This window comes from Thorsellia kenyensis (genome assembly GCF_042432445.1).
In the GTDB taxonomy this organism is placed as follows: Bacteria; Pseudomonadota; Gammaproteobacteria; order Enterobacterales; family Thorselliaceae; genus Thorsellia; species Thorsellia kenyensis.
Window position 1 is genome coordinate 230,686 of sequence record NZ_JBHLXE010000108.1, and the last position, 55,316, is coordinate 286,001.

General features: G+C 36.8%; 49 protein-coding genes, 1 tRNA gene and 1 pseudogene (1 of these 51 running past the window's edge). 21 read left to right on the forward strand and 30 right to left on the reverse strand.

Features of this window, described 5'->3' with window-relative positions; translation table 11 throughout:
- The 5 genes and pseudogenes from mltF to ACFFIT_RS12330 form a co-directional block, all read left to right on the forward strand.
- Nucleotides 1–1,149, forward strand: the 3' portion of a protein-coding gene (mltF, locus tag ACFFIT_RS12310; RefSeq protein WP_385878064.1) for a membrane-bound lytic murein transglycosylase MltF. 309 nt of this gene lie to the left of the window's left edge; 1,149 of the gene's 1,458 nt are visible here — the last part of the coding sequence; its start codon lies off the left edge, out of view; its stop codon occupies nucleotides 1,147–1,149.
- Nucleotides 1,150–1,309: 160 nt separating this feature from the next.
- A pseudogene (locus tag ACFFIT_RS13380) lies at nucleotides 1,310–2,041 on the forward strand (tRNA nucleotidyltransferase/poly(A) polymerase-related protein); the annotation flags it as partial.
- Between the two features lie 798 nt (nucleotides 2,042–2,839).
- Nucleotides 2,840–3,268, forward strand: coding sequence for a 50S ribosomal protein L13 (gene rplM / locus ACFFIT_RS12320; protein ID WP_385878068.1), 429 nt, complete (start codon nucleotides 2,840–2,842; stop codon nucleotides 3,266–3,268).
- Between the two features lie 14 nt (nucleotides 3,269–3,282).
- Nucleotides 3,283–3,675, forward strand: a complete 393-nt coding sequence (gene rpsI / locus ACFFIT_RS12325) for a 30S ribosomal protein S9 (RefSeq protein ID WP_385878070.1) — start codon at nucleotides 3,283–3,285, stop codon at nucleotides 3,673–3,675.
- A gap of 105 nt (nucleotides 3,676–3,780) precedes the next feature.
- On the forward strand, nucleotides 3,781–5,040 hold the full coding sequence (locus tag ACFFIT_RS12330; protein WP_385878072.1) for an MFS transporter: 1,260 nt from the start codon (nucleotides 3,781–3,783) through the stop codon (nucleotides 5,038–5,040).
- A 123-nt stretch (nucleotides 5,041–5,163) separates the two neighbouring features.
- Here ACFFIT_RS12330 and hemW read toward each other — a convergent pair whose 3' ends face one another.
- Nucleotides 5,164–6,318 carry a radical SAM family heme chaperone HemW gene (hemW, locus tag ACFFIT_RS12335; protein WP_385878074.1) on the reverse strand — a complete coding sequence of 385 codons (1,155 nt, stop codon included), beginning with the start codon at nucleotides 6,316–6,318 and terminating at the stop codon, nucleotides 5,164–5,166.
- A 7-nt stretch (nucleotides 6,319–6,325) separates the two neighbouring features.
- Complete coding sequence (rdgB, locus tag ACFFIT_RS12340) at nucleotides 6,326–6,946, reverse strand: RdgB/HAM1 family non-canonical purine NTP pyrophosphatase (RefSeq protein ID WP_385878075.1); 621 nt, start codon at nucleotides 6,944–6,946, stop codon at nucleotides 6,326–6,328.
- Between the two features lie 202 nt (nucleotides 6,947–7,148).
- Between rdgB and ACFFIT_RS12345 the strand changes: the two genes are divergently transcribed.
- The 5 genes from ACFFIT_RS12345 to ACFFIT_RS12365 all read left to right on the forward strand — a co-directional run bounded on the left by ACFFIT_RS12345 (nucleotide 7,149) and on the right by ACFFIT_RS12365 (nucleotide 10,368).
- Nucleotides 7,149–7,877, forward strand: coding sequence for a YggS family pyridoxal phosphate-dependent enzyme (locus ACFFIT_RS12345; RefSeq protein ID WP_385878077.1), 729 nt, complete (start codon nucleotides 7,149–7,151; stop codon nucleotides 7,875–7,877).
- A gap of 46 nt (nucleotides 7,878–7,923) precedes the next feature.
- Nucleotides 7,924–8,790 (forward strand): pyrroline-5-carboxylate reductase, encoded by an 867-nt coding sequence (gene proC / locus ACFFIT_RS12350; protein ID WP_385878079.1) that lies wholly within the window; start codon nucleotides 7,924–7,926, stop codon nucleotides 8,788–8,790.
- Between the two features lie 144 nt (nucleotides 8,791–8,934).
- Entirely contained in the window at nucleotides 8,935–9,483 is a 549-nt protein-coding gene (locus ACFFIT_RS12355; protein WP_385878081.1) for a YggT family protein, read from the forward strand.
- A complete protein-coding gene (locus ACFFIT_RS12360; RefSeq protein ID WP_385878083.1) occupies nucleotides 9,483–9,770 on the forward strand; it encodes a DUF167 family protein in 288 nt (95 codons plus the stop codon). Before ACFFIT_RS12355 ends, ACFFIT_RS12360 begins: the two co-directional genes overlap by 1 nt.
- Before the next feature lie 28 nt (nucleotides 9,771–9,798).
- Complete coding sequence (locus ACFFIT_RS12365) at nucleotides 9,799–10,368, forward strand: peptidylprolyl isomerase (RefSeq protein ID WP_385878085.1); 570 nt, start codon at nucleotides 9,799–9,801, stop codon at nucleotides 10,366–10,368.
- A 101-nt stretch (nucleotides 10,369–10,469) separates the two neighbouring features.
- Here ACFFIT_RS12365 and ACFFIT_RS12370 read toward each other — a convergent pair whose 3' ends face one another.
- The 3 genes from ACFFIT_RS12370 to mdh all read right to left on the reverse strand — a co-directional run bounded on the left by ACFFIT_RS12370 (nucleotide 10,470) and on the right by mdh (nucleotide 13,976).
- On the reverse strand, nucleotides 10,470–11,702 hold the full coding sequence (locus tag ACFFIT_RS12370) for a transglycosylase SLT domain-containing protein (RefSeq protein ID WP_385878087.1): 1,233 nt from the start codon (nucleotides 11,700–11,702) through the stop codon (nucleotides 10,470–10,472).
- A gap of 400 nt (nucleotides 11,703–12,102) precedes the next feature.
- On the reverse strand, nucleotides 12,103–12,906 hold the full coding sequence (gene gloB / locus ACFFIT_RS12375; protein WP_385878089.1) for a hydroxyacylglutathione hydrolase: 804 nt from the start codon (nucleotides 12,904–12,906) through the stop codon (nucleotides 12,103–12,105).
- A 131-nt stretch (nucleotides 12,907–13,037) separates the two neighbouring features.
- Nucleotides 13,038–13,976 (reverse strand): malate dehydrogenase, encoded by a 939-nt coding sequence (gene mdh, locus ACFFIT_RS12380; RefSeq protein WP_385878091.1) that lies wholly within the window; start codon nucleotides 13,974–13,976, stop codon nucleotides 13,038–13,040.
- Between the two features lie 366 nt (nucleotides 13,977–14,342).
- Between mdh and rpsT the strand changes: the two genes are divergently transcribed.
- Nucleotides 14,343–14,606: a 30S ribosomal protein S20 gene (gene rpsT, locus ACFFIT_RS12385; protein WP_385878093.1), complete on the forward strand. Its 264-nt coding sequence runs from the start codon at nucleotides 14,343–14,345 to the stop codon at nucleotides 14,604–14,606.
- 61 nt (nucleotides 14,607–14,667) lie between these two features.
- On the opposite strand, the gene ACFFIT_RS12390 is transcribed toward rpsT, so the two are convergent.
- Nucleotides 14,668–14,832, reverse strand: coding sequence for a hypothetical protein (locus ACFFIT_RS12390; protein ID WP_385878095.1), 165 nt, complete (start codon nucleotides 14,830–14,832; stop codon nucleotides 14,668–14,670).
- A 131-nt stretch (nucleotides 14,833–14,963) separates the two neighbouring features.
- Here ACFFIT_RS12390 and pflB point away from each other — a divergent pair, with 131 nt between their 5' ends.
- Nucleotides 14,964–17,255, forward strand: a complete 2,292-nt coding sequence (gene pflB, locus ACFFIT_RS12395; protein ID WP_385878097.1) for a formate C-acetyltransferase — start codon at nucleotides 14,964–14,966, stop codon at nucleotides 17,253–17,255.
- A gap of 134 nt (nucleotides 17,256–17,389) precedes the next feature.
- A complete protein-coding gene (gene pflA / locus ACFFIT_RS12400; RefSeq protein ID WP_385878099.1) occupies nucleotides 17,390–18,130 on the forward strand; it encodes a pyruvate formate lyase 1-activating protein in 741 nt (246 codons plus the stop codon).
- Between the two features lie 81 nt (nucleotides 18,131–18,211).
- Here the strand turns inward: pflA and yfbV are convergent, their stop codons facing one another.
- Entirely contained in the window at nucleotides 18,212–18,676 is a 465-nt protein-coding gene (gene yfbV / locus ACFFIT_RS12405; protein WP_385878101.1) for a terminus macrodomain insulation protein YfbV, read from the reverse strand.
- Nucleotides 18,677–18,870: 194 nt separating this feature from the next.
- Between yfbV and ACFFIT_RS12410 the strand changes: the two genes are divergently transcribed.
- The 3 genes from ACFFIT_RS12410 (at nucleotide 18,871) to ACFFIT_RS12420 (ending at nucleotide 24,048) form a co-directional block, all read left to right on the forward strand.
- Nucleotides 18,871–20,100 (forward strand): acetate kinase, encoded by a 1,230-nt coding sequence (locus ACFFIT_RS12410; protein WP_385878103.1) that lies wholly within the window; start codon nucleotides 18,871–18,873, stop codon nucleotides 20,098–20,100.
- 47 nt (nucleotides 20,101–20,147) lie between these two features.
- Complete coding sequence (pta, locus tag ACFFIT_RS12415; RefSeq protein ID WP_385878167.1) at nucleotides 20,148–22,277, forward strand: phosphate acetyltransferase; 2,130 nt, start codon at nucleotides 20,148–20,150, stop codon at nucleotides 22,275–22,277.
- A 901-nt stretch (nucleotides 22,278–23,178) separates the two neighbouring features.
- The gene (locus ACFFIT_RS12420) at nucleotides 23,179–24,048 is read left to right on the forward strand and encodes a hypothetical protein (protein ID WP_385878105.1); all 870 of its coding nucleotides are present in this window, start codon (nucleotides 23,179–23,181) and stop codon (nucleotides 24,046–24,048) included.
- Nucleotides 24,049–24,496: 448 nt separating this feature from the next.
- On the opposite strand, the gene arcA is transcribed toward ACFFIT_RS12420, so the two are convergent.
- The 3 genes from arcA to xseB all read right to left on the reverse strand — a co-directional run bounded on the left by arcA (nucleotide 24,497) and on the right by xseB (nucleotide 26,664).
- A complete protein-coding gene (gene arcA, locus ACFFIT_RS12425; RefSeq protein WP_385878107.1) occupies nucleotides 24,497–25,267 on the reverse strand; it encodes a two-component system response regulator ArcA in 771 nt (256 codons plus the stop codon).
- A 181-nt stretch (nucleotides 25,268–25,448) separates the two neighbouring features.
- Entirely contained in the window at nucleotides 25,449–26,399 is a 951-nt protein-coding gene (gene ispA / locus ACFFIT_RS12430) for a (2E,6E)-farnesyl diphosphate synthase (protein ID WP_385878109.1), read from the reverse strand.
- Nucleotides 26,400–26,424: 25 nt separating this feature from the next.
- Complete coding sequence (gene xseB / locus ACFFIT_RS12435) at nucleotides 26,425–26,664, reverse strand: exodeoxyribonuclease VII small subunit (RefSeq protein WP_385878111.1); 240 nt, start codon at nucleotides 26,662–26,664, stop codon at nucleotides 26,425–26,427.
- Nucleotides 26,665–27,003: 339 nt separating this feature from the next.
- Between xseB and mutT the strand changes: the two genes are divergently transcribed.
- The 3 genes from mutT (at nucleotide 27,004) to ACFFIT_RS12450 (ending at nucleotide 28,408) form a co-directional block, all read left to right on the forward strand.
- Complete coding sequence (mutT, locus tag ACFFIT_RS12440; protein ID WP_385878113.1) at nucleotides 27,004–27,414, forward strand: 8-oxo-dGTP diphosphatase MutT; 411 nt, start codon at nucleotides 27,004–27,006, stop codon at nucleotides 27,412–27,414.
- Between the two features lie 99 nt (nucleotides 27,415–27,513).
- Nucleotides 27,514–27,590, forward strand: a tRNA-Pro gene (locus ACFFIT_RS12445).
- 443 nt (nucleotides 27,591–28,033) lie between these two features.
- Nucleotides 28,034–28,408, forward strand: a complete 375-nt coding sequence (locus ACFFIT_RS12450) for a cytochrome b562 (protein ID WP_385878114.1) — start codon at nucleotides 28,034–28,036, stop codon at nucleotides 28,406–28,408.
- Between the two features lie 86 nt (nucleotides 28,409–28,494).
- Here the strand turns inward: ACFFIT_RS12450 and ACFFIT_RS12455 are convergent, their stop codons facing one another.
- From ACFFIT_RS12455 to ACFFIT_RS12515, 13 genes are all read right to left on the reverse strand, one after another.
- Entirely contained in the window at nucleotides 28,495–29,793 is a 1,299-nt protein-coding gene (locus tag ACFFIT_RS12455) for a CynX/NimT family MFS transporter (protein WP_385878116.1), read from the reverse strand.
- A 161-nt stretch (nucleotides 29,794–29,954) separates the two neighbouring features.
- Nucleotides 29,955–31,616, reverse strand: a complete 1,662-nt coding sequence (locus ACFFIT_RS12460) for a Na+/H+ antiporter (protein WP_385878117.1) — start codon at nucleotides 31,614–31,616, stop codon at nucleotides 29,955–29,957.
- A gap of 38 nt (nucleotides 31,617–31,654) precedes the next feature.
- On the reverse strand, nucleotides 31,655–32,812 hold the full coding sequence (yqhD, locus tag ACFFIT_RS12465; protein ID WP_385878119.1) for an alcohol dehydrogenase: 1,158 nt from the start codon (nucleotides 32,810–32,812) through the stop codon (nucleotides 31,655–31,657).
- A gap of 104 nt (nucleotides 32,813–32,916) precedes the next feature.
- The gene (gene metC, locus ACFFIT_RS12470; RefSeq protein WP_385878121.1) at nucleotides 32,917–34,125 is read right to left on the reverse strand and encodes a cystathionine beta-lyase; all 1,209 of its coding nucleotides are present in this window, start codon (nucleotides 34,123–34,125) and stop codon (nucleotides 32,917–32,919) included.
- A 53-nt stretch (nucleotides 34,126–34,178) separates the two neighbouring features.
- Nucleotides 34,179–35,420: a pyridoxal phosphate-dependent aminotransferase gene (locus ACFFIT_RS12475; protein ID WP_385878122.1), complete on the reverse strand. Its 1,242-nt coding sequence runs from the start codon at nucleotides 35,418–35,420 to the stop codon at nucleotides 34,179–34,181.
- Between the two features lie 672 nt (nucleotides 35,421–36,092).
- Nucleotides 36,093–36,857, reverse strand: a complete 765-nt coding sequence (locus ACFFIT_RS12480) for a TSUP family transporter (protein ID WP_385878124.1) — start codon at nucleotides 36,855–36,857, stop codon at nucleotides 36,093–36,095.
- Nucleotides 36,858–36,869: 12 nt separating this feature from the next.
- Complete coding sequence (locus tag ACFFIT_RS12485) at nucleotides 36,870–38,933, reverse strand: alpha-glucosidase (RefSeq protein WP_385878126.1); 2,064 nt, start codon at nucleotides 38,931–38,933, stop codon at nucleotides 36,870–36,872.
- Between the two features lie 68 nt (nucleotides 38,934–39,001).
- Nucleotides 39,002–39,829 carry an SDR family NAD(P)-dependent oxidoreductase gene (locus ACFFIT_RS12490; RefSeq protein ID WP_385878128.1) on the reverse strand — a complete coding sequence of 276 codons (828 nt, stop codon included), beginning with the start codon at nucleotides 39,827–39,829 and terminating at the stop codon, nucleotides 39,002–39,004.
- A gap of 68 nt (nucleotides 39,830–39,897) precedes the next feature.
- Nucleotides 39,898–41,358 carry an NAD-dependent succinate-semialdehyde dehydrogenase gene (locus ACFFIT_RS12495; RefSeq protein WP_385878169.1) on the reverse strand — a complete coding sequence of 487 codons (1,461 nt, stop codon included), beginning with the start codon at nucleotides 41,356–41,358 and terminating at the stop codon, nucleotides 39,898–39,900.
- A gap of 74 nt (nucleotides 41,359–41,432) precedes the next feature.
- A complete protein-coding gene (locus ACFFIT_RS12500; RefSeq protein ID WP_385878130.1) occupies nucleotides 41,433–42,317 on the reverse strand; it encodes an SMP-30/gluconolactonase/LRE family protein in 885 nt (294 codons plus the stop codon).
- 14 nt (nucleotides 42,318–42,331) lie between these two features.
- The gene (locus ACFFIT_RS12505; RefSeq protein ID WP_385878132.1) at nucleotides 42,332–43,264 is read right to left on the reverse strand and encodes an aldose 1-epimerase; all 933 of its coding nucleotides are present in this window, start codon (nucleotides 43,262–43,264) and stop codon (nucleotides 42,332–42,334) included.
- A gap of 83 nt (nucleotides 43,265–43,347) precedes the next feature.
- Nucleotides 43,348–44,175, reverse strand: a complete 828-nt coding sequence (locus ACFFIT_RS12510) for an HpcH/HpaI aldolase family protein (RefSeq protein WP_385878134.1) — start codon at nucleotides 44,173–44,175, stop codon at nucleotides 43,348–43,350.
- 17 nt (nucleotides 44,176–44,192) lie between these two features.
- Nucleotides 44,193–45,941, reverse strand: coding sequence for an IlvD/Edd family dehydratase (locus ACFFIT_RS12515; protein WP_385878136.1), 1,749 nt, complete (start codon nucleotides 45,939–45,941; stop codon nucleotides 44,193–44,195).
- 396 nt (nucleotides 45,942–46,337) lie between these two features.
- Here ACFFIT_RS12515 and ACFFIT_RS12520 point away from each other — a divergent pair, with 396 nt between their 5' ends.
- Nucleotides 46,338–47,432, forward strand: coding sequence for a LacI family DNA-binding transcriptional regulator (locus tag ACFFIT_RS12520; protein ID WP_385878138.1), 1,095 nt, complete (start codon nucleotides 46,338–46,340; stop codon nucleotides 47,430–47,432).
- Nucleotides 47,433–47,576: 144 nt separating this feature from the next.
- Here the strand turns inward: ACFFIT_RS12520 and ACFFIT_RS12525 are convergent, their stop codons facing one another.
- The 5 genes from ACFFIT_RS12525 to ACFFIT_RS12545 form a co-directional block, all read right to left on the reverse strand.
- A complete protein-coding gene (locus ACFFIT_RS12525) occupies nucleotides 47,577–48,656 on the reverse strand; it encodes a TRAP transporter substrate-binding protein (protein ID WP_385878140.1) in 1,080 nt (359 codons plus the stop codon).
- A 106-nt stretch (nucleotides 48,657–48,762) separates the two neighbouring features.
- Nucleotides 48,763–50,052: a TRAP transporter large permease gene (locus tag ACFFIT_RS12530; RefSeq protein WP_385878142.1), complete on the reverse strand. Its 1,290-nt coding sequence runs from the start codon at nucleotides 50,050–50,052 to the stop codon at nucleotides 48,763–48,765.
- A gap of 17 nt (nucleotides 50,053–50,069) precedes the next feature.
- Complete coding sequence (locus tag ACFFIT_RS12535) at nucleotides 50,070–50,630, reverse strand: TRAP transporter small permease (protein WP_385878144.1); 561 nt, start codon at nucleotides 50,628–50,630, stop codon at nucleotides 50,070–50,072.
- A 406-nt stretch (nucleotides 50,631–51,036) separates the two neighbouring features.
- On the reverse strand, nucleotides 51,037–52,689 hold the full coding sequence (groL, locus tag ACFFIT_RS12540; RefSeq protein WP_385878145.1) for a chaperonin GroEL: 1,653 nt from the start codon (nucleotides 52,687–52,689) through the stop codon (nucleotides 51,037–51,039).
- Between the two features lie 89 nt (nucleotides 52,690–52,778).
- Nucleotides 52,779–53,069 carry a co-chaperone GroES gene (locus ACFFIT_RS12545; protein WP_385878146.1) on the reverse strand — a complete coding sequence of 97 codons (291 nt, stop codon included), beginning with the start codon at nucleotides 53,067–53,069 and terminating at the stop codon, nucleotides 52,779–52,781.
- A gap of 343 nt (nucleotides 53,070–53,412) precedes the next feature.
- Here ACFFIT_RS12545 and ACFFIT_RS12550 point away from each other — a divergent pair, with 343 nt between their 5' ends.
- Nucleotides 53,413–54,015 (forward strand): YhgN family NAAT transporter, encoded by a 603-nt coding sequence (locus ACFFIT_RS12550; protein WP_385878148.1) that lies wholly within the window; start codon nucleotides 53,413–53,415, stop codon nucleotides 54,013–54,015.
- Between the two features lie 56 nt (nucleotides 54,016–54,071).
- Here ACFFIT_RS12550 and ACFFIT_RS12555 read toward each other — a convergent pair whose 3' ends face one another.
- Both ACFFIT_RS12555 and ACFFIT_RS12560 read right to left on the reverse strand, forming a co-directional pair.
- Nucleotides 54,072–54,419 carry a protein tyrosine phosphatase family protein gene (locus ACFFIT_RS12555; RefSeq protein ID WP_385878150.1) on the reverse strand — a complete coding sequence of 116 codons (348 nt, stop codon included), beginning with the start codon at nucleotides 54,417–54,419 and terminating at the stop codon, nucleotides 54,072–54,074.
- A gap of 42 nt (nucleotides 54,420–54,461) precedes the next feature.
- A complete protein-coding gene (locus tag ACFFIT_RS12560) occupies nucleotides 54,462–54,827 on the reverse strand; it encodes a DsrE family protein (RefSeq protein ID WP_385878152.1) in 366 nt (121 codons plus the stop codon).
- Nucleotides 54,828–55,316 lie beyond the last annotated feature (489 nt).

Genomic DNA, 55,316 nt, shown 5'->3' on the forward strand with positions numbered 1-55,316 from the left:
GAGGAAGTGGACATTATTATAGGAGTTTCAAATGCACCTAATTCAAATTGGGTGAAGGGGCCTGCACTTTATACCCATAATTTGCAACTTGTGTCATTGCATACTTATCAAGCTAATGAGTTGGAAAAAAAATCATTAGGCATATTATCTTTAAGTCAATCTATTAAAAATCAGACTTCGGCACAAGACATATTAAAACAAGATCCCTCAAACAAAAATTACACTTTAGATAATTCGGATCAAAGTCATCAATTTAAGTTCTCCACTGTTATTGCACATCAAGATAATAACTCGTTTATTCCACTTATTAACTTAGCAAATAAGGAAAGTGATTTTGCTTTAGTTGACTCTGTTTCTGCAGCACTCTTTCGACGGATTGAACCGAACCTGAAAATTATAGCTAATATTTCAGAGAATGAAGAATTTGCATGGTTTTTCTATTCACCTAGTGCAGATGAATCGTTGCTAAACGCATTTAAGTCATTTCATGCATCAAACGAAACAGAAACTTTATTAGCGAAATTAGCAGAAAAATATTTTAATATCATCAGTTCATTTGATAAGTCTCAAACGTATTATTTTGTGCAAGCTGTCGAAAAAAAATTACCAGAATTTGAACCGTTATTTAAGCAATATGCGGGTGAATTTGATTGGCGTTTAATTGCTGCTATTGCTTATCAAGAGTCCCATTGGGATCCTAAGGCTAAATCTCCAACCGGTGTTAGGGGAATGATGATGCTGACGCTAGATACTGCGAAGTATTTAGGTGTAGATGATAGATTAGACACAGAAAAAAGTATAATAGGAGGAATAGAATATCTTAGGTTTCTTCTCAAAAGAATTCCTCAAACCGTAGATGAAGATGATAAAATCTGGTTTGCTTTAGCAGCATATAATATGGGCATCGGACATTTATGGGATGCGAGAGAATTGACTCTACAAAGTGGAGGTGATCCTGATAAATGGCATGATTTGAAAAACCATTTGCCTAAGCTGCGAGATGAAAACGTTTACCCGGATTTAAAATATGGCTATGCGCGCGGTGATGAAGCGTTAATTTATGTAGAAAATATTAGGCGTTTTTATACCACGCTTTTAGGCCTTGATAGACTTGAGGATATAGAGTCTAAACGAATAGAAAAATCTTGATTATGTATATGTTGCTAAGAATTCCTTTCTAGCAGAATGTTATTTTAATATATAGTTTTACATTTCATATAAATGCTCAATACATTAAAATTCTAATTGATTTAGTCGTAATAGATAGATTGACTAAGATTGAGCGAAAAAATAGAGGATAGGTTTGCCAGTGAAAATATACTTAGTCGGTGGAGCTGTGCGTGATGGATTGCTTGAGTTACCTATTAAGGATCATGACTGGGTTGTTGTGCAATCAAACCCCGAACAAATGCTGAAAGAAAAATTCATCCCTGTAGGTAAGGATTTTCCTGTTTTTTTACATCCAACCACCCATGAAGAATATGCTTTAGCTCGAACAGAACGAAAAATAGGCGTAGGTTACACAGGATTTGCTTGTTTTGCTTCAGAGGATGTCACTATCGAAGAAGATTTGCTCCGTCGCGATTTAACCATAAATGCCATCGCATTTGATTTTGAGGCATTTAAAAAAGATCACACTGATTGTATTGTTGCAGAAAAAGCACTTATTAAATTTAAACGCTTATATGCAATAAATGCCCAGGATGTTGCACACTATCTTGTAGACCCTTTTTATGGTCTGAGTGATTTGAAATCTAAAACCCTTAAACATGTTTCAGAGGCATTTAAAGAAGATCCTCTTAGAGTGCTTAGATTAGCCCGTTTTTATGCTCAATTTTATGTTCTTGGTTTTAGAATTGATATAACGACTCAAAAGTTAATAGGGTTAATGGTCAGTAATAGAGAGTTAACCGAGCTAACAAAAGAGCGTGTATGGGTAGAATCATTAAAAGCACTTAAGACAGACAGTCCTCATGTCTATTTTAAGTTTTTACAAGACACCAAAGCATTAGAACAAATTTATCCTGAATTTGATAAATTGATCAATGATAAAACTCTAAATTATCTTGAAAAAATTAGCCAAATAACAGATTCCCCTGAGTTAAGGTTTGCCGTCTTGTTGAGTGATATCACGAAAATTAGTATAGAAAGAATGAATAAAGCTCAATTTAACGCTTTTTTTCATGAATTACGCATCAGTAATGAATTTACAGCCATGGTTTGGGTTGCGTCTCAAATAGGGTCATGGGAAAAACTTTTTGAACTCTCAGCTAATGAAATTCTAGCGCTTTTAGCGACAATAAATTATCCAAGGCAAATTGAAAACTTAGATCATTATATCTCTATGAGCTCTCTTATCTCAAAAATCAATAAACCAAACTGTGAAATGACCTTACAGCAGAATAGGCTTAAGAAACAGTTTCTAGAAGAACTACACACCCAATTAGAGGCGATTAATGCAAAAAAATATATTGATATGGGGCTAGCTGGCATAGAAATTAAAGAGGCACTAATTACAGAAAAAAAAGCCATAATTACGGAGATATTAAAAAAATACGATAGATTAAAGTTAGTCCAATAAATCTATAGGCAATAATAAGGTAAATTTAAGGAATGCAGTTCTATTGAATTTAAATAATCTCTTTTGTTTTAAAAATATTCCTTTTTAGTATTGAGAATTTATGAATACACTGTATAATCTTGCGACCCACGTTACGCTACTGTTTATTCCCAAAACACTAGCCCAATTGAATTAACTCGAAGGGGTAAGAATTCGATTTTTTAACGGTGAATCAAATGATTCAAAAGTGGTTTTATTTTAAAATTAGGTAAATTAATAATGAAAACTTTTACAGCTACTCCATCGACAATCAAACGTGAATGGTTTGTTGTCGATGCGACAGGTAAAACATTAGGTCGTTTAGCAAGTGAAATTGCACGTCGTCTTCGCGGTAAGCATAAACCTGAATACACTCCTCACATGGATACAGGTGATTATATCATCGTTATCAATGCTGAAAACGTTGCAGTGACAGGTAAAAAACGCACCGATAAAATGTATTATCGTTATACAGGTTATGTTGGTGGCTTGAAGGAAGCAACCTTTGAGCAAATGATTGAACGTCATCCTGAGCGTGTTATTGAAATTGCGGTAAAAGGCATGTTACCTAAAGGTCCATTAGGTCGTGACATGTACCGTAAACTTAAAGTTTACGCTGGTGCAGAGCATAATCATGCAGCGCAACAACCGCAAATCTTAGACATCTAATCGGGGTATATAAAATGGCTGTTAATCAAAACTACGGTACAGGGCGCCGCAAAAGCTCAACTGCTCGTGTATTTATCAGACCAGGTACTGGTAATATCGTGATCAATAAACGCACTTTAGAAGAGTATTTTGGTCGTGAGACTTCTCGCATGGTAGTCCGTCAACCATTAGAGTTATTGTCAATGACTGAAAAATTTGACTTATACATCACTGTTAAAGGTGGCGGTATTTCAGGTCAAGCAGGTGCTATTCGCCATGGTATCACTCGTGCATTAATGGAATATGATGAAACTTTACGTCCTGAATTACGTAAAGCTGGCTTTGTTACTCGTGATGCTCGTCAAGTTGAACGTAAGAAAGTTGGTCTACGTAAAGCACGTAAACGTCCACAATTCTCAAAACGTTAATCGTTTTATTGTCAATATCCCAGTATTTTCTGGGATATTGCAAAACTTTAAAAGAGACGGGTCATTCCCGTCTTTTTTTGTATAAGTCACACAGCGACATCAACCATGAAAAATACAACGCAAAGCAATCCCAAAAACAATTCTCAAAACAGTTCTTTAAGAGCCTTAGGGTGGTCAATACTCCTTTTTCCTATTTGCTTGGTTTTATTTGAATTTACCGTATATATAGGCAATGATATGACTCAGCCTGCTATGCCTAAGCATATATTACCTTTTTTTAATGCGGGTGAAGAGTGGAACACTAAATCAATGAGTTATTACATCATTGGAGGCATGATATTACAGTGGATCATAGGCCCATTGGCAGACAGAAAAGGTCGACGTCTTGTTATGCTAAGTGGTGTATTATTTTTTATGATAATGTGCCTTGTGATATTACTAGCTAATTCGATAGAACAGTTTATGGCTATCAGATTATTACAAGGAATAGGTTTATGTTTTATTGGAGCGGTTGGCTACGCAGCTATTCAAGACTCGTTTAGTGAAACTATTGCAATTAAATTGACTGCAATAATGGCAAATGTCTCTCTCATCGCCCCTATGCTTGGGCCATTGATGGGAAGTGAAATGATTAAATATGTTCCTTGGCAAATGATATTTGTTCTTTTTGCAGGTTTGTCCTTGATTGCTTTTGCAGGACTTTTTAAATCTATGCCAGAAAGTGCCCCTTTAAAAGATAACCCTCTTGTTGTTAAGGAAATTTATAGAGATTATGTGCAGGTGCTGACCAACCCCCAATTTTTAAGAGGAGCTTTAGCAATAGGCTTTGCTGTTATTCCCCTTTTGACTTGGATTGCACAAACTCCTATGATTTTTATGGAACATAGGAATTTTTCTAATGAAGCCTACAGTTTGTTGCAAATCCCTGTATTTGTTTCTCTACTATGTGGTAATTTCACCTTAACAAAATTAACGGGTAAAGTAGCAGTCACAAGACCGATTTTTCTTGGGGCATTCCCTATGCTTTTAGGTGTATTGATTGCCGTTTTAGGGTTACTCTTTATCCCAGATGCCTTTGAGTTTATGGTTATAGGGGTTTCAATTTATGCCTATGGCTTAGGTGTGGCTAATGCAGGACTATATAGGCTAACCTTGTTCTCAAGCCATGTAAGCAAAGGAACCGTATCTGCAGGCTTAGGCATGATAAATGCCATCATGTTTGCAATAGGTATTGAAATAGCTAATGTAGTTTATTTAAAAATGGATTTGTTCGGATTCAATTTGATTTCTTTTATCTGCATTTTTGCGTGGTGCTATTTTGCTTATCGTTTTATTTTAATACATAAAAAATCAAAAGGGCTTTAATTGTACATTCTCTGTGTACTTAATAACACCATAAATAGTCATAAACCTAAGTATAATAAGGCTGTTAATGCGTTACTTAGGCTCTAGTTGCTTAATATGTTGAGTGAAGTAATAAATTGATATTTAAATGAATAAGCCAAGCAAATCATTTAAAAAGAGTTTTCCTTTATCTGTAATTTTCCAATGAGTTAAATTTTCAGTGATGAACTCTTTTTTTATGGCTTCTGTTATTGACGATTCAATGGCACAGAGAGTTAATCCAGTAAATGTTTCAAATTCTGCTTTAGGGGTGGGTTCAAACAATCTAAAACGGTTCATAAAAAATTCAAATGGTCTTTCCTCATTAGCGACTAGCCATGACTTATCTAAATAGGTTCCTGCCATGTAACCTTTAGGGTGTTTTATTTTTTGAATTCTTTCAATCGTTCCATCTAGATGGGTTATTTTTCCGTGGGCACCACAACCAATACCTATGTAATCACCAAAACGCCAATAATTGAGATTATGTGCGCATTGATACCCTTGTTTAGCGTACGCTGACGTTTCATATTGTATATATCCAGCTTGTGTTAATTTTTCATGGCCTTTTATATATATTTCCCATAATAAATCATCTTCTGGGAGTTGAGGTGGTTTAGACGCAAAGTTTGTATTCGGCTCTATTGTTAATTGGTACCAGGAAAAATGAGGTGGATTTAGTTGAATCATTTGATCTAAATCGGCCATGGCTTCATCTAAAGATTGATTAGGTAATCCATGCATGATATCTAAATTAAAACTTTGGAAAGGCACGCGGCTTGCTATATGAGCAGCAGCTATTGCCTCTTCTTGGTTATGAACTCTACCTAGTCGTTTCAATTTATCCGGATGAAAGCTTTGCACTCCGATTGAAAGACGGTTAACACCACTTTGATTAAAACTTAAAAATTTGTCCGCTTCAACACTGTTTGGGTTAGCCTCCATGGTTATTTCTGCATCAGGTGAAATGTTTACAATGGTTTTTATTCCACTGAGCAATTTTTGCATCGAGGCTTCGGATAGTAAGCTAGGTGTACCTCCACCTATGAAGACTGTTTTTATTTCTCTATTATAGATTAAAGGCAAAGATTGTTTTAAATCTAAGAGCAGATGATCTATATAATCCTCTTCTGGTAATTTAGATTTAAATGTATGAGAATTAAAATCACAATAAGGGCATTTTTCAATGCACCAAGGAATGTGAATATAAAGGCTTAAAGGGGGCAACTGTATTTGGTTGTGAATGTTAGTCAAAGTCATAAATGATTTATATTGTTGATGGGGATAGGTTTTGAAAATAATGTTTTAGTGACTGTAATGCAATCCCTCTGTGTGAAACTCGATTTTTTTCTTCTACGGTTAATTGTGCTGCCGTTTTACCCAGTTTAGGAACATAAAAATAAGGATCATAACCAAATCCTTCTTCACCTCTTGGTGTTAAAATGATCTCTCCATGCCAGACTCCTTGAAATATTTCAGGAGATGGGCAGTCAGCGTAAGGGAGATAAATGAGAGCGCAATAAAATGATGCATGAAAAATGATCTGTGGAGAGTGCTCTTTTATAGCTGCCAAAGTATGAATCAGTTTTAAGTTGTTTTCTTCGTCTGTTGCTGATCCTCCAGCATATCTTGCCGATATAATACCAGGCTGACCATTGATCGCATCAACGCATAAGCCTGAATCATCAGCTAAAGCAGGTAGACCAGTTTTTGAAGCGGCATGCCTTGCCTTTAAAATCGCATTTTCTACGAATGTTAAACCAGTTTCCTCAACAGATTCCACATGATAAGCGGACTGAGCTTCTATTTGTAAACCCAAATGTTCAACAAGAGGTTGAATTTCTTTTACTTTTCCTGGATTGCCTGTTGCGAGAATAATTTTTTTCATAAGATGGATTCTTTAAATTTAATGAGTCAAATAAAATAAAGGATAGAAATAACCTGCATTTGAGTATAATTCTTAAATAAATTAAGTCTATCATAACTTATTTAATAAAATAAAACAGATTTTACTCAGTTGTCTAGGTTATTAAAAGCACTAAAGCATGCTAAGATAGACAAAAGATGATTAAACTGACATGAGTATTTTTATGAATAATATAGCTAAGAATTTAGATGTAATCAGAAATCAAATTAATCAGGCCAAATTTAACGCTGCAAGGAGTGAAGACAATATTTCTCTTGTTGCTGTCAGTAAAACAAAACCGGTAGAAGATATCGAGCATGCGATTAGGGCTGGCCAGTATGTATTCGGAGAGAATTATGTCCAAGAAGGCATTAAAAAAATTCAATATTTTTCTGACAGTGATTATGCCAATAAATTAGAGTGGCATTTTATCGGGCCATTACAAAGTAACAAAAGTAAATTGGTTGCTGAACATTTTGACTGGATTCATACGGTTGATTCCCTCAAACTTATTTCTCGGCTTGGAAAGCAAAGACCCGCACATTTATCTAAACTAAATGTGTTGGTTCAAATAAATATCAGTCAAGAGACAAGCAAGTCTGGGATATATCTGAATGGAGCTGAACAGCTCATAGAAGCCATTAGATCTGAAGAGAGGCTTGTTTTTAGAGGATTAATGGCCATCCCCGCTCCTCTTCCCTTGATTCCGTCAAAGAGCGAGCTTGACAATCATTATAGAGTGCTTAGTGAACTGAAATTTAAATTTAATGAGTTGCAAAACATCTATCCCGAATCCCAGATTGACACTATTTCAATGGGAATGAGCGAAGATCTTGAGATTGCCATTAAAGCCGGTAGCACAATGGTCCGTATTGGCTCTGCAATTTTTGGGGCACGTGACTACAGTCGATAAATAACTTTTGTGAATATATAAATGATTAAATGAAAAAGAGGATTTTATGCCAAATACACCTATACGTTTAGGAGATAATGTTTACCCTAATTTAGCTTTTATTGGCGCTGGTAACATGGCAAGAGCCATAATTGCAGGTCTAGTGAAAACAGGCTATCCGAAAAAAGCCATTTGTGTCAGTGCTCCTTCGCTACAAAATAGAGAATTCATAAGTAATACTTATGGTGTGTTACACAAAGAAGATAATAAGCGTAATGCCAAAGAAGCGCATGCAATTATACTTGCGGTTAAACCACAAATGATGCAAGAAGTATGCTTGAAATTAAAAAATGAAGTGAATTTAAAAGACAAATTAGTGATTACATTAGCGGCAGGTATAGATACAGCTCAGTATAAAAAGTGGTTAGGTGAGTCAGTACAAATAGTGAGAGTAATGCCTAATACTCCCGCATTAATTGGTGAAGGAATGAGTGGAATTTTCTGTCCTTTGCAAACCTCAGAAGGCGCCAAACTTTTTGTTCAAAAATTGATGAAGAGTGTGGGAGAGGTTTGTTTTCTTGAAGATGAATCACAAATGCATGCTTTTATAGCCACTGCTGGAAGTTCACCAGCCTATTTTTTTAAATTCATGCAATTTATAGAAGCATCAGCTATTCAATTAGGTTGTTCTAAAGAAGAGGCAAAGCGTTTAGTTCTGCAATCAGCAAAAGGTGCCATATTGCTTGCTTGTGAAGCACCAGAATTATCTTTTCAAACACTTGCAGATCAGGTGACTTCCAAGGGAGGCACTACTGAGCAAGCACTTAATACATTTGACAAGCTTGATTTAGAAATGACTATTAAAGCCGCTATGTCTGCAGCTGCTGAAAAATCCAAAGCTATGTCAATTTCTTTTGCTGAAGATAATTCATAATTAAAACCAATTATGTTTCTTAAATCAAATGTTAAAGCCTTCTCTAAGAAAGCGAAGATATACCAGTAAGATAAACTGAGGTATTTCAGACGTATTTACTGGGTATTCAATGGCTGACAACAAGCCTTGTAATTAGGAGTTTTTATGATTAATTTAGTTTTTCAACTCATTGATTTATGTGTGATGTTTTTGTTTGTAAGAGTTTGGTTGCAACTTGTTCGAGCAGATTTCTACAATCCTTTTTCTCAAACGATTGTGAAATTAACAAATCCAGTTACTCAGCCTATCAGAAGTTTACTGCCATCTAAAAGCAAGATTGATGCAGCTAGTGCCTTGCTTGCCCTCGTATTGGTCGTGATTAAATGTTTTCTTGCAAAAGGACAGTTTCCGGTGCCCGCTATTGTGGCGTTAAGCGCTTTTGAGTATATCCATCTTGTTGGTGAAACTATTTTTTGGGTAATGATCATCAAAGTTATTCTGAGCTGGGTGAGTCAAGGGCGCAATCCCATTGATGCAGTGATCTTTCAATTAACTAGTCCACTGATCGCCCCTATTCAGCGAGTTGTTCCTCCTGTCGGAATGATTGATTTTTCGGTTATGATATTTTTATTTGTCCTCTATTTTTTAGATTATTTACATGCCATATTAGCAAATAAAGTTATTTCTCAAATTATAGCTATGAGCATCTCTTAATGAAGCCATCGATAAAATTGGCCTTATATATTCAACCAAAGGCCAGTCGTGATCAATGGGTTGGATGGCATGGCGATGAATATAAACTCGCTATTACTGCTCCACCTGTTGATGGTAAAGCAAATGAGCATGTGATTAAATTATTAGCAAAAACATTCAGGGTACCTAAAAAAAATATTGTTATCATTAATGGAGAACTTAGCCGACATAAACGAGTAGAGATTATTGCACCGGAAATTATTCCGGAATCACTCGTTGAGGTTGTTCATCATTTTAACCCCAAGTAGTATCTACTTTTAAAACAAGGAGTCGTCTATGCGAGTAATAAAAAAAACCAGTATGGCATTTATCACGTTGAGTAGTTTGATAATGAGTATGAATGCATTAGCTGAGGATGTTATTGTCAAAATGACCACTAATAAAGGGCCTATCACGTTAGTTTTAGATGATGAAAAAGCACCCATTACGGTTAATAATTTTGTTGAATATGCTAATGCTGGATATTATGAGGGGACGATTTTTCATCGAGTTATTCCTGGATTTATGATTCAAGGGGGAGGTTTTGATAAAGAATTGTCACAAAAAGATACTCGCTCGCCTATCAAAAATGAGGCGGAAAATGGATTGAAAAATGTACGAGGTTCGATTGCAATGGCCCGTACAGGTGAAGTAGACAGTGCTACCTCTCAATTTTTTATTAATGTAGCAGATAATAAATTTTTAGATAATGGCGAGCGTGATTATGGTTATGCTGTTTTTGGAAAAGTGACGGAAGGATTAGATATCGTCGATGTAATAGCTAATGTAAAAACGAGTAATCAAGGACCTCACCAAAATGTACCAGTAGAACCGGTGGTTATTGAAAAAGTGGAAATACTTAAGTGATTTTAAAGCGAGTACTCGCTGTGTAGTCAATACCTAAAAGTACAGTTCTAAAAAAAGGCGCCTTAGCGCCTTTTTTTAGAACTGTACTTTTCAAAAATAACTTAAGAACTATTTTTTACATAGATAGTGACTTTTGCCCCTAATTGTAATTTCTTATCGTCTTTAATTGCATTCCAACTTCTTAAATCTTTAAGTTTAACGCCATGTTTTTGAGCAATTAAACCTAAGGAGTCTCCTTTTTTAATAGTATAGACTATTTTTGTCTCTGGACTACTTGAAGCTTTCTTAGCTGTTGCACTTTTTTTGTTAGTGGATTTTTTCTCATTACTAACTAGAGCAGTTGATTTCTCACTATTAGTAAAGCTTGCTCTCGCAATTTCACCTGATTCAATAGAAGAGATGAAGCGTTTTTCTAATGCCCTAGGTAATAAAACATAGTGTTCTCCATTTTCTCTGGTAACCCCTTTTTTGTAACCAGCATTAAGTGTTTGTAAGCGACCTTCAGTAATACCTAGTTTGTCTGCAGCTGCGGAAAGCTCGATAGGCTGATCTATTTTAACCGGAATTAACGCATGTGATTTATCGGCTTTAGTCAAGCTTACTCCATATGCTTCGGGATTTTTGAAGATAGTTTGTAATGCGAGAATTCTAGGAATGTACTGTTGCGTACCAGAGGGTAAACTGCTCAGTGACCAGTAGTCCGTAGGCTGACCTTTCTTTTTGTTTGCTGCAATTGCTTTCATCACTCTGCCCTCACCACTGTTATAAGCAGCTAAAGTAAGTAACCAATCACCATCAAACATCTTATTTAATTTTTCTAATAAATCGAGCGCTGCTTTAGTAGAGGCTACCACATCATGGCGTCCATCATAACGTTGATTTTGGGTTAAGCCAAAGTTTTTTCCAGTACTAGGAACAAATTGCCATAATCCAGCGGCATTTTGTGAGGAGACAACTTCAGTTTGAAAGCCACTTTCTATGACAGGAATAAGGACTAATTCCATAGGTAAGTTACGATCTTTTATCTCTTTACTTATCCAATACATGTAGGGTTCTGCACGCTTAGATACATCTTTAAAGTAACGTGTCTTTCCTTCATAAAAAGCAATTTCTTTTTGTACCCTGTCATTTTTTTCATTAGGCAGGGTCATTTCACTTGCTACGAAAGTCCAAATATCTTGTTTTTTAAATGTCTTATCGATCCAATCTAAATCCGGATTATCGGTTGTGGTTGGCGCAACAATCGTCTTAGCATTAGATTGACTTTGACAGCCAGTTAATAAGAATGTGGCGAATACAGTAGTAAATAGTAGTGTTTGTAATGTTTTTTTCATAGGATTAGGTCAATTTTCTTAAAACAATGTGGTACATAATATCGCAAAAGCAAATTATAAAAAAAAAATCAATGGGGTGCTTTTAGGATAGAGCTTGTACATTTGTATAAAATAATTTTTTTATGTATTAGAGAATACCTGTAATCATTTTTCTGTACTGCATATGTGGCATGTTTAAGTGTTTAAAGACGTTTAATTTTAGTGCTAGGTTCTTTTATTTTGTAAAAGAGAATGCACAAGGTTGATTTTTTAGAGAGATCACAAAAAAATCCCTCCATGAAAAAAAAGAAATGAAACTTTATGTTACTCCAAATTATATAAGGAGTGAATAAAATTCATCCAAAATTTCATCTCTATAGGGTGATAATAACCACCTTTTGAGATGAGTACAAGCTTTTGATTAAAAATTATCCCTTAATTTACGAATAAGGCAAAATGATTCCCGTGCATTTTTTACATCTATTTCTGGTAAATTAGGCCCCTGCATATGCTTTTTTATGATTAAAAAATAAGGGTTTATCAATTTCTCAGTTCCTAATTGTACAGGTAAACTGGGTAAATTTGCAGAATAAAGCATTTCAACATTTTTAATTGTAAATTCAATATGTTCATTTGATTTGTCAATTGAAGCAGAGAATTGTAAATTTTTTAAAGTGTATTCATGTGCTGCACACACTAATGTTTCATCAGGCAGCTGATAGAGCCTGATAAATGATTCGAACATTTGTTCGCAAGTGCCTTCAAAAAGTTTTCCACATCCCGCACTAAAGAGTGTATCACCTGAAAATAAAAAAGGATCAAAATAGTAACACACATGGCCCAATGTATGTCCTGGTGTTTCTATAACTTTGCACGGTAAATCAAATAAGCTGAGCACTTGATTATCTTCGACAACATGTGTTGCTCCCTTATTTAGTGTTTCACGAGGTCCATAAACAGGAATATCTGGGAATTGAGTCATGAGATCACAAATCCCATCGGTATGGTCGTAATGGTGATGGGTGAGCAAAATACCCACTAATTGGTAATCTTGTTCTTTTATGTAGTTTAATACAGAATTACTTTCTCCAGGATCAATAACATATGTTGGATGATTTGGAAGATTAGTTTCTGTTAAAAGCCAGATGTAATTATCTTCTAAAACAGGCAAACAGGTAAGTAATAGTGAGTTATGTGTAACAGTTTTGATATTTTTGTGAGCCATATATTTTATCGTAAATAGAGAGTCGATATTTAAATTGAGCAGGTATTTAAAAGAGCTCTCTTAATGCCAATATATCAAATATGGCATTAAGAGAGTAAATAAAGTCAATGAAGTACTATAGCTGATTTGGCTTAGTTGTTAATGAAATTTTCCCCTAAGGTAATATCAGCTTTGAGTACATCGAGCATTCCATGGAGTGCTTTTTCTTCAAAAGGACTCAAATCACCGATTGGTAAACGCGCCTCGACCCCATTTTTACCTAATTTAACAGGCTGAGCGAAGAAACGAGCAAACTCACCCTCGCCTTCGACATAAGTGCATTCAATAACATTCTGATTGCCTTGCATTGCACTGATCAAAGAAAGACAAAAGCGTGCTGCAGCCTGACCCATTGATAGTGTAGCCGACCCGCCACCTGCTTTTGCTTCAACAACTTCAGTACCTGCATTTTGAATACGAGAGGTCAATTTTTCTATTGTTTCAGCGCTAAAGTTAGCTCCTGGAACTTGAGACAATAGAGGTAAAATAGTAACACCAGAATGTCCACCAATCACAGGGACTTCAATTGATGTAGGCGCTACATTTAAGAGTTCTGCTACAAAAGTATTTGAACGAATAATGTCGAGGGTTGTTATACCAAATAATTTATTTTTATCATAAACGCCTGCTTTTTTTAATACTTCAGCAGCGATTGCTACGGTTGTATTCACAGGATTAGTAATGATACCAATACAAGCTTTAGGACATGTGGTTGCAACTTGCTCGATAAGATTTTTAACAATTCCCGCATTAATATTAAATAAATCGGAACGATCCATACCCGGTTTACGGGCAACACCTGCAGAAATAAGGACAATGTCAGCTCCCTCAAGCGCTGGTTTTGCGTCTTCACCTGAGAAACCTTTGATATTTACTGCGGTTGGAATATGGCTTAAATCAACAGCAACGCCCGGGGTAACAGGTGCAATGTCATATAAAGCTAAATCCGAACCTGCAGGTAATTGAGTTTTAAGTAAGAGGGCTAATGCTTGTCCGATTCCGCCAGCGGCGCCAAGAACTGCAACTTTCATTGGATGACTCCCTTTATAAAATTATGGTATAATGAATTTAAACATGTATCACTTGGATAATATGCCCATATACATTACACTTTTCTTGCTTTTTTGAATAGTACAGAGATCGCATTTTTTGCCTTTTTGTAAAAGTTCAGCAGAATTTATAAAATATGTAGCAACTATTTTGGTTAAATAGTAAAATGGGATTGACAATTATGTTTAAAAGCGCTATTTTCTCTCCCCTTTAAAACATTGCTCTTTTGTGTAACTGAGAAATCGTGTTTTTAACCTCTAAATTTTGGCATTATTATGTGGTTTTCCATATGTTATGTGGTAACCAGCTTTTTTCTAACTACTTTTAAAGAAATTCAGGAGTTTACCTTGGCTAACATTAAATCAGCTAAGAAGCGTGCGATTCAATCTGAAAAACGCCGCCAACACAATGCAAGTCGTCGTTCAATGATGCGTACATATATTAAAAAAGTATACGCAGCAATCGAAGCTCAAAATAAAGATGAAGCAGTAGCAGCTTTCGCTGTTATGCAGCCTATCTTAGATAGACAAGCAGCACGTGGTTTAATCCATAAAAACAAAGCAGCACGTCATAAGGCGAACCTAGCTAAACATATCGCAGCAATGGCATAATTGTTTTTTATTAATATTAAGAATCCCACACAGTGGGATTTTTTTAGCCCTATATTTTCTCTTATTTGTGATAATATTCTCCAAATCCAAATCCAAATCCAAATCCAAATCCAAATCCAAATCCAAATCCAAATCCAAATCCAAATCCAAATCCAAATCCAAATCCAAATCCACATCCAAATTTGAATAATTCTTCTCTGCCTTTATCTATGCTAGTGATCTTCATTCGTCAAATTAAGTAAATCCGATCTCCATTCAGTATTAATATGATCTAGGTCAAATGGTTTGACCATTGAGGTTGTTACTCTGATGTCAGCCAATGAGGGCTTTTTCTAAAGATTAATTAGGAGAAAAGTTATGACTGAACGTATCAATATCCAGGATTATCAACAAAATGCATGGAGAGGCTTTACTGTTGGAGAATGGCAAAACCATGTTGATGTGCGAGAGTTTATCCATCTTAATTATACCCCGTATGAGGGGGATGAAGCTTTTCTAGAGGGGGCAACCTCGAATACTACGATTCTTTGGGAAAAGGTCTCGGAGGGTATCAAAGAAGAAAATCGTACCCATGCTCCTTTAGATTTTGACACTGAGATTGTGTCCACTATTACGTCTCATAAAGCAGGTTATATTGATAAGTCTCTTGAAAAAATTGTTGGATTACAAACAGATGCACCGCTAAAAAGAGCTATTATGCCTTTTGGCGGTGTCAACATGATTGAGAGTTCTTTTAAAGCGTATGGTAAAGAGCTTAAACCTGAATTAAAACATATTTTTACAGAGTATCGTAAAACCCACAATCAAGGTGTATTCGATGTCTATACTCAGGATATTTTAAGATGTCGTAAATCTGGTGTACTTACAGGCTTACCCGATGCCTATGGTCGGGGTCGCATAATTGGCGACTATCGACGAATCGCATTATATGGCGTAGATTACTTAATGAAGGATAAGATAGATCAATTTAACTCTCTTCAGACTATGCTTGAAGAGGGAAAAAACTTACAAATGACCATTCAATTAAGAGAAGAGATAGCCGAGCAACATAGAGCCTTAGCTAAAATGAAAGAGATGGCTCAACAGTATGGGTTTGATATATCTAAACCTGCAAATAATGCGCAAGAAGCAGTTCAATGGACTTATTTTGGTTATCTTGCTGCGGTTAAATCTCAAAATGGTGCAGCGATGTCATTTGGTCGAGTATCTACCTTCCTAGATATTTATTTTGAGCGCGATTTGAAAGAAGGAAAACTTACTGAACGCGATGCTCAAGAACTTGTCGATCACTTAGTGATGAAATTAAGAATGGTTCGCTTTTTAAGGACACCAGAATATGACGAACTTTTCTCTGGCGATCCTATCTGGGCTACTGAATCTCTAGCTGGAATGGGATTAGATGGACGCACAATGGTTACCAAAACGACTTATCGCTTTTTGAATACGCTGTATACGATGGGTCCTTCACCAGAGCCCAATATGACTATATTGTGGTCCGAAAAACTGCCCATAACATTCAAAAAATATGCCTCAAAGGTCTCTATTGATACTTCATCATTACAATATGAAAATGATGATTTAATGAGACCAGATTTTAATAGCGATGATTATGCAATTGCATGCTGTGTAAGCCCTATGGTGATTGGTAAGCATATGCAATTTTTTGGTGCCCGCGCAAATTTAGCTAAAACGTTACTCTACGCAATTAATGGTGGAGTGGATGAAAAATTAAAAATTCAGGTGGGTCCAAAAACTGAAAAAATCACTGCTGAGTATTTAGATTATGAAGACGTCATGTCTAGATTAGACGGTTTTATGGATTGGCTAGCTAAACAATATGTTACAGCATTAAATACTATTCATTTCATGCATGATAAATATAGCTATGAAGCTGCCCTTATGGCATTGCATGACAGAGATGTCAGAAGGACAATGGCCTGCGGTATTGCAGGATTGTCTGTTGCGGCGGACTCCTTATCAGCTATAAAATATGCAAAAGTAAAACCTATACGTGATGAGGATGGTATTGCTATTGATTTTGAAATTGAAGGTGAATTCCCTCAATTCGGTAATAATGATAAGCGAGTCGATGAAATCGCATGTGATCTTGTTGAACGATTTATGAAAAAAATTCAACGCCTTAAAACGTATCGTGATGCAATACCTACTCAATCAGTTTTGACTATTACCTCTAATGTAGTTTACGGTAAAAAAACAGGTAATACACCCGATGGAAGAAAAGCAGGTGCACCTTTTGGACCTGGCGCTAATCCTATGCATGGTAGGGACAATAAAGGAGCTATTGCCTCTTTAACTTCGGTATCAAAACTCCCCTTTGCTTATGCAAAAGATGGCATTTCTTACACATTTTCGATTGTTCCTAATGCATTAGGCAAAACAGAAGAGGATCGAAAAACTAATTTAGCTGGTATGATGGATGGTTATTTTCATCATTCTGCCTCTATTGAGGGCGGTCAGCATCTTAATGTAAATGTATTAAACAGAGATATGTTGGTTGAGGCGATGAATGATCCTGAACTTTATCCACAATTAACTATTCGAGTGTCCGGTTATGCAGTAAGATTTAATTCATTAACAAGAGAGCAGCAGCAAGATGTGATTACTCGTACTTTTACAAGTTCAATGTAGTCTATATCTCATTTGACAAATAGTTAAGTTACCTTTCATCTGAGCTTACCGGAAAAGTGGTTGAAAGGTAACTAGTTGAAAGGCTATCAAATAATCTAACTAACCGTTTATAAACCTCATTTAAGGAGGTCACAATGTCTAGTTTAGGTCGTATCCATTCCATTGAAACCTGCGGCACAGTCGATGGCCCAGGTATACGCTATATCGTTTTTTTTCAAGGTTGTTTAATGCGTTGCATGTATTGTCATAATCGTGATACATGGGATCTTCAGGGTGGCAGAGAGATAACTGTGGAAGAGTTGATGGGAGAGCTCATTTCTTATAAGCACTACATGGATGTTTCTGGAGGTGGGGTGACTGCCACTGGTGGGGAAGCTGTGCTGCAGGCCTCTTTTGTACGAGATTGGTTTTTGGAATGCAAAAAAAAGGATATTCATACCTGTTTGGATACCAATGGATTTGTAAGACATTATGACGAAACAATAGATGAGTTGATTTCTCTTACTGATTTAGTGATGTTAGATATAAAACAGATGAATGATGAAGTTCACCAACAATTAGTGGGAGTGTCAAATAAAAGAACACTTCAGTTTGCAAATTACTTAGCCAAAAGAAATAAAAAAACGTGGATACGTTACGTTGTAGTCCCTGGGTTCACGGATGATGACGATTCGGCACATCGATTAGGACGATTTGTCTCAACTCTTTATAACATAGAAAAAATTGAGATTTTACCTTACCATGAATTAGGTAAACATAAATGGACGACTCTTAAAGAAAAATATCCACTTGAAGGAGTCACTCCACCACCTAAAGAGACGTTAGCCCGTTTACAGGATATTATCGAGGGATATGGCGTTCCAGCTGTTTACTAGCAGAACAGTAAAATAACCGTATAGCGTACTCATAGTAGAAGAGATAGCTAACATCCTTATTTAATCGCCAGTACCCAGTACTTACAAACTTTCGATAAATTCTTCATCTAATGTCTCAAAAGCCAATTTTAAAATGTTGGCAAATTCTAAATAGGACGGTGTACTTGATAGAGCGGGAGGATTTTGACCTGACTCGTTCAGTTTTTGATGAATTTCCTTGAGCCATTCGTTGAGCGATGTTGGTATAGGGGATGATGCCCTTTTACCTAACCAATAGAGGCACTGAATGGGAATTGATAATGCAAACGTGGCTGCAGTCGTTGCAATCGCTAAATTTGCATTGAGCATTAAAGCCCAACAAATTGAAAAAACGGCCAAAGGCGGCATGCCTCTAATAGCAAAGCCCGTTATCTTGATAACATGATATTCTTTAAAAATAAGAGATAACAGTTTTATACGAGGAAAGGTTTTTCTGTAGTTTTGCCCCTGTCTGAGTAACGCCCAGAATGAATCTTTAGGAGGGCGAGGAGGAATCTGTATCGACATTTTAATAGATATACCTAAGTTAGATGAATGAGTCATTGTTATTTTTAAAAATATTATCATGTAGGCAAGTAAAGATACAAATGATATTTTCCCCAATATAATTCACAATATTGTATAATTAATCTGCCAGGTACGATTCGTATCTATTGTTATTTTAAAACCATCTACTTTTCACTCTTTGCTAGGAAAATTTTATGTCAAATACTGTTGAAACCCAAGAAGCCATTCTTGTTTTAAATTGTGGTAGCTCATCTTTGAAATTTGCTATTGTAGACGCCTTAAATGGACACTTTTATTTGAATGGTTTGGCTGAATGTTTAGGTCTTGCTGATGCAAGAATAAAATGGAAATTAGACTTAGGTGGAGATGTTCAAAAGTCAGAAGCACAATTAGGTGATGGCGCGGCTCATGCCTCTGCACTCAGTTTTATTGTTGATAAAATACTAAGTACTAATTCTTCACTAGCAAACAAGATTACAGCGATTGGTCATAGAATTGTCCATGGTGGTGAAAATTTTACTCAATCAACTGTTATTACTGAGACAGTGGTTAAAGGAATTGAAGACGCTATTTCATTTGCTCCATTGCATAATCCTGCTGGCATTATTGGGATTCAGGAAGCAAAAAAAGCGTTCCCTCATTTAAGTGAAAAGCATGTTGCTGTGTTTGATACCGCTTTTCATCAAACGATGCCAGAATCCTCATTTTTATATGCTTTACCTTATCAGCTTTATAAAGAACATGGAGTCAGGCGCTATGGTGCTCATGGAACAAGTCATCTATTTGTAAGTAGAGAAGCCGCTAAATTTTTAAATAAACCGATCGAAAAGACGAATATTATTACTTGCCACCTTGGTAATGGGAGTTCCATCACGGCGATAAAAAATGGTCAAAGTGTCGATACCTCTATGGGGTTAACTCCTTTAGAAGGCCTTGTAATGGGAACTCGTAGTGGGGATATGGATCCAGCAATTATTTTTTATTTGCATGATACGCTTGGCATGTCTGTGGATAAAATTAATGCCATGCTAACAAAGGAATCTGGTCTTCTGGGTATTACCGAAGTCACCAGTGATTGTCGCTATGTAGAAGATAATTATGGTAAAAAAGAGGATGCTACCCGTGCGATGGATATATTTTGTCATAGATTAGCTAAATATATTGCGAGTTATACAACTCTTTTAGATGGTCAACTTGATGCGATTGTTTTTACAGGTGGTATTGGGGAAAATTCAGCACTAGTCAGAGAACTTACACTGAAAAAACTAGGTTTACTCGGAATTTTTTGTGACGATGAACGTAATCTAGCAACAAGGTTTGGTAAATCAGGTCTAATTACCAAAGACAGTAGCCGCTTAGCTCTAGTTATTCCAACCAATGAAGAATGGGTCATCGCGCAAGATACTGCAGCGTTAACAAAATAGTGTTAATTTAATAAAAAGGATTCGATATGCCACAAGCCAGAACTATAATGCTCATTCCAACAAGTGTTGGGGTGGGATTAACCAGTGTAAGCCTAGGTATGGTTCATGCCATGGAACAAAAAGGGATGAGTGTCAGCTTTTTTAAACCCATAGCACAGACTTATCATGACATTGATGCCCCAGATCATACTTCTGAAATTTTAAAGGCTAATTCTTCAATCTCTATCGGTGAATCTATAGAGATGAAAAAGGCTGAGGCACTATTAGGTACTGATCAAGAAGATGAACTTTTAGAAGAAATATTAAATCGCTTTCATCAAAATAATGATGGAAATGAAATTGCTTTGATAGAAGGTATAGTCCCAACACGTCGACATGAATTTGCTAATCATTTGAATTTTCAAATCGCAAAAACACTGGATGCTGAGATTATCTTTGTAATGGCGCTTGGAAATGAAGGGCCAGAACAGATAAAAAAACGTTTAGAAATTGCAACTGCTTCTATAGGGGGAACAAAAAATCCTCATATCATGGGGGTCATTATTAATAAGTTAAATGCCCCAGTTGATGATATGGGACGTTTAAGACCCGATTTGTCAGATATCTTTGAAGATAATGATAAAATTGGCGCTCAAAAAGTAAAAATTAACCCATCAGATCTACAAATTCATTGTCCTTTACCCATTTTAGCGACGATACCTTGGAATCCAGAGTTAATAGCGACCAGAGCAATTGATTTGGCTAAACACTTAAATGCACGTGTTATAAATGAAGGTGATATTGCTAAAAGGCGAATCAAATCTGTGACTTTCTGCTCGCGTAGTATTCCAACGATGCTTTCTTTATTTCGCTCTGGTTCATTGCTTGTTACCTCTGCAGATAGGCCTGAGGTGCTTGTTGCGATCAGTTTATCAGCTATGAATGGAGTAGAAATAGGTGCAGTATTATTAACAGGTGGATATGAATTAGATGCGAGAATTACGCGATTATGCGAACAAGCATTTAAAACAGGTTTGCCTGTATTTCTTGTGGACACAAATACCTGGCAAACTTCATTAAATCTTCAGAACATCAATTTGCAAGTACCACCTTCTGATAAAGAACGCGCACAAAAAATAATGCATTTTGTCGCTGAACAGATGAATGCAAATTGGATTGAAAAGATGACAGCTAACTCAAAAAGAGCCAGACGTCTCTCACCTGCTGCTTTTAGATTTCAACTCACTGAATATGCTCGTAAAGCCAACAAATGTATCGTTTTACCTGAAGGGAATGAGCCTCGAACCATTAAAGCTGCTGTGATTTGTGCTGAACGCGGTATTGCCAGGACTATTCTTTTAGGAGAAGCGGATGAGATTAATCATATCGCTGAGTCACAAGGATTAATATTACCGTCATCTGTACAAATCATGAGCCCTAAATCAATTCGAGGTAATTATGTCGATAGATTGGTGGAGCTTAGAAAAAGTAAAGGCATTACTGAAGTGGTTGCAAAAGAACAATTGCGAGATAATGTTATGCTTGGCACCATGATGTTAGAACGTGGTGAAGTGGATGGACTAGTTTCAGGTGCAGTAAATACAACGGCTAACACCATTCGTCCACCGCTACAAATCATTAAAACAGCCCCAGGTAGTTCAATTGTTTCTTCTGTATTTTTTATGCTATTACCTGAACAAGTACTAGTATACGGCGACTGTGCTATTAATCCTGATCCTACTGCAGAGCAATTAGCTGAAATAGCTATTCAATCAGCAGATTCTGCCACTGCTTTTGGTATTGAACCTAAAGTGGCTATGATATCCTACTCTACCGGTACTTCTGGAGCAGGAAGTGATGTGGATAAGGTCAGAGAAGCAACTGAAATCGCAAAAGCTAAGCGACCAGATCTTATTATTGATGGGCCGCTGCAATATGATGCTGCTGTAATGGCTGATGTCGCCCGTTCTAAAGCACCAGACTCTCCTGTAGCAGGTAAAGCAACCGTATTTATCTTCCCAGATTTAAATACAGGGAATACGACCTACAAAGCGGTTCAACGTTCAGCGAATTTAATTTCGATTGGACCCATGCTGCAAGGAATGAGAAAGCCAGTTAATGACCTGTCAAGAGGTGCGCTGGTAGATGATATTGTTTACACGATTGCACTGACAGCAATTCAAGCTACGCAATCTTAAATGGTATGGACTTTTTAGTTATTGCTTGAATCCATTATTTCAATAATTAGCCATAAAAGAATCATATGAACAGTGTATTCTGTTATGGCTTCTTTAAATGTATGCTTCAGATGAACGCAGGTCAAATCATTTTTTTCAACAAAAATTTTAAATTTTTTGATTTTATTTTGTGATTATTGCATTGTTTCACTTGGTTTGAATGAAAGCAACTCATCTGTATCTTTGTTAAGGCAAGAGGGGGAGTTTAGTTAATATATCTCTCAGATATATTGTTTAGAATTGAGACAATTTAGTCTTGCTGTTGCCTGAAAGCTTTAAATATTTGTCATATTTTACCTGTAGCAAATGGATCTGCAAAAAACAGTTTTTCTACTGTGTACAATCCCTTAGAAACTTTACTCAATGTGATTATTATCCCTACGCACAACCTCCATCCTTTTTTTCGTTTAGGCGAATAATAGGTGCTTTGATAAGCAACTATAAAACTAGGAACAAAAAACTACTTGAGTCGTAAATTGTAGATACTTTCAGGGATTTTTTATGTCGAGGGACTTACCCTTCCCCCCCCATTTTATAGCATTTAAATCAATTGATTATGCTAAAGTGATCACATAAAAAACCATTTATTAGTGGCTAATATAAATAATCAAACCATTTTTGGACAAGCAGATGAAGTTGCCGGGTTAGCAAGAATCTTAAAAGCTAATATGGTTAAAACAAGAAGTTTTTCCTTATGCAGAGAGATACGAATATAATAGTTTAATCCTAAATTTGAAAGAGTATCGATTCGTGCCCATATTAGAATAATTAAATGAATATTTGAAAGGCTTTTTTCATTTCAATGTGCGTTTTCTAAGCTTGCTAAATGAGGACGACCTTGAGAGATGATGAGGTAAATATTGTGATAAAAGTAGTTGCCACTATTTTGCTGTTATTGGGCATTTTGGGCTATGTTCAGGCAAAGCCCATAGACTGTTATGACAAATCGCTTAGTGAAGAATGTGAATTAACTTTCAACAGAGAGGCTAACTTTGAAAACTTTTATCATCAGAATCTTTATGTAAGTGCAACACAACAGCCATTTTTTAAGGAAAAAAGCATAGAAGGGATGCGCTCAGGAACTATTTTAAGGAAACTGGGTGATAAATTCATATTTCAGACATGGAGCTCCTCAGTAGGTATTCATTCTGAGCACGTGTTAGTTATGGAGTATTCAGAAAATGAGCTAACCGTCGTGAAATCTTTATATGTATGGGATGAATTCAATCACGATATCAAATTTAATAAAGTACAAAACTACGGTAAAGAATGTGAGCTGAATATAAAAGTCAATTCTGATGATTATGAGGAATTTTCTGAACTATTTAGTAATGTTAAAAAAATATGTGATGAATTAATTAAACCCTACACTGCTGAAATTCCAAATGCATATGGAAATGTTTTTTATATAAAATCTTACGAAAATAATAAGATCTCTCTAAAAAAAGTATTTTTTCCCAATAAGGGTAACGTTCTTTTAGAATTAGCCTGTATCGAAAATTGTGGCACTAATACTCAACGATATTTTGGCGAAATTGATAATAAATACCCTTTCATTCTAGAGTATGATTTGACTGCTCCTAAAGACAAAGGCGAGTATTATTATTTAAAGTTTGAAAATGAAATTCCAATTTCAGGTAGTCAATCGAACGGAGGGCATACTCTTTATGCATTAGGATCTCATAAAATCAAAACAGAATCTTTTGTATTAAGATCAAACCAAGAAGGATAACTGGGACTTTGGACAAATTTAAAGACTAAAAAAAATTATCCTGTCTACTTGTATCCAATGGTTTTATAACCGAGAGTTTACTCTTCTCATTCAGTAGAAATTGCGCTCAGTTTAGAGAACTCACATTTTTAAAATAGATGCGTTCATTGCGTGCTTGTCTTTAAATTGAATTATATACTCAGTGGAAATCAAGATGCAGGTTTGAGCATTCCTTAATACTGCTGAATGGTAATTCGAACAATATCTCCCCCTGTACCTTGAAGTAACTTGAGTATAGCCAGTTGTTTTTTTTTCAAAAAACCTAGTTAGGAAAATATTTCACTAGGATTTCTAATCGCCTGCAACAAGATCTCATTTTTGGGGAAATCTTAGTGTCATTCTGCTCATAGGGCTTTTAACGTGTTAGGATTGAGTTTTAAATGTTATTGAGCATTTTGCATGGCTTTTGTTAGTGCTCAATTTCGCCAGTAAAGCGATAACCTTCACCATGGACTGTCGCAATGACTTCTGGTGTTTGAGGATGAGATTCAAAGTATTGGCGTAATCGTCTTATAGTGACATCCACCGTTCTGTCATGTTCTTTAAATTCCCTACCTGTCATTTTTTCGAGTAAGATTTGTCTTGATTGTATTTTTCCTGCATGTAAGCACAAATGATGAAGCGCACGATATTCACTTCTAGGTAATTGAAAAGCCTCTCCCGTAGGGCTGATGAGTTGATGACTATCAGTATTTAACTCCCATCCATAGAAATAAATATGTGCACTAGGCGTATTCGGTTCAACGGATAATTCATTTTGCTTAATTAATTCTTCAGTTCTAAGTAAAGCTTGTTGTTTGGCTTTCATGGTCCTTTGTAATAAATTTCTTACTCGAATTGTCAACTCTCTTGGATTAAAAGGTTTTGTAATGTAATCATCAGCACCAATTTCAAGCCCTAGAATCTTATCTATTTCGTTATCTCTACCTGTAAGAAAAATTAAGCCGGCATCAATTTCGTTACGAATTTCTCTTGCAAGAGAAAGACCATTTTTGCCCGGTAAGTTAATATCCAATAGAACTAAATCCACCGTATGCGAAGCTAAAAAAAGTTGCATCTGATCGCCATTATTAGCAAGAAGGACGTGGTACCCTTCCGCCTCAAAGAGTGTTTTTAGAGTATTACGTGTCACTATTTCATCTTCTACAATCAGTAATGTGGGCGTTGTATTATTTATCATACTGGACCTATTTATTATGTTACTCAGAAATAAGGGGGAAATAATCTCAGTGCTGATGAGTACTATGCATATGAATGTTAACTCAAATGAAAAATTTTTACATTGATTTAACTTAATTTTGAATCTAATCACTCACTTATTTTTTATTGAAAATGGTGATTTAGGGGATCTTACCAAAAGATTAATACATTCTAGTAATGATAAAGTGATTCAAATCTTTAAGGAACATTAATTTTTCTTCAGAGTGAAATAGTTTTTCCTGTGCTAAAAAAGAAATCTGTTTATTTGCTTCTTCTATTAGTTCATGAGCCATTTTTTTTGCTTCATCTAACCCAATAAGACTTGGATAGGTGTTCTTACCAAGCGCTTCATCGGCGCCTGCGAATTTCCCTAATGTTTTGGTATCGCCAATCACATCTAAAATGTCATCTTGTATTTGAAAAGCTAAGCCAATAGCTTCTGCATATTTTTCAATCACAGATAGGACAAGGGGAGAATCAAATCGACTTGCTATTACAGGAATCATAGCAGCTGCTTTTATTAGTGCTCCTGTTTTTAAACGATGAATGTTTTTTAGGTCAGTGAATGTTATCGACTTATTTTCACTTTCAAGATCTAAAACTTGCCCACCACACATACCCATTAAGCCACTTGATTTAGCAAGATAATGTAGGATTTTAAGTTGTTTAGATGCATCGACATCCTCTAGAGGCCGAGATAAAATTTCAAATGCAAATGTTTGTAATGCATCCCCTGCTAATATTGCATTCGCTTCGCCAAATTTCACATGGCACGTCGGGTTTCCTCTTCTTAATGCATCATCATCCATCGCAGGTAAATCATCATGGATAAGCGAGTAGGCATGAATTGATTCTAAGGCTAACGCCATATAATTTAGACTAGAAGCATTAACCCCAAAAAGCTCTCCTATGGTATATAAAAGATGCGGACGAATTCTTTTACCACCAAGCAAAAGACCATAGCGCATAGCCTCAATAAGCGATTGAGGGTATTCATTAGCAGATTCTATCAAATTGAATTGATGGGCAGTAAAAAGATGAAATCTTTCTTGGGTTATTTGTAATGCGCTTTCGAATCTTTGTTTAATAGTCGATACACTAGAATTATTCATGATATAAATTTAATTTGTTTGGAAACTAGAAATCAGATAAAGGTGCATTAGCATCATTAGATAGAAGAATTTTGACCCGTTGTTCAGCCTCTTCTAATTTTTTTTGGCTCTGGCGAGCAAGGGCAATACCTCGTTCAAATTCTATTAATGATTCTTCTAACGGTGATTCGCCTTTTTCTAATTGCTCAACAATTTTTTCTAACTCTTCCATCGATTTTTCAAACGACAAAGTGTTTTTGTCATCTGGCGTATTTGATGTATTCATATGATAAATTTTCCTTATGTTTTTGAATTGTTAACTCAGTCTATTTATTCCTTATCCGATTATACTATGTAAAGCGACAATTGAAAGTTTTATATGGGCAAACCTAAATAGCTTAACAATTTAATTAATATGCCTCAATTACGTTTATCCAATGTATTAAGATTTATATTCTAATTTTCTTGTCTAAAATTGGAATTTTATAATTGATCAAAAACGAGTATCCTGATTTGAAATTAAGAGCATGGGTATGGATTTTATTCCTGACATATTCGATTGCATTTTTGCACTAAGCATTTTAGACTAGATTTAATTTTTTTATTTTAATTAATTGGGGATAAAATGTCATCAAATCTAACTCAGTCAATTGCCATAGGTATCGTAGTTAATCATGTGAATGAAGTCTTCATCGCAACAAGACCAGTACATACAAAATATGGTGGAATGCTTGAATTCCCTGGAGGAAAAGTTGAATCTAATGAATTACCTGAAGATGCTTTAAAAAGAGAGCTATTAGAGGAGATAGGTCTTGAAATATTAAAATACCGTTTATTTCACATTGAAGAAAAAAAAGCATCATCTGAAAATAAACCTAATGTTAAATTGTATTTTTATCTAGTCGAAGAATGGAAGAATACCCCTTATGGTAAGGAAGGACAGGATGTAAAATGGCATATTATTAGCTCATTAGATCCTAAAAAATTTCCACCATTAAATATCACGGTAATTGAGCGATTAAAAAATTTGACTTAGTGCTCTTTTAAAGAATAAAAAAACGATTTCCTTAAAAACGTAAATTCTTCGATTAATTAGACTTGATTTTTAATTAAAATTCACTATCATAGTCTTATTCGGTGTGTAGCGCAGCTTGGTAGCGCATCAGCATGGGGTGTTGAGGGTCGGAGGTTCAAATCCTCTCACACCGACCAAATCAATAAACTGCATTAAATTTTAATGACCACTTACAAACAAGAAACCCGCGCCAAAACTAGGTTAGCGGGTTTTTTTATGCCTTTTAGTCGCTATTATCAGCCTTTAATAAACGGTTTCAGCTTGATTGTTTGGTAACACGTGCAGTAACATGAAAACGTCCATTTAAAAAAATATAAAATAATTTATTTAAATGCCATTACTTATAAGATCTCTCAAATGATTAAATTATAGGGAAGCTAAGACTAAAATTATTCTAAATATTATAGAGGCCAGTTAGCCATGTTTTATTTTTTAAATAATTCTTAGGCTGAAGAAATGTTATGCATTGTAAGCAGATAATTTTCATGGTAGGATTTAGACAGTGGAGGTTGAGAATGGTTGCCTTTTGTGTCACTCTCAATTTCATCAACCAAAGACAATCAATTATCCAGGAGATATCATGCGTAAATCACTTCTTGCAATAATAACGGCTGCAATTATGAGTTTATCTTTCACTGCTTCGGCGGATTTAACAACTCATATGCAATCATTAGCTAAACAATTTCAAATTGTTAATACTACAGAAGATTCGGCTGAATTTATCGCGGCTTTAGACGCCATGCGTACTGATGCCCAAGCAGCATCAGAAATTCTTCCTGGTTCTTTAACGGAAAATAGCGAGGAAGTTAAAAATTATAAACAAGGCTATAATGATTTAATCGCTGCAATTGACGCTGCAGCTGAACTTGCTAAAGCAGGAAAAATGGCTGAAGCAAAAGTTGCTGCAGAAAAAATTGCTGAAGTGCGCAATACTAATCACAAACAATTTCGCTAATTAGCTTAGATTATCTTAGGATAAAAGCGAATTGTACTCAGTTACATTAAAACATTGCGATTTAAGGAATTAAATCGCAATGTTTGCTACCACTCATCTTCTAAATATCTTGGTTGACTGATCAAAATTCCACCTATTAATAATATGATAAGGCAAAACCCTAGAAAAATGAAAGGCGCCGTCCAGTTCATAAACCATTCATGGAAGAGCCCAAACATTAAGGGTCCTGCACAACTTAGAAGATAACCAATTCCCTGCCCAAAAGAGGACATAGAAGCAGAGCCTTTAGAAGTCCTGGTTCTTAAGTTAATTAAAGTCAATGCAAATGGAAATGTACTAGGGCCTAAGCCAACTAGTATGACCCATACCATAGGGTAACTCATCGGATTTAATAATAATCCTAAATATCCTAAGATAAAGCAAGCAATACAGCCAATAATAAAAGCCAAGGGCTTTTTTAATCGAACAGCCGCAATCGGAGCAACAAATGCGCTGAGTAGGCCTAGAGCTGAAAATAGACCAACCATATTCCCTGCAAAGACTTCGCTTGCACCACTGCTTGTAAATATACGAGGTAACCAACTGAACATTGCATAGGTGTTGAGAGATGTCATACCGAACATTAAAGCCAATCCCCAGGCCAAAGGAGATCTCCATACTTTACCTTTTTTACGATCATTTATCTCTTCTTGTGATAACGGTTCAGCCGCTTCAAGTGCAACTGAAACATCCGAATTATGGTTAATTAGATTTTCATCCATAAGCTTTTTTTCTGTAGCACTGAATGCTTTAACTTCTGGATATTTAAACCAAATGTATAGCCAAAGGACTAGGCTTATCAGTGCAAAAATAGCCCAGACTCCCAGAGAGAATCTCCAATCATATAAATTGGCCAAAGGAACCGCCATGAAAGCAGGCATTAATGTCCCTACTTGCAGAATTACAATATAATAAATACTCATTTTGCCAATTTTTTCAGGAAAATAGCGTTTTACTAACGGGGGGAGTACTACATTACCCATGCCCATTCCTAGTAAGGCAACGAGTGAGCTGAGTAAAAAAAATGGGATGCTAGGGCTTATCGATCGTAAGAATAGACCTACGAATGCAAACAACATGGCAACAATGACCGTTCTTTCAAGATTAACTTTGCGTATGAATGTTGGAGTAACAATACCAGCAGCGGCAAATGCCATAGTGGGTAGCATACCAAATATACCGATAAGAAAATTACTAAATTCAAATGAGTCTTGTAATTTTTCAATAAGAGGTGTCAAAGAAGTTACTGCTGTTCTTAGATTAAAAGCTGTCACAAGTACACTTATCAGAATGAACACTCTCCCTTGCTTTATGGTTAATTTTTTTGAGGGGGTGATGTTAGCCATGAAGACTCCTTTCTGAGCTAAAGATAGATTAGATTACCGCAGGAAATTTTACGAGGTTTTATAGTTACTTAAAAAAATAACCATATTTACCTAAGATGCCAGACAAATAGAGTTAATGCAAGCGCTTCAAACGAATTGTATGAATTTGAAGCGCTTTCAATTTAATGTGTAGGGTCTTTGTCAATGAGAACCGCTTCAAGCAAGTCTAAATCGTGTAACAATAAATTCATGGTACTATTACTTATCTCTTTTCTTGCTCTTAACGTATAAAGTTTAGAGCGTTCTGCTCTTAATCCCGCTAGCATAAAACGTTTTTCGAGGGCTTCTAAAGCCATTGAACGCTCTTCATTTTCTTGATTGTCCATACGACGTCTAAGCGTTGTGGTTGCATTAAAACTGGCCTCATGTAAGATATCATCATCATAATTTTCTTCTGCATCATGTGATAGATGTTCTTGCATCTTTTGTATGGTTTTAATGGCTGCTTCTGCCATCGCTAATTTAGCTATTCTCTGCTCTGCCTCTAGGGCCTTATGATCAACTACTTCAACTCCTCTGAGTAAAAAGGGTAAAGTCACTATAGCGACAATAATAGAAAGTAGAATAATGCCTGTAGCGATGAATACCAGTTGGTACCGACCAGGAAAAGGAATGGCATTTTCGATGTCCATCAGTAATGGAATAGAAAGTACACCAGCTAAGGTTATTGCACCACGTACACCGGAGAAAGTCGCAATAAAAATGTCTTTAGTTGAATATTGGGACAAAATCATAGGTTTTTTCTTAAACAGTGCATCCCCTCCTTTTTTCATGAGGTAAAACCATGAAAATCTCAATATAAGCAAGGCTAAATAAATAATTGGTACGTATAAGAAAAGTATTGAGGTTTCAATTGTTTTATCAACTTCAGCTTGAATGATGGATGAGGTTAAAATATCAGGCAGTTGCAATCCTAACATGATAAATACCATACCATTAAAAACAAACTCTAGCATGGTCCATACACCATTAGCTCTAAGTCTTGTGGCAATAGATGCCTGTCGCATGACACCGGTTTGATTGAAGGTAATACCAGCAGCAACAGCAGCTAATATACCAGAAGTATGCAGGTGTTCTGCTACTAAATATGCAGCAAAAGGCAATAATAAAAGCATTACGATTTGCGTTGCAGGATCGTCACCACGCCATCTTATCATGAGCATTAAAGCTTTTGAATAAAGCCATGTGACGGCTATACCTGCAATGAGTCCTCCAATCGCTACCTTGATGAACTCAACAGAGGCTGTAGACACGCTAAATTCCATCATTCCGGTCGCGACCAGAATGGCAAATTTTAAAGCAACAAGGCCTGAGGCATCATTCATTAATGCTTCACCCTCTAAAACACCCATTAGACGATGAGGCATTTTTCCTTTGCCCACGATACCAGACAGGGCAACAGCATCGGTAGGGGATAATACAGCAGCTAAGGCAAAAGCAGCGACTAAAGGGAGTTCAGGCAATAGCCAGTGAATAAAATATCCAATACCTATGACTGTAATTAACACAAAAACTAAGGCCAATCCTAGGATTTCTCTTGAATTTGCAATAAGTTCTCGTAAAGGCGTTTTCCATCCATCTGAAAAGAGAAGAGGAGGGATGAAAAGTAGCAAAAATAAACCAGGTTCAAAAGAAACATGCATCCCAAAATAAGGCAATGCCAGAATAGCCCCTAATCCAATTTGGATAATAGGAAGAGGAGCTTGAAACGGGAGGATCTGGGTTAATACACCAGACAGAGATACTGTCAGGGTAAGCACCAAGATGGTTAAAAATATATCCATAAATACTGTAAAACCTCAAAATTAAATCTAGAATCTCACTAAAGCGCTTTTTCTAAAATGGTTTGGCTAATCTCAAGAGTAATGTCTTGTTTTTCGCCTAATTGCGTCATGCCGTGTTCTTTTAATTTTGCGAGAAGTTTAGGTATGCTCGTCCTCTCTATGCCATATGCACTTAGTGTGGTAGGGTTACCCATTTGTTCAAAAAAGTGTTTTGTCGCTTCAATAGCGCGATTGATACGCTCTTCTTCACTACCATCTGTAATACCGAAAACACGCTCAGCATATTGTAATATTTTTGCGTGTTTGTTTTGTCTCATCGTATCGATGAGTGCTGGTAAAATGATCGCGAGTGTTTGTGCATGATCTAATCCATGAAGAGCAGTGAGTTCATGACCTATCATATGTGTTGCCCAATCTTGCGGCACACCTGCGCCAATCAGTCCATTAAGTGCCATCGTTGCGGCCCACATAATATTAGCTCTTATCTCATAATTTTCTGGTGTGGTTAATGCTTTAGGGCCTTCTTCTATTAGAGTGATTAAAATCCCTTCAGCGAATCTATCTTGAATGGGCGCATTTACTGGAAAAGTTAGATACTGCTCGATGGTATGAACAAAGGCATCGACAACACCATTTGCGATTTGGCGTTTGGGTAAAGAATACGTTGTTGTCGGATCAAGAATCGAGAATAAAGGAAAACAATGCTTGGACATAAAAGATAATTTTGCCCCAAGACTTGGTCTGGAAATAACAGAACCACTATTCATTTCAGAACCTGTTGCCGGCAAGGTTAATACGCTACCAAAAGGAAGAGCATTTGTTATGTTAGTTCCTCGTGTTGTGAGTATTTCCCAAGGATCGCTTGGATAATTAACGGCAGCTGCAACAAACTTAGTTCCATCAATGACAGATCCTCCTCCTACAGCAAGCAGAAAGTCGAGTTTATTTTTTCTAATCATTTCTACTGCTTTCATCAGTGTATCGTAGGTTGGGTTTGCTTCAATGCCTGAAAATTCCTCTACATGGAATCCATTAAGTGAGGCTAGTACAGAGTCATATACGCCGTTTTTCTTAATGCTTCCACCACCATAAAGCATTAGAATACGAGCATCTTTAGGAATTTCATTAGCCAAAGCACTAATTTGATTTTGTCCAAATAATATTTTTGTTGGGGTGTGTAATTGGAAATTGTACATATGAAACTCCTTAAAGTATGACGAAAAGAAAATGGTAACTACCTTTTTCTGAGAAATGTATCTATTAAAATACAGGGGTATTAATTTTTCAAACCAAATTTAAATCAATTCGCTTTTGCCAGCATATGGGTTAAATCCTCAATGATATCATTAGGATCTTCCAATCCTATGTGTACCCTAAAAAGTGTCGTATCGACATGGAGTTGCATGTTTTGGGGTCGAGTTTTTGCTAAATCTTCTGGTATGATGGGTAAAATTAAAGACTCATATCCCCCCCAAGAAAATGCCATTTTTAATATTTGAGTGTTGTCGACCATTGCCGCAATTGTATCTTTGTTCTGGTTGTTTGAAAGCGTAAAAGAAAACAAGCCGCAAGCACCAGTAAAATCTCTTTTAAAATATTCATTGCCAGGACAGCTATCAAATGCAGGGTGAAGTATTTTATCAACTTTCGGATGATTTTTTAAAAAATTAGCGACTAATAAGCCATTTTGCTCATGCTGTTTAAGACGAGTAGCTAATGTTCTCAGTCCTCGACTGGCCATATAAGCAGTATCGCTATCAATGGTTTGACCTAATAAATAGGTTTGTTCTCTTAGGATATCCCAGCACCTTTCGTTACTGACAGCAAAACCTAGCATAAAGTCAGAATGCCCAATTAAATATTTCGTTCCGGACTGAATGGAAATATCAATGCCATGCAATAAGGGTTTAAAAAAGTAACCAGCCGCCCAAGTGTTATCCATCATAATAATGAGTTCAGGATTTTTTTTACGAGCCTCTTTAACGAGCTTTGGAATATCTTGAACTTCCATGGTAATTGAGCCTGGAGCTTCTAAAAAAAGGATACGAGTGTTTTTTGTAATTAAGTCAGTTATTCCATCTGTTGCAGTGGGATCAAAAAAGGTAGTTGATACGCCAATTTTTTTAAGAAAATTGTTGCAAAAACTTTGTGAAGGCTCGTAGGCAGAACCTGTCATTAAGATATGATCACCTGTTTTTACAAAAGCCAGGATTGATTGAGTGATTGCAGCTGCACCGGAGGGAAAAAGGGCACAACCAGCCCCTTTTTCAAGAAGACATAGCGATTCTTTTAGCGCAAAATGTGTCAGCGTACCCCTTCTTCCATAATAGAGGGTGGTCAAATGATTTTCTTTTCCTGCTTTAGTCTTATCAGCAAGAGAATCAAATATCACAGAGGAAGTTCTTTGAATAATTGGGTTTACCGCTTTTTGCGTATATCTGTCCCTTCTCCCTGAATGGATGAGTTGGGTATCTACATTTTGTAGACTATCAAATTCTTTCTTGTCCATTTTTTTCCTCAATCCAATGGCTTAGTTAGTAATTTTTGCACAGCTCAATCCAATTAAAATTGTCTATAGCTTTGCAAAAAATGACCAAATCGAGAGATTGCAGTTGTGAGCTCATCAACTCTTGGCAGTGTTACAATCCTAACATGATCGGGTCTAGGCCAGTTAAAACCTGTACCTTGCACAAGTAAAACTTTTTGTTGTAGTAAGAGATCTAACACCATTTTTTGATCATCTTGAATATTGAATTTCTTAATATCAATTTTAGGGAACATATAAAGAGCACCTTGTGGTTTAACGCAAGAAACTCCAGGGATTTGATTAAGTAATTCATAGGCTACATTACGTTGTTCATAAAGACGACCACCGGGGTGGATAAATTCTTCAATACTTTGATAACCACCAAGTGCGGTTTGGATAGCATGTTGCATAGGTACATTGGCACAAAGTCTCATTGAAGCGAGCATATCAAGCCCTTCAATATATCCTTTTGCATGTTTTTTAGGGCCATGTAAAACCATCCAACCTTGACGGAATCCTGCAACGCGGTATGTTTTTGATAACCCATTAAATGTCACAGTTAAAAGATCTGGCGCTAAGGTACCAATAGAATGGTGCACTGCACCATCATACAGAATTTTGTCATAGATTTCGTCGGCAAAAATAATAAGACCGTGTTGACGTGCAATTTCTACTATTTCTAATAAAATGTCTTTACTATACACAGCACCTGTTGGGTTATTTGGATTAATGACGACAATAGCACGTGTTCTTGGTGTTATTTTTTTTCTAATATCTTCAATATCTGGAAGCCATCCTGCTCCTTCATCACACATATAGTGCATGGCATGACCATTAGAGAGCGTTACTGCTGCAGTCCAAAGTGGATAGTCAGGAGCAGGAACAAGAATTTCATCACCTGTATTTAAAAGCGCTTGCATCGCCATCACAATCAACTCAGAGACACCATTACCGATGTAAACGTCTTCGACATCCATATCTCTCATATCTCTTTTTTGATAATGTTGTACTATGGCTTTTCTAGCAGAAAAAAGTCCTTTCGAGTCACAGTATCCTTGCGAGGTGGTTAAGTTTTTGATGACATCTACTAAGACTTCATCGGGGGCTTCAAAGCCAAATGGAGCGGGATTACCAATATTTAATTTGATAATTTTGTGCCCCTCTTCTTCCATTCGTTTGGCTTCTTTTAACACAGGCCCCCTAATGTCGTAGCAGACATTTTCTAATTTATGTGATTTATCATATTGTTGTAGTAAAGGGGAAGGCGTATTTGGCATAGAGGGTCCTGTATTTAAAAGGTAGATAAATAACGTAATCAATTGAGAAGTTCGGTTTAAGAATCTTCACTAAATATAATTATGCAGTATTAATTAAAACGTGTCATGTTAGAATCAAAAAACATTACAAATCTAATTGTATTATATGCGTGTTCTACGATTATACAAGATGAAAATAAAGTACAACGTTATTTCTAAGTCAGATTTCTTTATTTGTATGAAATTTTTTTTCTGTCACTTATTGGCATAAAAATTAGGTTTAATTGATGAGATGATTTCGTTTTTGACGGGAATCTTTAATTGAGTATAACGCGTTTTTTTGAGTACACTAGGGTATTTAAGGAATGTTTTGCTGTCTTTGATCAAGAGAAGATGAAAATAGGATATCGAATAGTCCGCTATGTTGATAATGTTTGAATAGTCAAGCAAAGCAGAATAAAAGCAGAAAAGCCCTGTCAATGGCTGCGAAAATATCAGAAACGTAAAGTAGATTTTATAGAAAATTAATTCAAGTGAGTGATACCCTTTAGACGTCATAAACTCATCATTCGTATGTAGAGGTTAAATGATTGTTTCTGATTTAGTAAAAGCAGCAAATGGTCTACTTCTCATCTACTAACGAATATAAAAGTAAACTTTATAAAAGAGTCCACTTTGATTATGGATGCCATGCTAAAAATTTAATAGGTACCTAGCCGCGGGTGTAAGTAATGATATTGATGTTAACACTAACAAAACAAAGACAATTTTTTTGATGACATCAATAGGCCACTTGATAGGATAGCGCTTTTGTATCATGGACATTACTAAAACAAAAGGAAAAGCCATTGCAGAAAGGGTGATAATTTGCCAATTGATGTGGCCATTATAAATCTCTAACGCTATACGAACTATAGCGTTAGCGGCAAAGGAAAGAACTAAAAATCTTTTTATTACAGTTAAGGCGATAGGTTGACGATAGACGATATAAACCAAAGGGGGACCAGCAGTAGAAAATAGTCCTCCTAAGATACCTGATAAGCCGCCGAAAAAAGCAAACAAAGGCAAAGAGCTCATTTTTTCAGGTGTTTTCTTGGAGAGAATAAGTAAGAAACTCGCAATTAAAATCGTCAATCCTAATAAAATTTTAAGGTAGACTTCTAATTCTTGATTTAGAAAATTTAGCAGATACAGACCAATGACTACCCCAATTAGACTTAAAGCAAGGGAAGTATAAAAAGGCTTTTTAGGCAAGGGTGCCTTGTCTGATTTGAGTGAGGGTAATGCATTAGCTAATGAAAGAATACTGATCACATTGGCTGCAGTTGCTAAATCTAATGTGCCGAAAAGCGATATCAATCCTAAGAAAATGAGTCCGAATGCAAAACCTGTTAAGTTTTGCGCAAAGCAAGCAAGTCCCACACATCCAAAGAAAATTCCGTAATCGGCGAATGACATTATATCTTATCCTTATGCTTTGGTTTTTTGTAAAAAATCACCCAAAGTAGGGTTATTTATACGATTTGATTTAATGAATACAGGGGGGTGTCCAATCGGAGCTTTAACGCTCACAGTCTGTCCGCCTTCATAGGAGGTGTCTGACCAAATATGGATCCAAGACTGCCCTTTAGGTAAGTATACTGTGCGTTCATTTTGTTCCGCCGCATAAACCGGAGCAATCAATAAGTCCTCTCCATAAAGATATTGATCAAAAATATCAAAAGTATTTTCATCTGTTTGATAGTGCATGACCAATGGACGTTGCAATGGAAGACCTTTATGATACGCTTCTTCTATTAGGGTTTTAACATAAGGCACGAGCGCTACATGAAGCTGAGTCATTCTCGCAAAATGCGCATATGCTGTATCATCTTGCCAGAACTGGAAGTTATCTGCTGGTCGATTACACTCATGCGTTCTCATTACAGGGGTAAAAAGAGACATTTCAGCCCAGCGCATAAAGAGTTCTGGAGTTCTGACATTACCAAACAAGCTCGTATATCCACCGATATCACTATGATGATAAGCATTACCTAATAATCCACTAGACAGCGCAGCAGGAATAACAGTAACCAGTCCATCATGTCTTGAGAAATCGACAGATTGATCGCCTCCCCAGAGTAATGGGCAATGTTTTTGTACGCCACTGTAACCAGCACGCATAAAAAATACTGCATCACCAGTTTTATCCTTAGCAGCTAAAGCATGCGCATTGACTTCAGCCCAAAGTACAGGCCATTCATTGTGACGATGTTTAGGATCGCTGTTGTCTGAAAGTTTAAGATCGATAGGTAAATATTCACCAAAGTCAGCCATCCAGCCATTAATGCCAATATCCAGCATCTCTTTTTGGATGATGCGCTCAGAGAACCACTGTTTAGCTTCAGGGATAGTAAAGTCTACAACGCCACAGTAAAACTCACCAAAGTCAACGTTATAATCGCTTCCATCCAACTGAGTTGCCATATATCCGAGTGCTTTACCTTCCTTATACATAGGTCCATCGATACACAAATAAGGATTAGTATAAGCTAGGAACTGAATATTTTTTTGATTGAGTTCACTTATCCATTCTTTAAGATTTGGATAGCGTTTTTCATTGGCTTGCCAATCCCAAAAAAGTCTCACACCAAAGCTAGTTTCACGGATACCACTCCAATCTTCACACCATAGAGCAGAAACTTGCACGCCTTTTTGTAATGCATCTTCTAATCTCTCCTCGGCATGTGCCCTGCCTTTTTTGAGGCCTAAGACTGCCCCTCCTATTATCCAATCAGGAAGTTTGGGCTGGCGTCCAAAGAAAAGAGATATAGACTCTACAATACCAGTAATAGTCTCATCAATAAACCAGACTAAGGAGCTTGGTATAGCCCAAAATTGTAGTTCGTGAAAGTCATCGTGTTGAAAGTCGAAATCGGCATATGCTGTAGTATTTGCATGGATTGCATAGACTTTATCTCGTGCTTTAGTTAATGATATAAACGTAGGTTGTGGGTAATTTGTATTGTAATAATCACCACCTGCTTTATTTTCTACGTCAGAACGCCATGTGATATAGGTGCTCTTGTCACGTCCTACGCCCGGCTCTGATGTCCAAAATGGAAAATTGCGGCCTTTCAAATTGAAATATGACATTTGTTCACCACCGCCCCATACAGGAGCCATTTTATCAGTTGGTGTTCTTACCCAAAGGCGGTTGTATGCCTCATCATGGCTTTGTAGAGACATCTCAATTTTTTTATCAGACTCAACGGTAAACTTTATAGTAAGTATTGGGTTATTGATTGCTTTTTCTTGTTCATTTAAATAAAAATCAATTGCAATAAGTTTTGATTCATTTGTTGTGATATGAAAAGCACTCAAACCAATGCGCGATTCTACATAATCTTTAATATTAAAGTTTCCACGGTACATATCCATAGTTTCATGGCCAACACCTGTAAAAAAAACAGGGGTTGAGGTTTGATGTTCAATCAATGCAGTGCCGTTATAAGAAACAGAGAATGCGTTATTTTGTTGGGTAAGTTGTAACAAGGTCTTTTCCTCAGATTCGAAAATGCTCCTCCTGCAATAGGGGGGCATAATTTGTTATAAAATGTGCATTAGTTTTGGGTTAGTCCTGCATCGATGATCATATTTTGGCCAGTAATTCCTCTGGCTTCATCCGATGCCATGAAGAGTGCAGCTCTTGCAATATCAGATGCGGTTAAACGATATTTCAATGCTTGTAAATTGATAAATTCTTGATTAAGTTCTGGAGTTAACCAGAGTCTTGCTTGTCTTTCTGTGACAATTGCGCCAGGCACTATGCTATTAACACGAATACCTTTATCGCCTAATTCTCTGGCCAGTGAGCGCGTCATACCGTTTATCGCGGCTTTAGAAGTCGTATATCCTATCATACCTGGACGTCCTCTCATCCAAGAAATTGAGCCCATGTTGATAATGACCCCTTTTGATTGCTGAGCCATTTTTTTAGCGACAGCTTGTGCGCAAAAAATATGATGCTTCAGATTCAGACCAAGGCAATTATCCCAATAATCTGGTTCTAACTCATCGAGAGTGTGTCTATCATCCTTACCTGCATTATTGATAAGTATATCAATAGCATGGTCAAAGTGCTGTTCAATTTTGGAGATAGTTTCTCTTAGAGCATCAATGTTTCGTAAGTCACAAGCATAGAAGGTAGGTTTGTTTTCACTAAAACTATTAATTAAATTTGCTGCACTTTTTTCATCAACATCAATAAATGCAATGATGGAACCTTGTGCATGGAATGCTTTAACGAAGGCTTCACCAATGCCAGAGGCACCGCCAGTAATTAATACGTATTTTCCTTTTAAAGAGTGGTATTTGGTTAAACTGTAATCAATATCATCGTTCTTTAAAATGGCATCTAAATCAAAAGGGAGTGTGTCAGTTGTTTGCATAAATCACCTAAAAAAAACATCACACGTTGTCGTGTGATGTATCAAATCGTTATTATTTAATTATTAGATTAAGCTATGCCCATGCATAGGTATTTAATATCTAAGTATTCATCAATGCCATGTTGTGAACCTTCGCGTCCGAGGCCTGATTGTTTAACGCCACCAAATGGTGCTTCAGCGGTAGAGATTAAACCGGTATTGATACCGACCATTCCATACTCTAATGCCTCACCGACCCTCCATGTTCTGCTGAGATCTTTTGTGTAGAAGTAACTCGCTAATCCAAATTCAGTATTATTGGCTAATTTAATTACTTCCTCTTCACTGTTGAATCGCATGATAGGCGCAATAGGGCCAAAGATTTCTTCACATGAAACACGCATCGAGGTATTGACATCGACTAATATAGCAGGTGTCATAAAATGACCTGCAAGACCCTCTGGATGAGCTACTTCTCCACCACAGATAAGTTTTGCACCTTTAGAAATTGCATCTTCAATAAATTGCAAGTTTTTATCAAGTGCTTTTTGATCGATAAATGGACCAATTTGAGTAGAGGCTTCTAACCCATTACCTAATTTAAGTGCTTTGACTTTATCAGTCAATTTTTGCACAAATACGTCGTACACACTATCATGAATATAAAAACGATTTGCACAGACACAAGTTTGACCATTATTACGGTACTTAGAGATTAAAGCCCCTTCAACAGCAGCATCGATATCCGCATCTTCAAAAACGATGAAAGGAGCATTGCCGCCAAGTTCCATGGAGCTTTTTTGAATGTGTGATGCCCCTTGTGCCATCAGCATGGAACCGATAGGAGTTGAACCTGTGAAAGTCAGTTTTCTGACTATTGGGTTATGAGTCAGTTCATCTGCAATAGGCGCAGCATCTCCTGTGATGACATTAAAAACGCCAGCAGGGATCCCTGCTTGAAGAGCAAGCTCAGCTAATGCTAATGCAGAGAAAGGAGTTTGTGTCGCTGGTTTTAGAACCATAGTACATCCTGCAGCAAGTGCTGGACCTACTTTTCTTGTGATCATCGCTGCAGGAAAATTCCATGGAGTAATAGCAGCGCACACACCAACACCTTGACGAATAGTAACTAAACGGCGATCGTTTGAAGGTGGGGCTATCACCTCTCCTTCAATTCTTCTCGCTTGTTCTGAAAACCACTCTAAAAAGCTAGCACTAAAGAGCACTTCCCCTTTGGCTTCATTTATCGGTTTACCTTGTTCAAGAGTCATAAGCTTCGCTAAATCTTCTTGGTTTTCGATAATTAAGTTATACCATTGGCGGAGTAAATTACTGCGTTCTTTAGTTGTTTTTGTTTTCCAAACATCAAATGCGGCTTTAGATGATACGATAGCTGCTTGTGTTTCAGCCTTGCCCATATTAGGAACTGAACCGATGACTTCAAGCGTTGCTGGATTAGTTACATCAATGCGTGCTTGATTGCTAGCATCCTGCCATTTTCCATCAATTAGACATTGTTGTTTAAATAAAGAAGGGTTATTAAGAGTGATCATATTTTTTCCTTTAAAGTGAAAAGAATCATTTAATTTAAGCATCATTTAAATAATGACACACAATAAAAAAGTTATAACTTAAAAGTACAACGATAGTCTAAGCAACCCTTAACAGGTACTTTCATGCTAAACAACTTTCCAGAATCTGGAAATTGCAAGAGTTCTTCTTGACTGCGGCCAATACTTGCAGAAGTTACATATAAAATATCTAGATTTTCACCACCAAATGCACACATAGTAGGACATTTAACATCGATAGGGTAAGTTGCAACAATTTCACCAGCAGGTGAAACTCTGATAATAGCGTTCCCCTCAAAAAGAGCAGACCAATAATAGCCTTCGCTATCCACCGCCGCACCATCAGGTCGACCAGTCCCATAGATTTCACGAGGCATAGATAGGAATGTTTCCCCCTCATCAATAGTGCCCTCTTCTAGATTAAACGCGTGACGATAGATGGTAAATCTTGGAGTATCAGAGTGGTAAAGGTATTGGTTATCAGGGCTAAATGCAACACCATTAGAAGTAAGAAGACCGGATTTAAATTGGGTTAACTGCTTACCATCAAAGCAATAGAATGCAGCAACACTTTGGCTTTTATCTTCATCTACAGTTCCTAACCAAAAGCGACCTTTTGCATCAGCACGACCATCATTGAATCGTGTGATGCTGTTATCTGTAGGGTTGTCGGCTAATTTTTTTATTGGCTTTGCCTGAGCATCTAAATACCATATGCCACTTCTCATACCGGCAATAAATCCACCTTGCTCATGAAGCGCAAAACAACCTACATGTTCGTGGGTTGCATACACTGTATGAGTGTTGTCTAACGTATTATAGGCATGTATTGCTGGCGCTGTGATATCAACCCAATATAGGATCTGCGTTCTTTCGTCATAGCGAGGGCATTCACCTAATTGTGCTTTGTGTGGTAGTAAAGGGGTAAAGGTTGTCATAGTGTGGTTATCTCTTAATTGTTTGCCGCTAATTTAGAACTTTCTAGCGAATCAATTTTAATTATACAAGTAACATTCATAGAACAATTTGGTGCTAATGTTTCTATTCCATGGCTTTTCGGATCATTGGTGTTGATTGCCGCATTGCGATGAGTTACTGGCTCTATAGCAATAAAAGTACCTGTAGGCGGTGTAAAAATCACTAGATGGTTTAACGCCTTAGATGCATAAATATCAATTTGACGATTAAATTCAGGCTGCTTCAAAGAAAAATACCCTTCAAATCCACTTAAGCAATTGTCTAACTTGGGTGTTTCACCCAGTGGTTGAAAAAGTTCTTTAAGTAGTGAAGAGTCTATTTCAATCGACTGGCTTGGCAGCATATTATCATCATTTTGCCAAAGATTTTTTGCAATAAATTCACAGTGTGTTTGCGCTGATCTTTTAAAAAAAGGATGCCACCCTAAACCGCAAGGCATAGTCTTGGCGTCTTGATTTTCAACCGTAAGGCTGAGGTGTAATTCATTATTTATGAGTTTAAATTGTTGATCGACTTTGAAAGCGAAAGGCCAATCTCCCTCACTCTTTGGCTTATGAGATAAGGTTAATGTAGCTTCATCCTCTTTAACTTCACTAATATTCCACTCTGACTGCCATCCAAGTCCATGAAGCGCATGTGGACTGTCGCCAAAATTTTTCCTAAGCGTGTATTCTTCATCTTCCCACTTGAACTTTCCATTTGCTATTCGGTTAGAAAAAGGAACAAGAGGATAGCAAGCGGTTAATCTTACTGTTGGGTCTTTAAAAAAAGTTTCTTCATCGACTTCTCTAAATACCTGCTGCCCTAAATATTCAAATGACAAGATAGCACCTCCTAACTTAGGAAGTAACCTTAATTCACTGTCTTTATTTTTTAAGCTAATAATGTCGTTGTTGGATTTAGTCATGGTTATAATCAGTGCGCAAGTAGGTTTGTCCTACTTGCGTCATTTAAGGGTTAATTACTTGCAGTTAAAGTATAACATATGCGTTAATAGGCACTTTTTTCTTGAGATTGCGTCACTTGTAGCGTTGAAGTACCAAAGGTTTGAGCGGCTTGTTTTGCACTATTCATCAGTAATGCTAAATCAGATGCAATAGCTACAAAATCATATCCATAACTTTGGTAAGTTTTGATCATTTCACTATCTGCGCCAACTATACCACATGGGATATTCATTTTTTTGCAACGAGCAGCTGCCTCTTTGAGGGCATCTTGAACAGGTTGAGCGCCTATTTGTCCAGGATAGCCCATTGTTGTGGAGAGATCTCCAGGTCCAACGAAAATAGCGTCCACGCCATCAACAGAGGCGATATCTTCAAGTTGTGCTAATGCTTCTGGCGTTTCGATTTGTAGAATGATCGTTAGAGGTTTATGTGCATCTTTTAAAAAGTTTGGGAATGTGCCAAAACGGCTACCACGATGCATTGCAGCAACACCTCTGACCCCGTTTGGCGGATAACGAGTATAGGAAACAGCGGCTTCAGCTTCCTCTTTATTCTGGATGAAAGGAAACATGACGGTTTGTGCCCCAGCGTCTAATACGCGTTTGACTAAAACCATTTCACTCCATGGTAGACGAACTACAGGAGAACCTTGTGTTCCACTTAACGCATGAAGCATACCTACCATATCAGGTACATCCATAGGAGAATGTTCCATATCAACGACTAAAAACTCAAAACCTGCCGTTGCCATCAGTTCAGAAATTATTGGATTAGCAGTCATTAACCAAGATCCAATCAGAGGAATTTGACGTTTTTGTGCTAATTCGATTCTAGCTTTAAAAGGAATTTGTGAAATAAGTTGTGTTGTCATAGTTTGCTCGTCATTAATTAAAAAATATCAGGTTCGCTGATGTCACCTTCAGCGCTTAAGAAATCGAAATCACATCCAAGATTGGCTTGGGTCACATGTTGTTGGTAGAGCGCTTGATAAGAGCGAGTTGCTCTTGGTTTAACTGGTTTCCATTGGCTTTTTCTTTCAGCAAGGGTCTTGTCATCCACTTTCATGTTGAGTGTGCCTGCATCAATATCGACCTCAATAAGATCTCCATTCTGGACTAATGCTAATGGACCACCAATTGCAGCCTCTGGAGCGACATGAAGAATACAGCTACCATAGTGTGTTCCACTCATTCGACAATCTGTAATTCTTATCATATCGGTGACACCTTGCTGGAGTAATTTTTTAGGGATAGGTAAATTCCCCCACTCAGGCATACCCGGTGCTCCGACGGGACCTGCATTTCTTAAAATAAGAACAGTATCAGCCGTCACCTCTAAATTTGGATCATCTATCATAGCAGATAGAGTCGCATGATCGTCAAAGACCAAGGCCGGACCGGTATGCTTACGAAGATGCGGCTGAGCTGAACTCGATTTCATAACTGCGCCATCTGGGCATAAGTTGCCTTTTAATAGAGTTAATGTAGAGCCCTTATCTAAAGTAATAACTGGATTTGTTAATGGTCTAATAATTTCGTTATCTAAAATTTTTGCTTTAGCAATTTCCTCACCTAAAGTTCTTCCTAGGACATGCTCGGTGTCTAGATTAACAAATTCAGTTAAATTCTTCATTAAACCGTAAAGTCCGCCCGCAAAGTGGAAATCTTCCATTAAGGCGTTCCCCGCAGGAAAAATATTTGCTAGCACAGGAATTTTTTTCGCTATTTCTGCTATTTCTTCCAAGGTTAATCTAATTTTTAGGCGATTAGCCATTGCAATAATATGGATAGCCGCATTAGTTGAGCCACCTAATGCAAGATAGGCGACAATGGCATTCTTAAAGTTTTCTTTGGTGATATACGTTGAAGGGCGTTTGTCTTGCCATACGGCATTAATTATTTCAACACCACATTGTGTGGCTAATCTGACATGATTTGCATCTGCTGCAGGGATAGTACATCCACCTGGAATTGTAACTCCTAGAATATCAGCGATTGAGGTCATGGTAGAGGCAGTCCCCATAGTATTGCACGTCCCTATTGAACGTGTCATTGCACTTTCAAGTTCGACCCAATCATGTTCTGTGATGGCGCCTAATCGTAATTCATCCCAATATTTTTTTGTATGTGTACCTGCCCCGGTTTTTTGTCCTCTCCATTGTCCATTAGACATGGGGCCTGCGGGGCAGAAAATGATTGGTAAATCGACACTAAAAGCACCCATTAATAAACCAGGGGTAGACTTATCACATCCACCTAAGAGCACAGCGCCATCGACAGGATGTGAGCGAAGTAATTCTTCTACTTCCATGGCTAGAAAGTTTCTATACAGCATCGTTGTCGGTTTAACCATGACTTCACCGACAGATAAAGCCGGTAGTTCAACAGGAAACCCTCCAGCTTGCCAGATACCGCGTTTAACTTCTTCAGCGCGTTGACGAAGATGAGAATGGCAAGGAGATAGGTCACTCCAAGTATTGATGATGGCTATAACGGGTTTATTCATAAAATCTTCACGGCGCCAGCCAATTTGTGCTAAACGCTGGCGATGAGCAAATGCTCTTATAGTGTGAGGTTTAAACCAACGCTGGCTTCTTAATTCATCAAGAGTCACTTTGGGTGTGTTTTTCACTGACATTGTTTTTCCTAATCATCTAATATTGGGTTATGGAATGCCTATAGTACGAATAATGACAATCCTTTTTAAATAGGGTATATTTTATATCGTAGCGCTGCGAAATGATAACGCTCAAACTGTTCCAAAGCAAGTAAAAATGCTGTTTCTTGCGCATAATTATCATTCACGTTTGGATAGTGTGAAGTGTGGCTCATATCTCTAAGTTTTTAAAATCATAGAAGTTTAAATAGGAAGCTCTTGCATTATTGAGATTAAAAAGATTTCTTTTATGATATGACCCACAATTTTGATTTGTAGTTATTGTCTTTCATAGTAATTTAAACAAAAATAGCTGGCTAAGAACGCAAATGTGCAATATTGTTTTTTTTGTTGCGTAAATAATAATTTAAGGAAGAAATGATGGTATTAAAACGGCAGATCACCTCGCATTTGAATAAAAAAAGCAAGACTAGACAAAGACGTGGCACCAACCGAACCACCATGCAAGATGTTGCTAAGCAAGCTCAAGTGTCTGCAAGTACTGTCTCTCTTTATTTAAGAGATCCTAAGGGTGTATCTCCTAGTAAGGCAAGTCAAATCAAAGCAGCAATCGATAAATTAAATTATGTGCCTAATTTATTGGCAGGAGGGCTAGCGGCGACAAAAACTAGAGTCATCGCGGTAATCGTCCCTTCATTAACAAATGCTTTTTTTGCTCAAACAGTCAGTGCCATGCAGCGTTATTTAGATCAAAAAGGGTATCAGTTACTGATAGGCGATTCAGATTATGATGAAGACAAAGAGTATGAACTAGCTAAAACTTTCTTAGCATGGTCCCCTTTAGGTCTCGTCATGACCGGTGCTAAGCACAGCGATGCATGTGAACGCTTATTAAAATCTACCCAGACAAAAATTGTTCAAACTTGGGAATTGACCGCTTCACCTGATTTTTTTCAAGTGGGATTTTCTCACTACAATGTAGGAAGGTTGGCAGCATCTCATTTATTTAGCTTAGGCAAAAAAAAGGTAGCTTATGTTGCCGCGAATCTCTCTTTTGATAGACGCGCTACTGAGCGTGGCCAAGGTTTTTGTGAAACTTGGGATAGACTAGCCAAAGAACCGCCTACTATTATCGATATCGAGGGGCAAGTAAGCCCTGTAAGTGGTGTTAAAGCACTCAGTGAACTTCTATCACAAGCACAGGCATTTGATGCAGTTTTTTGTTCTAATGACATCATTGCAATGGGTTTAATGCTAGAAGCTACAAGGCGTGATATCAATATACCCAATACACTCAGTGTAATTAGTTTTGGTGATCTGCCCTTTGCTGAAATTTTATCTCCTGGTCTTACGACTATTCGTCCACCGAGTGAGTTAATCGGTCAGCATGCCATTGATGCCATCCTAGACAGCGATACTCAAAACCCTCGCTTATTGCAAGGTTTATCAAAAGAAGGTAAAAATGCGCAAGTAGATTTGGCTTTTGAATTAGTTATAAGAGGAAGTAGCTAAATACTGTTCTGAATGATTCTCTATTGAAAGAACCAATTTAATTCGTTTTTAACTGCTTGAATGGGTTCTTTTAATGATTGAAAATATGACTACTTTCAATCATTAAAATGTCATAATGCTAATAGAATACAAATCATATAGCGATTAGTTTAATTGATACTGATAAGTCTCATCGAGTGATTTCTTACAGTTAGCAATTGTTTGTTCAAAGCGTGTTAACCAAACTTGACCTTCTTCCCCTGATTCTTTTAAGAAGAAATCACGCACTGGTTTTGATGCATCAATAAAGGCTTGTTTTTCTTCAGCAGATGGGTTGTAAACAGTACCGCCTGTTTTTTTGAACTCTTCATAAGCTGCATATTCATTATGTTTAGGAAATGCACGTAAGTATTGATTTTGTGCAGCAATACCATCAATCACAATTTTTTTCAAATTGTCAGGCATGTCTTTGAATTTTGCGTCATTAAATACCCAAGCGCCGCCCATATAAGCATGCTCATCTAATGTGATGAATTTAATGCTTTCATTGAAACGGTTCATAACGATATCAACCACACCATTTTTTGTTCCATCCACTACCCCTGTTGATAGCGCAGTATAAACTTCAGGCCATGCTAAAGGCGTTGGTGAACCACCAAATGTTCTAACTAGTTCTTGTTGGATTTTAGCTGGAACAGTTCTTAATTTTAAACCATTCACATCTGCAGGCGATTTAATTTGTTTTTTGGTCGTCGCCATACTCCTCCAACCACCTGAGTTAGATACCATCATTAAACGTACATTTGGAGCATTTTCTAACAATTTTGCTCTCACATCTTTAATAAGGGCTTCATCATCGTATACACACTCAGCGATACGATCATCTGGAAGTAAATAAGGTAAATCAAAAGCACCTATTGGATCCCAAAAGTTAGCTAATTCAGGAATTGTGGTTTGGAAATAATCATATAGTTCTTGTTGAACCCCAGAGATACACTCTTTAGCTGAACTACATAATTGACCAGATGGGTAAATTTCTACTTCAATTGCACCATTTGAGCGTGATTCAACATGGTTTTTGAATACTAATAAAGATTGGTGGTTATAGCCATCTAAGCTTGTTACATGTGGAGCTATGATGGTGTAATCCGCAGCCATTGCAGCGGATGACATGAAGCACACTGAACCAATAAGTGCAGCTAAACCTTTTTTGATGAAAGAAGTTTTAGAACTATTTTTAGACATAACGTATTTCCTTTTTTAAGAATTAAAACAAGAAACTTCAATGGGTATTACAGCATTTATAGACTTTCTGACTATAGCAATATATTCAGAAAGTCGAATTTCTACACTACATTAATCCAGCTAATTGTGGTAGGCCGATGATTAATGCAGGGAATATTGAGATAAGAATGATAATCAATACATGACTTAATAAAAATGGCAGTATTGCTTTAGTGATTTTTTGGATAGGTTCTCCCGAAATTCCCGCTGCAACAAATAGTACAAGACCCATAGGTGGTGTAGCTAAACCGATAGATAAGTTAACACACATTACAACACCAAAATGAACAGGGTCAACACCAGCAGCGATTAATGCAGGCCCAAAGATAGGAGCGAAAATTAGAATAGCAGGGCCAGCATCAAGGAACATACCTATGATAAATAACAGTAAATTCACTATTAAGAATAAAACAATTGGGTCACTTGAAATCCCGTTGAAAAATTGAGTCACAACTTTTTCGACACCAGAAAAGCTGATCGCTGATGCGAAACCTGTAGCTGCTGCCACAATAATTAACACTGCAGCTGCATTTACTGAAACTTTAGCGAAAAGTGCGTAGGTACTTTTCAGGTTTGTGGTTCTCATGATGAATACAGATAAAACAATTGAGAACAGAACAGCGATTGCAGCCGCCTCGGTAGGAGTAAATATTCCACCGTAAATACCACCTAAAATAATTACTGGGGTTAAAAGGGGTAAGAAAGCCAATTTAAAACTCTGCCATCTGTCTTTTAACGGCGCTCTTGCAATCATTTCTACTTCAGGATATTTTCGCATTTGTATGCGGTTAACTATCATTAAGCCTACACACATAAGTAATCCAGGAACAATTCCGCCCATAAACATAGCGGCAACAGATGTCTTCATGGTAAATGCATAAATTAACATGATCCCTGATGGGGGAATTATGGTCCCTAAGACGGTTGAAGCAGCAGTTAAAGCTGCAGCATAGCTCTTATTGTATTTATATTTTACCATCTCAGGAATAAGCATATTACCTATTGCAGAGGTTGCTGCTACGGAAGAACCTGTTAATGCCCCAAAAATCGTAGCGGTAAGAATAACAACATGACCTAATCCACCTTTCATGTGTCGTACACATGTTTGAGCGAAGTTAATAATTCTAGTGGTAATACCACCGCTAGACATACACTCACCAGCAAGCATGAAGAATGGTAGCGCCAAAAGTAAAAAATTATCTAAGCCGGAGTAAGTTCTTCCATAAAGTACACCGATGAATTTGGACTTATCAGCTTCAAAAAAAGCTATCATTGGCGATAAGCCAAGGGCAAAAAGAACAGGTGCGCCGATTGCTAAAAAGATTAAAAAATAAAGTAAAAATAGTGGTGAAATCATAAGAGGTATCCTTTTAATCAGTCAGTTGATTTTTCTATAATATCGACTGTTTCACTTTCATAATGCTTTTGGATGGTTTGTTTGTCTGAAAAAAGAAGGTGAAGACAAATGAGTAATTTTTCCAAAGCTGCAAAGCAGGTCAACCCAAAGAAAATAGGTGCAATACCATAAAGCCAAAACATTTTAATTGGTAAACTATCCGCCGTTACATTACCTTTTAAAAAATGTTGGTAACCAAAATAAATCCAGACACTAAAAGTAATTATGGCAATGATGTGAGTTAAAAACATTAAAAGTACGTGGAGTCTGGTGCCTTTAATTAAGTCTGTAAATAGCGTCATTGCAATATTTTGATTGGCGAGATAAACCATCGGCAAACAGAGGTATGTCATATAGATCATTAAAAATCTTGATACTTCATCTGTCCAATCTAAAGGCATATTTAAAATGTATCTGAATCCAATCTGGCAAATGACAATAACTGTCATTGCCAGTAATAATACCCCACTTAATTGCGCAAAAAATTTCGCAACGGGATGATTTATTTTCCCTAATATATTTGCAGTTTTAAGTAACATAATTTCTCCATACTTAACTAATTCAAACTTAGTATTCAGTATTTTATTTCATTGTTTAAATAGTCGAATCAAAATTATGTAGTCAACGTCAAGTTATTGCAGGTGACTAATAATTAACCGAAAAGAGTAATGCGATATTTCGTAGCGCTATGATGAAATAAAAGCATATGTAAAGTCTACAATTATTTAACTAAAATGTGACATCAAGCGTGTTTTTGTTAATAATGCGTTAAGAGTGTAAAGAATAATAGACGAACAAGAGATGTTTAATCTTGTTAACATACATAGAAAAGTTTTAGAATCGAGAGTATTTATAAATGAGAGCAAAAAGCGTCTATAAGTTAAATTCAAAAAGAAAAACCCCACATGTGTGGGGTTTTATTAAGACTTGAATACTATAGACGAATTACATCATACCGCCCATACCACCCATACCGCCCATGCCACCCATACCGCCGGCCATGTCAGCTGCATTATCAGATTTTGGTAAATCTGTAATCATACACTCTGTAGTAATCATAAGACCAGCAATTGACGAAGCGTATTGTAGAGCAGAGCGAGTCACTTTAGTTGGGTCTAAAATACCCATTTCAATCATATCACCATATTGTTCAGTCGCAGCATTATAGCCTTGGTTGCCTTTAGATGATTTGACTTGGTTTACAACGACAGATGCTTCTTCACCTGCGTTCGTTACGATTTGGCGAAGAGGTGCTTCCATCGCACGTAAGGCAACTCGGATCCCAACAGTTTGATCTTCATTTTCACCCGTTAAGTGCGCTATTGAAGCAGCTGCACGGACAAGAGCAACACCACCTCCTGGTACTACACCTTCTTCAACGGCTGCGCGTGTCGCTTGAAGTGCATCTTCAACGCGTGCTTTTTTCTCTTTCATTTCTATTTCAGTAGCGGCACCGACTTTAAGAACAGCAACTCCACCAGCTAATTTAGCTACGCGTTCTTGTAATTTTTCTTTATCGTAGTCAGATGTTGCTTCTTCGATTTGTTGACGAATTTGTGCCACGCGACCTTTGATATCAGCATCATCACCGATACCATCAATAATTGTTGTATTATCTTTATTGATTACAACGCGTTTAGCTTGACCTAAATCGTCTAGTGTTGCCTTTTCAAGTTCTAAGCCTATTTCTTCTGAAATTACAGTCCCTTTAGTTAATACTGCGATGTCTTGAAGCATCGCTTTGCGGCGATCGCCAAAACCAGGTGCTTTAACTGCTGCAACTTTAACAATACCACGCATAGTATTAACAACAAGAGTAGCTAAAGCTTCACCTTCAACATCTTCAGCGATAATAACAAGTGGTTTACTTGCTTTAGCAACAGCTTCTAATATAGGAAGTAATTCACGGATGTTACTGATTTTTTTATCTACAAGAAGAATGTAAGGAGAGTCTAATTCAACAAGACCAGCTTCCGGTTTATTGATGAAATAAGGTGAAAGATAACCGCGGTCAAATTGCATACCTTCAACGACATCCAATTCATCTTCAAGTCCAGTGCCTTCTTCAACTGTAATAACACCTTCTTTACCTACTTTTTCCATAGCTTGAGCAATTAAAGTACCCACTGTTTCATCTGAGTTTGCAGAGATAGTCCCTACTTGGGCAATTGCTTTAGTATCTTCACATTTAACAGAAAGTTTTTTCAACTCTTCGACTGCAGCAACTACAGCTTTGTCTATACCACGTTTTAAATCCATAGGGTTCATACCAGCAGCAACAGCTTTAAGACCTTCTGTTACGATAGATTGAGCAAGAACAGTCGCTGTTGTTGTACCATCACCTGCCGCATCATTCGCTTTAGAGGCTACTTCTTTTACCATTTGAGCGCCCATATTCTCAAACTTGTCTTCTAGTTCAATTTCACGAGCAACTGACACACCATCTTTTGTGATAGTAGGAGAACCAAAAGATTTATCTAATACGACGTTACGTCCTTTAGGTCCTAATGTCACTTTTACTGCATTTGCAAGTATGTTTACGCCATTTAACATTTTGATGCGAGCATCGTTTCCAAATTTAACATCTTTAGCTGCCATGTTATTTCCTTTTAATAATAAGTTTTAATGAGTTAATGACTAAAATAGTTGTCTACTATTTATGGTTTGAATCAAGTTGAGAATTGAAATTACTCAACAATCGCTAAAATATCGCTTTCTGATAAGATTAAAACTTCTTGGTTATCAATTTTTTCAGTTTTAACACCATATCCATCATTAAAAATAACGGTATCACCAACTTTTACATTCATAGGCGCAGTTTTACCATCATCAAGTAAACGGCCAGCACCTACTGCGATAACTTTACCACGGGTAGATTTAGCTGCCGCAGAACCGGTTAGAACAATTCCACCTGCTGATTTAGACTCAACTTCAAGACGCTCAATGATAACGCGATCATGTAAAGGACGAATTTTCATGAATAATGCTCCTATATTAAAAAGATTTAAGTTAAATAAAAACGATTCAACACCTATCAAAGGTAGTTAAATACGAAGATATTCGTATATCATCAAAGATGATTACACGCATTTGTAAAGGTAATTTGAACTACCACTGCTTGAAATGTTGGGATCAAATAGAAAACTTCAAGGGGACAAGTAAAAAATAATTTTAATTTTTTTATTCTTAATGCTATCTTTTGAGGGAAGTTAGCAGACAAAGGATGTTTAAGCAATAGAAATAGTAACCGAACAAGTATATTAACTGACTTGAACTATTAACATAATCGTTTCAGACCATTTTCATCGTAAGGCAGAATCTATGTTTGATTTATTCTCTACCACTATGTTACTTTTTTTGATTTTAGATCCTCTCGGTAATCTTCCGATTTTCATGTCAGCGTTGAAATATTTAGATCCCAAAAGAAGGCGAATTATAGTTATTCGAGAACTAATGATAGCTCTTTTTGTGATGCTACTTTTTTTATTTGCCGGTAATTCTATTTTAGGCGTATTGAATTTAAGACCCGAAACCGTTTCAATTTCGGGGGGGCTTATATTATTTTTGATTGCAATAAAAATGATCTTCCCTACATCCGAAAACAATAGTTTAGGATTAAGAGTTGGAGAGGAGCCATTTATTGTCCCACTCGCTATCCCTTTAGTTGCTGGGCCATCGATACTTGCGACTTTGATGCTGCTTTCTAATCAAAAATCAACAGATATTTCTAATTTGGTGATCGCACTATTGGTCGCTTGGGCTCTCTCTGCAATTATTTTATTGATGTCGAATGTCTTACTTAAATTGCTGGGTAGTAAAGGAATCAATGCCTTAGAACGCTTAATGGGGCTTATTCTTATTATGATATCCACACAAATGTTTTTAGATGGCATTAAAACCTATTTTTTGGCTTGGACTTCTTAGTTTAGAATTAAGTCATTTGGCTGTAACATCTTACGCGATTATGTAAGAGAAATTTATTATGGTATTATGCCATTAAAAAGTAGAGTGCAACGATTGCCTGAACTGCAAAACGCTAGCACTGGCGAAGGCAGTTTAGCTATGTTATTGTGAAAAAGTTTGCAGTCATGATGGGTCATCTCCTTGGTGACGACGGGTTGATAAATAATTTCAAGTCCAAGAGCCCTGGCCGCAGTCATAATGCTTGATGCCGTAGCCTGATTCTCACCAAGTTCATAATCAGGTAGGTTAATAATGACACTTTTAAAACCTGCATTCGCGACATGTTGCATATCATTGGGTTCAAGTGCCGAGTGAACAAATAAAGTTTCAGTCAATTGCAACAAATTAGGTAATGAGTTATTCATAAAAAACACCTTAAATATTTTTAGGGGGATGTGGCGTTTTGATTAAGGCCTTATGTAATGAAAGCCTTGTGCTTGTAATAGAGCTAATTGGTAAACTCCTGAAGAAATGACACAAGCCCTTTTGATTAACTGGTTGGATTGAAGATTCATGCCATTTAAAGAGTTTTGACAAGCTAGAAGCTCCACATTCTTTGGTAAAGCCTCCCAATCGGTGTTCACTTTTTTTTCACTATTTTGCACAAGCGTTTTAACTGCATCACTATTGAAAACAACACAAATTTTAACATTGTCATTAAATCCAGGATGACATTTATCTTCTGTGTTTTGTATTTCTTTAATCAAGTTTTTAATGTTTTTGAAGACTATGTTTTCTCGTGTTAATTCTGCACTGTGAAATACGATTTTCATTAAGGTAACCCTCCAGAAAAGATAAAACTCAGAAAAATTCTTTTGAATAATGTTCAATTGGGTTCAACACTTTCTTTTAAACTATCATGAGGATAGTCAGCTTTTCATATCAAAATCACAAAAGATTAATTGGTATTTTTATATAAGTAACCCCATTATCTTCAGCTGGTGGCATTTTGCCTGCTCTAATATTCACTTGCACCGAGGGAAGTATTAATACGGGCATAGGCAAAGTTTTATCTCTTGCTTCACGTAAGCTGACAAACTGTTCTTTAGTTGTTCCCTCTTTGACATGAATACTATGTGCCTTTTGTTCTCCAACTGAGGTATGACAACAAGGAACTCTAACGCTAGGAGGATAGTCATGGCATAAAAAAAGTCGTGTTTTGTCGGGAAACCTTAATAATTTTTGTATTGAACCGCCTTTCCGCGTGTGCTGTGAACGTTAACTATTAGGAAGTTAACTTGCTGTATTTGAGATGGTGGTAG

Excerpts from the sequence above, each read along its gene's own strand:
- xseB (WP_385878111.1), bottom strand. The coding sequence starts at position 26,664 with ATGAATACATCAAATACGCCAGATGACAAAAACACTTTGTCGTTTGAA.
- rpsI (WP_385878070.1), top strand. The coding sequence starts at position 3,283 with ATGGCTGTTAATCAAAACTACGGTACAGGGCGCCGCAAAAGCTCAACT.
- mutT (WP_385878113.1), top strand. The coding sequence starts at position 27,004 with ATGTCATCAAATCTAACTCAGTCAATTGCCATAGGTATCGTAGTTAAT.
- ACFFIT_RS12490 (WP_385878128.1), bottom strand. The coding sequence starts at position 39,829 with ATGCAAACAACTGACACACTCCCTTTTGATTTAGATGCCATTTTAAAG.
- yfbV (WP_385878101.1), bottom strand. The coding sequence starts at position 18,676 with ATGTCGATACAGATTCCTCCTCGCCCTCCTAAAGATTCATTCTGGGCG.
- groL (WP_385878145.1), bottom strand. The coding sequence starts at position 52,689 with ATGGCAGCTAAAGATGTTAAATTTGGAAACGATGCTCGCATCAAAATG.
- ACFFIT_RS12370 (WP_385878087.1), bottom strand. The coding sequence starts at position 11,702 with ATGAAAAAAACATTACAAACACTACTATTTACTACTGTATTCGCCACA.
- ACFFIT_RS12410 (WP_385878103.1), top strand. The coding sequence starts at position 18,871 with ATGTCAAATACTGTTGAAACCCAAGAAGCCATTCTTGTTTTAAATTGT.
- ACFFIT_RS12500 (WP_385878130.1), bottom strand. The coding sequence starts at position 42,317 with ATGACAACCTTTACCCCTTTACTACCACACAAAGCACAATTAGGTGAA.
- ACFFIT_RS12530 (WP_385878142.1), bottom strand. The coding sequence starts at position 50,052 with ATGATTTCACCACTATTTTTACTTTATTTTTTAATCTTTTTAGCAATC.
- ACFFIT_RS12510 (WP_385878134.1), bottom strand. The coding sequence starts at position 44,175 with ATGACAACACAACTTATTTCACAAATTCCTTTTAAAGCTAGAATCGAA.
- ACFFIT_RS12450 (WP_385878114.1), top strand. The coding sequence starts at position 28,034 with ATGCGTAAATCACTTCTTGCAATAATAACGGCTGCAATTATGAGTTTA.
- rplM (WP_385878068.1), top strand. The coding sequence starts at position 2,840 with ATGAAAACTTTTACAGCTACTCCATCGACAATCAAACGTGAATGGTTT.
- ACFFIT_RS12550 (WP_385878148.1), top strand. The coding sequence starts at position 53,413 with ATGTTTGATTTATTCTCTACCACTATGTTACTTTTTTTGATTTTAGAT.
- arcA (WP_385878107.1), bottom strand. The coding sequence starts at position 25,267 with ATGATAAATAATACAACGCCCACATTACTGATTGTAGAAGATGAAATA.
- ACFFIT_RS12515 (WP_385878136.1), bottom strand. The coding sequence starts at position 45,941 with ATGTCAGTGAAAAACACACCCAAAGTGACTCTTGATGAATTAAGAAGC.
- hemW (WP_385878074.1), bottom strand. The coding sequence starts at position 6,318 with ATGACTTTGACTAACATTCACAACCAAATACAGTTGCCCCCTTTAAGC.
- rdgB (WP_385878075.1), bottom strand. The coding sequence starts at position 6,946 with ATGAAAAAAATTATTCTCGCAACAGGCAATCCAGGAAAAGTAAAAGAA.
- ACFFIT_RS12535 (WP_385878144.1), bottom strand. The coding sequence starts at position 50,630 with ATGTTACTTAAAACTGCAAATATATTAGGGAAAATAAATCATCCCGTT.
- ACFFIT_RS12560 (WP_385878152.1), bottom strand. The coding sequence starts at position 54,827 with ATGAAAATCGTATTTCACAGTGCAGAATTAACACGAGAAAACATAGTC.
- gloB (WP_385878089.1), bottom strand. The coding sequence starts at position 12,906 with ATGGCTCACAAAAATATCAAAACTGTTACACATAACTCACTATTACTT.
- ACFFIT_RS12355 (WP_385878081.1), top strand. The coding sequence starts at position 8,935 with ATGATTAATTTAGTTTTTCAACTCATTGATTTATGTGTGATGTTTTTG.
- ACFFIT_RS12520 (WP_385878138.1), top strand. The coding sequence starts at position 46,338 with ATGATGGTATTAAAACGGCAGATCACCTCGCATTTGAATAAAAAAAGC.
- ispA (WP_385878109.1), bottom strand. The coding sequence starts at position 26,399 with ATGAATAATTCTAGTGTATCGACTATTAAACAAAGATTCGAAAGCGCA.
- ACFFIT_RS12545 (WP_385878146.1), bottom strand. The coding sequence starts at position 53,069 with ATGAAAATTCGTCCTTTACATGATCGCGTTATCATTGAGCGTCTTGAA.
- pflA (WP_385878099.1), top strand. The coding sequence starts at position 17,390 with ATGTCTAGTTTAGGTCGTATCCATTCCATTGAAACCTGCGGCACAGTC.
- ACFFIT_RS12505 (WP_385878132.1), bottom strand. The coding sequence starts at position 43,264 with ATGACTAAATCCAACAACGACATTATTAGCTTAAAAAATAAAGACAGT.
- yqhD (WP_385878119.1), bottom strand. The coding sequence starts at position 32,812 with ATGTACAATTTCCAATTACACACCCCAACAAAAATATTATTTGGACAA.
- ACFFIT_RS12455 (WP_385878116.1), bottom strand. The coding sequence starts at position 29,793 with ATGGCTAACATCACCCCCTCAAAAAAATTAACCATAAAGCAAGGGAGA.
- ACFFIT_RS12365 (WP_385878085.1), top strand. The coding sequence starts at position 9,799 with ATGCGAGTAATAAAAAAAACCAGTATGGCATTTATCACGTTGAGTAGT.
- ACFFIT_RS12360 (WP_385878083.1), top strand. The coding sequence starts at position 9,483 with ATGAAGCCATCGATAAAATTGGCCTTATATATTCAACCAAAGGCCAGT.
- ACFFIT_RS12345 (WP_385878077.1), top strand. The coding sequence starts at position 7,149 with ATGAATAATATAGCTAAGAATTTAGATGTAATCAGAAATCAAATTAAT.
- pflB (WP_385878097.1), top strand. The coding sequence starts at position 14,964 with ATGACTGAACGTATCAATATCCAGGATTATCAACAAAATGCATGGAGA.
- mdh (WP_385878091.1), bottom strand. The coding sequence starts at position 13,976 with ATGAAAGTTGCAGTTCTTGGCGCCGCTGGCGGAATCGGACAAGCATTA.
- ACFFIT_RS12525 (WP_385878140.1), bottom strand. The coding sequence starts at position 48,656 with ATGTCTAAAAATAGTTCTAAAACTTCTTTCATCAAAAAAGGTTTAGCT.
- ACFFIT_RS12330 (WP_385878072.1), top strand. The coding sequence starts at position 3,781 with ATGAAAAATACAACGCAAAGCAATCCCAAAAACAATTCTCAAAACAGT.
- ACFFIT_RS12460 (WP_385878117.1), bottom strand. The coding sequence starts at position 31,616 with ATGGATATATTTTTAACCATCTTGGTGCTTACCCTGACAGTATCTCTG.
- pta (WP_385878167.1), top strand. The coding sequence starts at position 20,148 with ATGCTCATTCCAACAAGTGTTGGGGTGGGATTAACCAGTGTAAGCCTA.
- proC (WP_385878079.1), top strand. The coding sequence starts at position 7,924 with ATGCCAAATACACCTATACGTTTAGGAGATAATGTTTACCCTAATTTA.
- ACFFIT_RS12390 (WP_385878095.1), bottom strand. The coding sequence starts at position 14,832 with ATGAAGATCACTAGCATAGATAAAGGCAGAGAAGAATTATTCAAATTT.
- ACFFIT_RS12475 (WP_385878122.1), bottom strand. The coding sequence starts at position 35,420 with ATGCCAAATACGCCTTCCCCTTTACTACAACAATATGATAAATCACAT.
- metC (WP_385878121.1), bottom strand. The coding sequence starts at position 34,125 with ATGGACAAGAAAGAATTTGATAGTCTACAAAATGTAGATACCCAACTC.
- ACFFIT_RS12555 (WP_385878150.1), bottom strand. The coding sequence starts at position 54,419 with ATGAATAACTCATTACCTAATTTGTTGCAATTGACTGAAACTTTATTT.
- ACFFIT_RS12480 (WP_385878124.1), bottom strand. The coding sequence starts at position 36,857 with ATGTCATTCGCCGATTACGGAATTTTCTTTGGATGTGTGGGACTTGCT.